Raw genomic sequence first — 57671 nt, forward strand, 5'->3', positions numbered from 1 at the left:
TGGAAGGGCAGCCGTGGACGTCTGTAGTGCGTGGTCATGGGGGTGTTCCTTCGTTCAGTGGAAACACCCGGTCTGATAGTGCTGGTCAGACCGGGTGTTGCACTAGAACCTAGAAACCGCCGGCCAATTTTCGGCATTCTTCGCACACTTAACCCTTTCTCCCCGCTGCTTCAGGCCGCTGCAGAGGTACGGAAGTAGATGAGTGCGCAAAGCCGGCTCGAGAGGCCGCGACTCAGGTGAGCGCCGCTTGACTGGCTCCGAACCTCAGACGCACTGACCTCAGCACTCGACGACCCGTCCTGCCTCAGCACTCGACGACGTTGACGGCGAGGCCGCCCATCGCCGTCTCCTTGTACTTCGAGGACATGTCCGCGCCGGTCTGACGCATCGTCTCGATCACTTCGTCGAGGCTGACCCGGTGCTGGCCATCGCCCCACAGCGCCATGCGGGAGGCGTTGATGGCCTTGCCGGCGGCGATCGCATTGCGTTCGATGCAGGGGACCTGCACGAGTCCGGAGATCGGGTCGCAGGTCAGGCCGAGGTTGTGCTCCATCGCGATCTCGGCAGCGTTCTCCACCTGTTCGGGTGTTCCGCCCATCACGGCGGCCAGTCCCCCGGCGGCCATCGACGAGGCGGATCCGACCTCTCCCTGACAGCCCACCTCGGCGCCGGAGATCGACGCCCGCTCCTTGTAGAGGACTCCGATGGCTGCCGCGGTGAGCAGGAAGTCGACGATGGCTCGATGCTTCGCGGACTCGCCGCCTTCCTTGACTGCGGGGACGTAGTTGAGCGCATAGTGCAGCACGGCGGGGATGATGCCGGCCGCCCCATTCGTCGGCGCGGTGACGACGCGGCCTCCCGAGGCGTTCTCCTCGTTCACGGCCATCGCGATGAGGTTGACCCATTCGAGGTAGTAGCCGGGATCCCGGCCGGGGTCCTCGGCCTTGAGTTTGAGGTACCAGTCGTGTGCGCGGCGGCGGACCTTGAGCCCTCCGGGCAGATAACCGGAGCGGTCCAGGGACGCCGAAGCGCATTCCTCCATCACCGAGTAGATGTGGAGCAGTCCGTGCCGGATCTCATCCTCGTCGCGCATCGACAGTTCGTTGGCGTGCATGATCTCGGCGATGGACAGATCGTTCTCGCGGCAGCGCTGAAGCAGCTCGACTCCGGAGTGGAAGGGGTAGGGCAGCTCTTCGTCGTAGGACTCGAGTTCGGCGTCGACGACAGAATCCGCGACCGCGAACTCGACACCCGCGTCTGCACCGCCGCCGTCGGCAGCTGCACCATCCTCGGCGGTCTTCTCTTTCTCCAGGAATTCGGTCTCCGAAGTCACGAATCCGCCGCCGACGGAGTAATAGGTCTCCTCGGCGAGAGTCTCCCCGGCAGCGTCGTAGGCGGTCACGGTCATGGCGTTCGTATGGCGCGGGAGGACGGTCAGCGGTCGTTTGACCATGTCATCCTCGGTGAACTTGAGTTCGACGCCGTTGCCGGTCGAGTCGCCGAGGATGATCGTCCCGGTCTCGGACATCCGTGTTCGCCGGGCGGTCAGTTCGTTGGCTTCGATGAGATCGGGGCGGCAGCCTTCGAGGCCGATGAGGATGGCGTCGAAGGTCCCGTGACCGGCGCCGGTGGCGGCCAGGGAACCGAACACGTCGACGCGCAGATCCGCCACGGAGCTCAGCGAATCGCTAAGGAGGTCGATGAAGCTCGCGCCGGCACGCATCGGTCCGACGGTGTGGGAGCTCGACGGTCCGATGCCGACCGTGAAGAGGTCGAAGACACTCAATGGCATGGCAATCACTTCGTTTCTGATGAGATGACGACGGGGCCGACCGAACAGCCGTGCACTCACGTGCATGGCAAGCCGATGCCGACGATGTGTCGGCACCGACCTCGACCGACCCCGCTTCAGGGTTTATATCCTCCGCCCGGAGGATGAGGCTCAGAGGGAGTTCGCCTCGGCGTAGCCGGCGGCGTCCATGACTTCGCCGACCTCGGTCACGGCGACCTCGAACAGCCAGCCCTCACCGTAGGGGTCGGAGTTGAGCAGACCGGGTGAGTCCACGGCCGCCTCGTTGATGGTGACGACCTCGCCGGTCACTGGGGTGTAGAGGTCGGACACGGACTTCGTGGATTCGACCTCTCCGCAGGTCTCACCTGCGGTGATGGTGTCACCAACCTCAGGCAGGTCGACGTAGACGACCTCGCCGAGGGCATCGGCGGCGACGGCGGTGATGCCGACCTTGACGGTCTTGCCGACGAGCTCATCGGCAGCGCCGTCGACCCATTCGTGTTCGGCGGAGTAGGTGAAGTTCTGCGGGAGCGGGGGCAGCTGTGCCATATGTCTTCCTTACTGTGACTGCCGCCGGAAGGGGCGGTCACGACGTTGTTGTGCCAGGTGGGACCAGTCTACGAGTCGCCGGTCCCACCAGGATGAATTGTGGGTGAGAGCTTCAGTCGGCCTGGCGCTTGTAGAACGGCAGCTGTGTGACGGTGAAGTCGTGTGCCTTGCCGCGGATGTCCACGGTCACGGCGGTGCCCACCTCGGCGCGGTCCCGATCGATGTAGGCCAGGGCGATCGGGTGGCCGAGCGTCGGCGAGGGCTGACCGGAGGTGACGGTGCCGACCTCAGCGCCGTCGATCGATACGGCGGCTCCGGAGCGGGCGGCGCGGCGTCCTTCCGAACTCAGGCCGACGAGCACGCGCGGCGGTTCGGTCTCTCCGAGCTTCGCCAGCGCCTCACGGGCGAAGAAGTCGTCCTTCGTGTTGAACCCGATCATCCGGCCCATTCCCGCATCGTACGGGGTGGTGTTCTGAGCGAGTTCGTTGCCGTAGAGCGGCATTCCGGCTTCGAGGCGCAGCGAATCGCGTGCAGCCAGACCGCAGGGAACGAGTCCGTAGTCCGCACCCGAAGTCACGAGCGTGTTCCACAGGCGGGAGGCGCCGATGTTGGGGACGTAGAGCTCGAACCCGTCCTCACCGGTGTATCCGGTGCGGGCGAGCATGAGGTCGATCCCGGCGATCGTCAGCGGCATCCACGCGTAGTACTTGAGTTCGCGCACCGACTGACCGATGGTGATCTTCGCATCCCCCGCCGAGGTGGCTCCCCCGTTGGCATCGTCGGTGACCTGGGCTTTCGCCTGGTCACCGGCGCCGGTGCGGGGTCCGAATTCGCCGTGGCCGGATTCGTCGAGGGCGCGCAGGATGATCGCCTCCGAGTTCGGTCCCTGCACGGCGATGAGTGCGGTGGCGTCGGATTCGTCTGTCAGGTGCACATCGGAGCCGGGTGCGACGGTCTGCACGAACTGGTGCACGCGTTCCTTGAGCGCGGCGACCACGGTGGGCGTGTTCGAGGCGTTGGGGACGATGAGGAACTCTTCGTCGCCGATGCGGTAGGTGATGAGGTCGTCGAGCAGGCCGCCTGACTCGTTGACGATGACTCCGTACTTGGCCTTGCCGATCTTCATCTTCGAGTACTTCGCGACGAGCGCGTAGTCGAGGAATGCGGCGGCGTCGGTTCCGCTGATACGCACCTCTCCCATGTGGGAGAGGTCGAAGAGGCCTGCGGCCTCACGCACGGCACGGTGTTCGGCGAGTTCCGAACCGTACTTCAGCGGCATGTCCCAGCCGCCGAAGTCGGTGAACGAGGCACCGAGCTCGGCGTGGATGCCGTGCAGCGGGGTCTCTTTCGGTGTGTTCGCGGTCGTATCGGTCATCACTTGTCCTCTTCCTCGAACTCTTCGAAGGCCTCTGGCGGCGGGCAGGAGCACACCAGGTTGCGGTCGCCGTAGGCTCCGTCGATGCGGCTGACCGGCGGGAAGTACTTCGTGAGGCGCAGCCCGGGAACGGGGAACACCGCGGTCTCGCGGCTGTACTTGCCGTCCCAGTCGTCCATCACCGCGGTCGCTGGGTGCGGCGCGAGGGCCAGCGGCGACTCTTCGTAGGTATACGACTTGCCGATCTCGTCGATCTCGGCGCGGATGGTGCGCATGGCCTCGACGAAGCGGTCGAGCTCGTCCTTGTCCTCGGACTCGGTGGGTTCGACCATGAGGGTGCCGGGCACCGGGAAGGCCAGGGTCGGGGCGTGGAAGCCGAAGTCGACGAGGCGCTTGCAGACATCCTCGGCGGTGACTCCCGTCGCCGAGGTGATCGCGCGGAGGTCGAGGATTGTTTCGTGGCCGACGAGTCCGTTCTCTCCCGAGTAGAGGATCGGGTAGACGTCGCCGAGCTTCTTCGCCAGGTAGTTCGCACCGAGCAGAGCCGAGCGCGAGGCTTCGCGCAGTCCTTCGGCACCCATGAGTTCGAGGTAGGCGAAGCTGATGGGCAGGACTCCTGCGGAGCCGAACATCGATGCGGAGATCGGCAGCTCCTTGGCATCCGGGTCACCGGCGACGAGCTCCGGCAGCGTGGCATCGCCGGGCAGGTACGGAGCGAGGTGTTCGCGCACCGCCACAGGGCCGACTCCGGGGCCGCCTCCTCCGTGGGGGATGCAGAAGGTCTTGTGCAGGTTGAGGTGGGAGACGTCGCCGCCGAATTCGCCGGGCTTGGCGAGTCCGACCATGGCGTTGAGGTTCGCACCGTCGACGTAGACCTGCCCGCCGGCGGCATGGACCTTGTCGCAGACCTCGCGGATCTGCGGTTCGAAGACACCGTGGGTCGACGGGTAGGTGATCATGATGCCGGCGATCTTGCCTTCGTGCTTGGCGATCTTCGCATCGAGGTCGTCCATGTCCACGGAGCCGTCATCGGCCGTCGCGACGACCTGCACCTGGAGTCCGGCGAGCACCGCGGAGGCGGCGTTCGTGCCGTGCGCGGACTGCGGGATGAGCACGACGGTGCGGGCATCTTCACCATTGGCCACATGGTAGGCGCGGATGGCGAGCAGTCCGGCCAGCTCACCCTGCGAGCCTGCGTTGGGTTGCAGGGACACGCGGTCGTAGCCGGTGACCTCGACGAGGGAGTCCTCGAGGCGGCCGATGAGTGCGCGCCACCCCTGGGTCTGTTCGACGGGGGCGAAGGGGTGGATGGAGGCGAATTCCGGCCAGGTGATGGGTTCCATCTCGGCGGCGGCGTTGAGCTTCATCGTGCACGAGCCCAGCGGAATCATCGTCCGGTCGAGTGCGAGGTCACGGTCGGCCAGGGTGCGCAGGTAGCGCATCATCGAGGTCTCGGAGCCGTGGGCGCTGAAGACGGGGTGGGTGAGGAATTCGGTGTCCCGGTGGAACGACGCCGCGAATGCGGGTTCCGGCACGGCGTTGGCTCCGAAGGTTCCTGCCGAGGCGGCTTCAAAGTCGTCCGCGTCGACCCGGGCAAAGATGCCGAGGGCCTCGAGCAGGCCGTTGGCATCGGCGACGGTGTGGGGTTCGCCGAAGGAGACGCCGACGGTGGTGTTGTCGATGACGCGGATGTTGTATCCGGCCTGGTCGGCGACGTAGCGGGCGGCTTCGGCATCGGCCACGCGCAGGGCCACGGTGTCGAAGAATTCCCAGGTGAGCACCTCGGCGCCGGGGGCGGTGTCCGCGGCACCTGCGAACGCGTGGGCGAGGCGGTGGACGCGGGAGGCGATGCGGGTCAGACCGACCGGGCCGTGGTAGACGGCGTACATGGAGGCGACGTTGGCGAGCAGCGCCTGCGCGGTGCAGATGTTCGATGTCGCCTTCTGGCGGCGGATGTGCTGTTCACGGGTCTGCAGGGCCAGGCGGTAGCCGGGCTTGCCCTGGGCGTCCTTGGACACTCCGACGAGGCGGCCGGGCAGCTGGCGCTGGAGTCCGGACTTCACGGCCATGAAGCCGGCGTGGGGGCCGCCGAAGAACAGGGGCACACCGAAGCGCTGGGCCGAGCCGACGGCGATGTCCGCACCCTGGGAGGCGCAGTCCTTGAGCAGAGTCAGGGCCAGTAGGTCGGCGTCGAAGGTGACGAGCGCACCGCGGTCGTGTGCTCCGTCGACGGCTTCGGTGAAGTCGCGGATGGCTCCGGTGGTGCCGGGCTGGGCGCAGACGATGCCGAAGATGTCTTCGCCGACGAGGCCCTCGGCGAGGTCGGCGACGGTGACGCGGAAGTCCATAGCCTTCGCCCGGGCGCGGACGACGGCGATGGTCTGCGGGTGGAGTTCGGAGTCGAGGACGACGGTTGTCCCCTTCTTCACGGCTCGACGCATGAGCAGGACCGCCTCGGCGACGGCGGTGGCCTCATCGAGGAGGGAGGCATTGGCGATGTCGAGGCCGGTGAGGTCCTGGACGACCTGCTGGAAGTTCAGCAGCGCTTCGAGCCGGCCCTGGGAGATCTCGGGCTGGTACGGGGTGTAGGCGGTGTACCAGGCGGGGTTCTCGACGAGGTTGCGGCGGATGACGGCCGGGGTGATCGTGTCGTAGTAGCCCTGGCCGATGAGCTGGGTGCGCATGACGTTCTGTTCGGCGAGGTCGCGCAGGTCGCCCAGCACATCGAATTCGGAGCGGCCGGCGGGCAGGTTGAGCTCTTCGTTCTGGATGGATTCCGGGACGGCAGCGGAAGAGAGCGCTTCCAGGGAGTCATAGCCGAGTTCGGCGAGCATGGCCTGCACGTCGTCGGCGCGGGGGCCGATGTGGCGGTCGGAGAAGGGGCGCGCGGTGTCCCCTGTTGCCTGCGTCGTATGGGCGAGTGAACTGGTCAATTGCCGTCCTTGGGTCGGTGTCGCGCCCACCGAATTGGAGGACGCAGCGATCGCTGAGTGTCCTCCCCGATCTGTCGGATGTGTGGTCGCACCGCACGTGTGCGGCGAACTCGCGTCCTTCAGATATGCCTGCAATCGGTGGTACTGGGCCTGAGAGTTTCCCGGGGAGGGAATTGCACCTACGGCGCTGCTCGGAAGCCCGGCTCGATTCGGCCCGACTGCGGCAGCTCTCCCACGTCTTGTCTTAGCGGCGTATGAAGTTATGTGCAGAACCAGTTGGGCCTCTGAAGCCCCCGGCTGAGACTGCGCCTCCGATTCTAGTGAATGAAATCACCCCCGACAAACCCCCTGCTGGCCCCCTCGCTGTGGCCACTCTTCCAACCGCCGCGAGGACCAGCTCCCCACGGCAGCTCGTCTGTGACTCCAATGCAGAAATAGGTCGCTATCGGATACTTTCCTTGCTCAGAAGTATCCGATAGCGACCTAGATTCGCCGAGGCGGCGCTGCGGTCCCGCCGCGATGTTCAGATCGCGTTGAGGTCCTTGCCCTTAGTCTCGGGCAGCTTGACCACGGCGACGATCGTTGCCAAGCAGAGCAGGACCACCCAGCCGCTGGAGAGCCAGCTGAGGTCGAGCGAGTTGAACAGTCCATTGAGATATGGTGCCGTTCCGCCGAACACAGCCACAGAGACCGAGTAGGCGAAGCCGATTCCCTGGGTGCGGACCTTCGTCGGGAAGGCCTCGGACAGGACTGCCGACAACAAGGCTCCTGCCATCGAGACCACGAGCAGTGCCAGCGTCGACGCAACGAACAACGTCCAGCCGGTGTCCGTGATCATGCCCATGAGCGGATACTGCAGGATCGCCATGAGCACTCCGAAGCCGATGAGCACCGGCCGACGACCGATCCGGTCGGAGAGGAATCCCCAGAAGGGCAGCGACGCGAGTGCGATGATCTGCGCACCGACGGTCGCCCAGTAAGCGGTCTGCGCATCCATACCGCGCTCGGTGATCGCCAAGGTCGACGCGTACGACGTCCAGGTGTAGTGAGCCGCGGTGATACCGGAGGTCATGAGCACGACGAGGACGATCGCACGGGCCACGCGGCCGCGATCCAGCGGGGTCGGGTCGACAACTTCTTCCGCTTCATCGGCTTCGAAGACATCGCTTTCGACCATTCCGCGCCGCATCCACAGCGCGACGAGCGCGAGCAGACCGCCGAGCGCGAACGGAATCCTCCATGCCCAGTCGGAAACTGCCGCCTCGGAGAAGACGTTCGTGATCACGCCCCCAATCGTGTAAGCGACGACCGAACCGCCGAAGATGGCGACGAAGACGATTGAGCCCCAGAAACCGCGCTTGTGGGCCGGAGCGATCTCAGCGATATAGGAGTTCGCCGTTGCCGACTCCCCTCCGTGGGCGAAGCCCTGTGCCACTCGGATGAGAAGGAGGATGAGTGAGGCGAAGACGCCGATCTGACCATAGGTCGGCAGGACGGCGATGAGGAACGAACCGCCTGCCATGATGAGCATCGTGACGATGAGAACGAACTTGCGCCCCTTCACATCGGCGATCTTCCCGAACACGATGCCGCCCAGGGGTCTCATGAGGAACCCGACGGCGAAGACGCCGAGGGTCGCGAGGACGGAGGAGACTGTGTCCTCGCTGTTGAACATCGCGGCGGCGATGAAGGGCGTGAACACCGCGTAGGCGCTCCACTCGTACCATTCGAGGATATTGCCGATGGTGCTCGCGACGACGGATCGCCGTTTCAGCTGCAGAGGCACCTTTGTCTCTGCGATCGTATCGGTCATGGCTTCCTTTCCACTGCTTCATTGGAGGTGGTGATGCTGTATATCTCTGTGGTGGTGTTCGGTGGTGCGGATACTCCTATCTCGCTCGCCGTCACACGACGGTGGAGGCGACGGCTTCGGCGGCTGCGATGAGTTCGGGGACCCCGGTCTCGAGGCTGCCGGTGAAGTTACCGGCCGACGGCGCCTCTCCGTTGAGCCATCTGGTGTAGATGGCTTCGCTGAAGATCGCGGCCTTCCACAGCGCGAAGGCCTCGTACCAAGGCAATACGGACAGGTCCAGGCCCGTCTTCTGCTGGTAGCGCTCGGCGAGGTCGGAACGGGTGAGGAACCCCTCCCCCGCAGTGACCGGGGTGAGGTCCATGACCGTGCGCGGATTCTCGCGGTCGGTGTAGGTGACGAGGAAGTAGCCGAGGTCGGCGAGCGGATCGCCGAGGGTCGACATCTCCCAGTCGAGGATCGCTGCGACCTCGACCGGCGTCGAGGACGCGATCATCGCGTTGCCGGCACGGTAGTCGCCATGGACGACCGCGTGCCGCTGAGTGGCCGGAATGCTCGCAGCCAACCACTCACCGAGGCGGCTGACCTGGGGCAGCGACCGCTGAGTGTTCTTCCCCCAGAGGGAGGCGAACAACTTCACCTGGCGCTCCAGGTACCCGTCCGGACGACCGAGCGCGGCCACCTCGGGAACTGCGACGTCGACCGAGTGGAGGTCGACGAGGCGGTCGACGAGGGCTTCGCTGAGAGCTCGACGGTCGGCCGCCTCGGCGAGGAAATCGGGCAGTGTGTCGGTGACGACGGTGCCCGGCACGAAATCCATGATGTAGAACGGCACGCCGAGGACCGATTCGTCCTCGCAGACGTGGAGGATCGTGGGCACGGCCACTCCCTGAGCGCCGAGGACCTTCTGGATCTTCGCCTCCCGGACCATGTCGTGAGTCGATTTCGGGATCGGCGGGCGCGGTCCGCGGCGCAGCACCACATCGAGGTCATCACGCCGGATCCGGAAGGTGACGTTCGACTGGCCCTCGCCGATGCGATCCCAGCGGACGGGACCGGACCCGAGGCCATGCGTGTCGAGGTAGTCGGTGAGGACGTCGACGATGAGCAACGGCGGTACGGACAGTGCCTGCGCCTCGGCCGCGGTGTCGACGACGTCGATGAGCTTCTCGGTCAACGCGCCTCCCTCACGATGTCGAGGCGGGGAGCTCCCGCGGCGACTTCCTTGCGCCGCTTCGATGAGGCACGACGGGAGATCGCGAACTTGTGCGTCTCGGTGGCGCCGTCGTAGATGCGGAACGGACGGACGTCGTTGAGGTACTGGACGAGTGGCAGCTGGTCGGAGACGCCGTCTCCGCCGGTGAGCTGGATGGCCCGATCGATGACACGGTAGACGGCTTCGGAGCAGTAGACCTTCGCGATCGAAGATCTGGAGTTCGCTTCCTTCGCATCGGTGGCGAGCACTTCGGAGGTCTTCGTGATCATCGCGTCAGAGGTTTCGATGTCGATGACCGACTGCGCGATGAGCTCCTGCGCGAGGCCCTGACGTGCGAGGACGTCGCCGAATGCCTCGCGATGTTCGGCACGGTCGAGAGCCGTGTCCAGCGCCCGGCGGGCCAGTCCCAGCCACCGCATGCAGTGCGTGAGGCGGGCGGGTGCCAGGCGAACCTGGGCGTAGGCGAATCCCTTGCCGGGTTCGCCGAGGATCGCCGAGGTGGGGACACGAACATCGTCGAAGTGGACGTAGGGATGGCCGCCGGCGATCGTGCGATCGACGGTGTGGATCGGCCGCCCTACGCTGACACCCGGGGTGTCCTTTGGCACGAGGAACATCGTGGCCGCCTGGCCCATCTTCGCCTGCGCGGAACCCGAGCCCTCGGTCGCAGCGGCCGACTCCTCGGCGTCGGTGGCGGCCATGACGACGAAGAAGCTGCACAGCTCAGCTCCGGAGATGAAGCGCTTGTCACCGGTGATGACCCACTCGTCACCGTCCTTGACCGCGCGGGTCGCCAGCGCCGATGGGTCGGAGCCGGTGCCTGGATGTGGTTCGGTCATGGCGAAGGAGGAGCGGACGTCGCCGGCGGCCAGCGGGGCGAGGAACCGCTCCTTCTGCTCCTGCGTGGCGATCTGGGCGAGCATGTGCATATTGCCCTCATCGGGTGCCATGCAATTGAGCACGGCGGGCCCGATCGGCGAGTAGCCTGCCTCCTGGAACACCGGGGACCAGAACTCGATCGGCACGCCCTGGCCGCCCCACTCGGCAGGCACGTGTGGAGCGAAGACTCCGGCCTCCTTGGCTTTGGCCTTGAGGTCGGTCAGAACCCCTTCGTCGAGGTAGTCCCCGGGATGAGGTTCGGCGGGTATGACGACGTCGCGGATGAAGGTGCGGGTGCGCTGGCGCAGCTCTTCGACGTCTGCTGGAATGTGGCTCATGCTGTGCCTCCTGCTGTGATGAGTCCGCCGTCGGCGGTGAGGATCTGGGCGGTGATCCAGTCGGAGTCGGACGACGTGAGGTAGGCCGCAGCTGCGCCGATGTCCTCGGGAGTGCCGAGCCGGCCGGCCGGATAGGCGGCGGTGACTTCGGCTTCTCTGCCTTCGTATAGCGCGGTGGCGAAGCGGGTCTTGACGACGGCAGGGGCAATTCCGTTGACGCGGATATCGGGTCCGAGTTCGACGGCAAGGGTCTTCACGAGGTGGGCCACGGCGGCCTTCGAGACGCCGTAGAGGCCGATGCCCTTGCTCGGATTCTGGCCGGCGACCGAGGAGATGGACAGGATCCGACCCTTGTTCTCCCGGAACTTCAGTCCCTCGTGATGGACGGCCCCCTGGATCCAGGCCAGAGTGCCGAGAACGTTGACCTCGAGGATCTTGCGGGCGGCATCGAGCTCGATGTCGATAGTGTCACCGTAGACCGGGTTGATGCCGACGTTCGTGACGAGGACGTCGAGGCGGCCGAACTTCTCGGCGATCGTGTCGAACACCTCGGCCCGGTGAGCCGAGTCATCGGCCTTTCCCGCGATGCCGATCACGGTGCCGTCGGGGAATTCTGCGACAGTCTCGGCAAGCGGTTCGGGCTTGCGGGCGGTGAGGACGACGGTCGCCCCTTCGACTTGCAGCCGCTTGGCGATGCCGAGTCCGATGCCGCGACTCGATCCCGTCACGAGGGCGACCTGCCCTTCGAAACGGCGTCCGATCGTTGATTCACTCAATGTCTCTCCTGTCTTGAATGGTTGCCGGTCAGTGGTGCCTATCTATCTGACGCTGCTTCTCTTCCGGAGTCTCGCAGCAGCCTGCGTTGGATCTTTCCGGTATGCGTCTTCGGCAGGTCTGACATGACGTGGACGGTGCGCGGGTACTTGTACGCTGCGAGGCGTTCTTTCGCGAAGGCGATGAGCTCCTCGGCGCTGACGTCTTGGCCGGTGCGCAGGGAGACGTAGGCGACGACGGTCTCGCCGCGGTAGTCGTCGGGCTGGCCGACGACGGCGGCTTCGAGCACGGCCGGGTGTTCATAGAGGACGTCTTCGACCTCGCGCGGCCACACCTTGTAGCCGGAGGCGTTGATCTGGTCCTTGATCCGATCGACGAGATAGATCCAGCCGGCTGCGTCCATGACTCCGACATCGCCGGTGCGCAACCAGCCCTCGTCGAAGGCCGCCTCGTTGGCTTCGGGCTTGCCGAGGTAGCCGGGCGTGATCTGAGGCCCGCGCAACTCGAGTTCGCCGGCGCTGGAATCGGTGATGACGGTCCCGTCGGCGATGTCGACGATGCGGGCTTCGAGTCCGGGGAACGGCACGCCGATGGCCAGGGTGTCCGTGGCCGGGTCGACGGGCGCCTCCGTGTTCGGCGGGACTCCGATGACCGCGGAGGCGGTTTCGGTCATCCCGTAGATGTTGTGGATGTAGTGGCCGAACCGGTTCCGGAAACGCTCGACCGTGGCCGGCGGCACGGGGGCTCCACCGGAATAGAGGTAGCGAATGCTCTGCAGGTCCTCGGCTGTGGCGGACTCGTGTTCGAGCAGTGCGTTGTAGACGGTGATCGAGCCGATGGTCACGGTGACCTTGTCATCACGGATGGCGGCGACGATCTTGTCCGCGTTCACGCGGCCGATGAAGTCGAGCGTGATCGGGAAGATCAGCGAGGTCGCCGCGCAGGCGACGGCTCCGGTGATGTGGAAGAGCGGGGCGATGGCGAGCATGACGTCGCCTTCGTCGAGGTTCAGCCAATCTCCGTACGACCGGGCCACGGCGAGAACATTGCGGTGGGTGCCGACGGCGCCTTTGGCCGGCCCGGTCGTGCCCGATGTGTAGGTGAGCAGGGCGGCGTCGTCGAGGCCCGGCAGCAGTTCGGTGCGGTGATCGGGCGCGTCGGTGCGCTTGGAGGCGAGGAAGGGACCCCACGAATAAACGGCGATCCCGGACTCGGCGGGGGTCGCCTCGGCGGGAGTGGTTTCTGACTCACGGACAGCTGCGGTCTGGGCGTCGCCGGTGAGGTCGGAGGGGTCCCGATCGTATTCGTCGTCATCGGTGATGAGCACCCAGGTCAGGGAGCCGCCGGTGAGGGTCTCACGAACCTGGCCGAGGTCTGCTTCGTCGCAGATGAGCGCCGAGGCGGCCGAGTCGTCGATGAGCGCGCGCAGTTCGCGACCGCGGTACATGGGGTTGAGGACGAGGGGGACGACGCCGATCTTCCAGGCCGCAAGCAGTGCCACGGCGAACTGCGGGACGTTCTGGAGGTAGATGCCGACGATATTCGACTTCTGCAGGCCGCGGGAGAGGAACCCGGCGGCGAGCGCCTCGGCTTCACGGTCGATGTCGGCGGCGGTGAACCTGCGGCCACGGTAGGTCACGGCAATCTGACTTGGGGCCGCCTCGACACGGGCGTTCCACGCATGGGCCGTGGATGCGTCGTGGATCTCCGGCGTCTCACCGACTCCGGCAGGGTAGAGCCGCGTCCACACATGCTGCGTGGTGGTGGAAGTTCTGTCGGCTGCCATCTGACTGTCGCCCCTCATCGTGTCGGAACCGGAGCATCTCCGCTTCGGCCGACCGAGCGCTCGCTCGGTTAGTTCTGTATCGTAGGTCACACGATGACCGGGCGCAAGGGCGGCCGGGCCTGACTGTCAACCGTTCGGGCAGAAAAGCGATCGAACTCAGAGATGGAGGAACGCTTCGGGGGTCGAATGAAACCGCGGGGCACGAATGGCCGTAGATTAGGGATGAGAAGACAGTGAGATGGAGCAGGCAGGGACAACTCGTGAGCAATGCACCCATGATCGATTGGCGGGACTACGACGCCCCGCTGCTCTCGCCGATCCTCCAGGCCGCTCTCGACAGCTTCGTCACGGGCGGCTTCCACGGCACGAGCATCCGGCAGCTGGCCGGCGCGGCCGGACTGTCAGTGCCCGGCCTCTATCACCATTTCGCGTCGAAGCATGCGATCCTCGCCGAGATCGACCGTCTGGCGATGGAGGATCTGTGGCAGCGCAGCGTCGCGGCACTCGCCGACGGCGGGCAGGAGCCGACCGCACGCTTCGACCGACTCATCGAATGCCTGCTGCTCTTCCACGCGCACCAGTCCGATCTCGCCTTCATCGCATTCAGCGAGATCCGAGCGCTGAAAGATCAGCACCGGTATGCTCATATCGCCGCTCGTGACCGGCAGCAGAAACTCCTCGACGAGGTGGTCGAGGAGTGCGTTGCCGACGGCAGCTTCACCACGGAGTTCCCGCGGGACGCCTCACGAGCGATCACGACGATCTGCACGGGCGTCTCGCAGTGGTACCGGGCCGGCGGCGAACTCGACCCGGCCGGTGTGGCCGAACGCTACGGCGAGATCTGCGCGCACGCCGCCGGCCTCCCGATGAAGTAACGGTGGTGCCTGGCGACCCGGCGAAGTAACGGTCGCCTGGCCACAAGCTGCCCGCGAAATAGCGGCAGGCTGCTCGCGAAACGTTCCGCGAACCCTGCCCCCATTGGATTGTTGGGTCGATCCACGGTGGTTTCCACGCCTGAAACACCGTGGATCGACCCAACAATGCGCCTCAGTTTCAGGCGCTGCCGCCGGCGGTGACGACTCCCCCATCGGCGGTGAGCACCTGAGCGGTGATCCAGTCGGCGTCGTCCGAGGCCAGATAGGCGACGGCACCGGCAATGTCCTCGGGAGTGCCGAGGCGCTTGACCGGGTACGCGGAGGCGACCTCCTCTTCCCTGCCTTCGTAGAGCGCGGTGGCGAACTTCGTTTTGACTACTGCCGGAGCGACGGCGTTGACGCGGATGTCGGGTCCGAGCTCCACGGCAAGCGTCTTCGTCAGATGTGAGACCGCCGCCTTCGAAATGCCGTAGAAGCCGATGCCTTCGCTCGGGATCTGCCCGGCGACCGACGACAGGGTGACGACGCGGCCCTTGTTCTCACGGAAGTTCAGGCCCTCATGGTGGACGGCGTCCTGCACCCAGGCCAGCGTGCCGAGGACGTTGACGTCGAAGATCTTCCGCGCGGCATCGAGCTCCATATCGACGAGCGGGCCGTAGACCGGGTTGATTCCGGCGTTGGCCACGAGCACATCGAGGCGACCGAACTTCTCAGCAACCGTGTCGAACACCTCTGCCCTGTGAGCCGGGTCGTCGGCCTTGCCGGCAATGGCGAGCGCCGTGCCTTCGGGGAACTCCGCGACCGCCTCACCCAGCGCTTCGGGCTTGCGCGCGGTGAGGACGACGGTGGCGCCCTCCGCGTTCAGCCGCCGAGCGATTCCGAGACCGATGCCACGGCTGGCGCCGGTGATGACAGCGACCTGGCCTTCGAAACGACGACCGGATTTCGGAGCCGCCGAGGCAGCTGCGGGCTGAGCGGATGAGGTGCTGTCTGACATAGATGAACTCCAGTGTTCGTGCTGTGACATGGTCATTCGGCGCTGACCTGGCGAATTGCCCTGAAGCGAGCGTTCGTTCAGCGATCAGTTCTCATCGTAGGCACAGCCGTTCGAAGATGACAAGGACTACGGCCATCGAACGAGAGAACTGAACGAGAATGGAGTCATGAATCATCTCGAGTTCCATCTCGACCTCGGCTCGGGCGACCAGTTCCCGCTCGCCCGAGAAGCGATCTTCTCCTGGACGCTGCAGGAACTCGCCGGCGTGGTGGTCCGTCCGAGCCGTCGCGTATCCGAAGGTCAGATCGTCGACCTGGGACTCAATCCCGCATGGCCCGCCCCGCCGAGGCGGCCGCGCGGTCGCGATCTGCTCGTGCCCGTGGGTTCGTGCGTCGTCACACGGGTGTTCGATGAGAAGGATCGCGCCGGATTCACCTATCGCACCCTGCCGGGCCACCTCGAGAGCGGCGAGGAGACCTTCCTCGTATCCATCGGCGCTGACGGCCGCCTCGGCGTGACCATCAGCGCCGATTCCGTCCCAGCACATCCCCTCCTGCGCCTGGGCGCTCCGGTGACCGTGGCGGCCCAGGAGTTGATGGCCAGGCGCTATGTCGAAGGGCTGAAGAGACAGCTCCGAACGGCCGAGCGAAGCCGCCGATCCCGCGCACTCGCGACAGCTTCGGCCCTGATCGGCCGAGAGCTGAGCTACAAAGAGACCCTTGCCGGCGGTCAGCACGCGCTGACCATGGCGGCCCGCGACGGAAACGCGGAACTCGTCGTCCGCGCATTCCCCGCCGGCCATGATGCGGCGATCAGGGAAGCCGAGGTGCTGGACCGGCTGAGCCCGCTCGGTGATCTCGTCCCCCGCCTCATCGCCCACAATGCCGACACCAACGATCCGGTCATCGTCACGACCCGTGTCCCGGGCTCACCACCGGATCCGGCGACACCGCTGACCACCATCGCTCGAGAAATGGCGGCAGCCCTGATCCGCATCCACGAACTCGACGACACCGGTCTGCCTCCGACTCCGCAGTCCCCGCCGTCAGGAGACTCTGCCATCGCGATTCGCGCCCAGCGGGAGTGGGCGAACCTCGACCGCGACGAAGAAGTCCTCACGCACACGGATTTCTGGGCAGGCAATGCCTTGTGGACGGGCGGGCGCCTGACCGGAGTCGTCGACTGGTCGGGCGCGAGCCGTGGACCTCGCGGAGTCGATCTCGCTTGGTGCCGTCAGGATCTCGTGCTGCTCGGTTCCCCCGAGGCGGCCGCCGACTTTCTCGACGGGTACGAACGACTCCTCGGCCGCCGCATCCATGACATCCGCGCATGGGACGTCCAAGCTGCGGCACGTGCCCATGATCGCGTCGAGACCTGGCTGCCGAACTACCACGGGATCGGCCTCACGGACATGACCGCCGAGGATCTCCGCCACCGCCTCGACACCTGGAACGCGCAGCTGTGAACCGGCCCGCCACCGCCCTCATCCAACGGTCGGCAGGACTTCCTCGGCGAGGGTGAGCACCGCTTCCACGGAGGCCTTTCCGTGGTCGGTACGGTGGGCGAGGTAGAGCATCGTGGGCTCCTCGGGGATATCGAGGGGCACGGCCACGGTGCCGACCTCTCGGGTGGCGGCGGACACCGAGTCGAAGGTGATCGAGATGCCGAGTCCGGCCGCGACCAGGGCTCCGATCGTCTGCGAATCCGGCGCGCTCTGGACTACGCGCGGTGCGAACCCCGCTTCGTGGCACAGACGCAGCGTCGCCTCCCGCAACGTCGAGGAAGGATGCTCGGGCAGAGCGATGAAATCCTCGTCGGCAAGCTCGTCCACCCGCACCGAGGCGCGTCCCGCCAGACGATGACCCACCGGCAGGGCTGCCGAGAGACGCTCGACCATCACCGGCCGACCTGTGACCCCGGGTGGCTGCTTCGCCCACCTCACAAGCGCGAGGTCGAGCGAGCCGTCGACGAGGCGGGTGATCCCCTCCTCGGCGTAGACATCGGAGTGGAGCCCGAAGCTGACCCCTGGCCTGTGCGCGGTGGATGCAGTCACGAGCGCCGCGGCCAGTCTGCGCGATGACGAGTGGGCGAATCCGAATTCGATGTGTCCGGTCTGCCCATCGGCGGCCCGGCGCACTGTCTCGGCGGCCAAGGTTCGGTACTCGATCATCCTCCGCGCCGGCTCCACCAGCGCCTCCCCCGCCGCGGTCAGCGCCACATTGCGGGTCGTGCGTCGGAACAGATCGACGCCGAGGTGGACCTCGAGGGCGCGGATCGTACGACTGAGCGGCGGCTGCAGCATTCCGAGCCGTTCGGCTGCACGACCGAAGTGCAGCTCTTCGGCGACTGCGAGGAACGCTTTGACCTGCTGAATCTCCATCGACTGCTCCTTTTCCGAATCCGCGCTGGAGCCTCTGCCGTTGCCCCGACCGACATCCCAGCCAATACCCGTTTCGATAATAATCCATGTACATTATTACCGATCCTGCTATATAGTGGGACGGACCACGCGCCCGCTGCACAAGCACGGGACCAGAATGCCGAGCTCGACAACGCACAGCACCGCCGCCGGCCCGACGAGAGGAAGACATTCGACGATGAAGCAGTCGACCACTTCTGAGCACCACGACAGCGGCTCCGTTCGCGACCACCATCGGTCACCTGCCCACGATCGCCTCGAGGAGTTCCTCCCCCGCGCCGGCTCGGGTCCCCTGTCGGGACAGATCGTCGTCGACTTCTCCCGCGTGCTGGCCGGACCGTACTCGACGATGATGCTCGCCGACCTCGGCGCCACCGTCATCAAGGTCGAAGGCCCCAAAGGCGATGACACCCGGCACTGGGCTCCGCCGGTGCGCGATGAGGATGCCACCTACTATCTGTCGATCAACCGAAACAAATACGACATCGTCCTCGACTTCACCGACCCCGATGACCTCGCCACCGCACAGAAGCTCGCGGCCGAAGCCGATATCGTCGTCGAGAATTTCAAGCCGGGCGGGTTGGCGAAGTACGGACTCGACTACGACAGCGTCTCCGCTGCCAACCCGACGGTCATCTATGCTTCGGTGACCGGCTTCGGGCCGCAGAACCCGCTGCCCGGATACGACCTCCTCATGCAGGCGCTGTCCGGCTTCATGTCGGTCACCGGCAGCCCCGACGGCTCGCCGTACCGCGCCGGCGTCGCCGTCTTCGACGTCATGACCGGTCTGCACACCACGATCGGCGTCCTCGCCGCGATCCAACACCGCACGCTCACCGGCGAGGGCCAGCTCGTCGAAACCAACCTCATGTCCTCGGCGATGTCCGGCCTGGCCAACCAGTCCGGTGCCTACGCGGCCGCAGGGGTGAATCCGACGCGGATGGGCAACGCCCACCCGAGCCTCTACCCCTACCAGCCGATGGCCGCGAAGTCCGGTGAGATCATCATCGCCGCGGCCAATGACGGCCAATTCCGGATCCTCGCCGAGGTGGTCGGACGCCCCGATTGGTGCGACGACGAACGATTCGCCCAGGCGAAGAACCGCAACGCCAACCGCGACTCCCTTGAGCCCGAACTTCTCGAGGCCCTCCAGGCTCACTCAGCACAGGAATGGTTCGACAAGCTCTCGGCCGCGGGCCTGCCCTGCGCCCCGATCAACACGATCGCCGAAGGCATCGAACACGCCAAGAGCCTCGGCCTGGAACCGGTCGTGGACACCGGCACCGGCGATCGCGTCATCCCGACGGTCCGCAACCCGATCACCCTGTCGAAGTCGCAGGTCTCCTACGACCTCGCTCCCCCAGAACTCGGAGCCGACTCCGATCAGGTCCGCGCCTGGCTCGACAGCCTCTAGATCGCACCGTTTCGGACTCATCCCGACCGAACCGCAATCCCGACACTTGCACGCAGACTTCTGCACAGCATCCACCTGAAGGAGACACAGCAATGGACAACTCAGAACTCGACGACATCCTGTCTGCCGTCCGAGAATTCGTCCGCGAGAAAGTCGTCCCCCTCGAGACCCAGGTCGAGGACGAGGACGCCTTCCCCGAGGCGATCATTAAAGAATCCGCCGAGATGGGACTCTTCGGCTGGGCCCTGCCCGAGGAATACGGCGGCCTCGGCCTCAATGCCGAACAGGACGCACTGCTGGCTATGGAACTCGGCTACACGACCCCGTCGTTCCGCTCGCTGTTCGGCACGAACAACGGCATCGCCGGACAGGTGCTCGTCAACTACGGCACCGATGAGCAGAAGTCCGAATGGCTGCCCCGCCTGGCCTCCGGAGAGGCCGTCGCCTCCTTCGCCCTCACCGAGTCCGAGGCCGGTTCCGACCCCTCGGGTCTGCGGACGAAGGCCACCCGCGACGGTGATGACTACATCATCAACGGCTCCAAGCGGTTCATCACCAACGCCGAGGCATCCGACGTCCTCATGGTCTTCGCCCGCACCGACCCGAATGCCACGGGCTCAAAGGGCATCTCCGTCTTCCTCGTGCCCACGAAGTCCGAAGGCGTGACCGTCGGCCCGCACGATCACAAGATGGGTCAGGCCGGCGCCTGGACCTCGGAGATCTTCTTCGACGACGTGCGCGTGCCTGCCGCCAACCTCATCGGCGGTGAGGAGGAGAAGGGCTTCTACGCGGCCATGGCCTCACTCAACAAGGGACGCCTGCACATCGCTGCGATCTGCGTCGGCCAGTCGATCCGCATCCTTGACGAATCCGTGCGCTTCGCCGCCGATGCGAAGCAGGGCGGGGAACCGATCGCCCGATTCCAGCTCGTCCAGGCGATGCTCGCCGATATCTACACCGACGTCGCCGCCGCCAAGGCCCTCGTCCTCTCGGCCGCACAGCGCTGGGACGCCGAGACCGATCGCAAGCTCGGCCCCTCCTCGGCGAAGCTCTTCGCCTCCGAAGCACTCGCCCGCATCGCCGACAAGGGCGTGCAGATCCAAGGTGGAATGGGCTATATGCGCGAGTCCGCGGTCGAACGCTTCTACCGCCACGCACGCCTCTTCCGCATCTACGAAGGCACCTCCGAGGTCCAACGCGTCGTCGTCGCCAAGCAGCTGCTCAAAGGCGCGCACAAACCGCAGTTCAACCTCTGACCGGCATTTCTGACCTCACCAACGAAAGGAATCCCATGACTGAATCCACAATCGCGAACTCCGGCATCACCGTCACCGAAACCGGCGGAGTCACCGCCATCCCCGGCCTGCTGGACGGCAAGGTCGCCGTCGTCACCGGCGGCGGACAGGGCCTCGGCCTGGCGATGGCGCGCAGCCTCGTCGACTCCGGCGCGAAGGTCGTTCTCGCCGATATGAATGAGGAGAGTCTGCAGGCTGCTGTGACCGAACTCGGCGGAGATGGAGTCGCCACGGGCGCGGTGTGCAATGTGTCCGACCTCGAGGCCGTCGAAAAACTCGCCGAGGCGGCCACGACCGCATTCGGCGGTATCGACATCTGGGTCAACAACGCCGGTATCACCCGCGATGCGACGATCCGGAAGATGACCGAGCAGCAGTTCGACGACGTCATCTCCGTGCACCTGCGCGGCACATGGAACGGGCTCAAGGTCGCCACCGCGCTCATGCGCGAGCAGGGCCGCGGCGGCTCGATCATCAACGTGTCCTCGATCAGCGGCAAGGTCGGCAACCCCGGACAGTCGAACTACTCTGCTGCGAAGGCGGGCATCGTCGGCATGACGAAGGCCGTGGCCAAGGAAGTCGCGTTCAAGAACATCCGCATCAATGCGATCCAGCCCGGCTTCATCAACACCGCGATGACCGCGGCCATGCCGCAGCACGCGATCGATTCGAAGCTCGCCGACATCCCGCTGGGCCGCGCCGGCGAACCCGAAGAGGTCGCCTCCGTGGTGCTGTTCCTCGCCTCCGGACTCTCGAGCTACCTCACCGGCACCGTCACCGAGATCTCTGGCGGTCGCCACATCTGATCGAATTCGCCCTCGCCGAGGCGGCCCGACGTCCCCGTCGCACCTTTGCCGAGGTGGATCACCCGATCACCGTGAGAAACGGCCCGACGTCCCCGCGGGGACGTCGGGCCGTTCTCATTCCGTATCTCCGCGTCCGACGCGGCAACGTTTCAGCGTGACGGTCCGGCCGCCTCGGCGAGGGTCAGCTCTTGGCGGTTCGCCGACCGGGCAGGCGAACGACACCGAAGGCAACCATGCCGACGAGCGGCAGCACCGGCCAGATCCAGGTCACGCCCCTGTCGTTGACCATTCCGGTGTCGGCCATGATCGCGAGGCCCGCGCAGATGGCCGCCGAGGCGGCGATCGGCATCCACATGGGAGGGGCGGGACGGTCGTCTGGCGCGGGTGTTTCGAACCGGCCGAAGATCGCCACGAGCACCCCGGTGATCGCCAGCAGAACCAGTGCCCACAGCGGACGGGTGAGCCACCAGATTCCGGTCAGCGGAGTCGGCAGCAGGGCATCGGCGTCGAGTCCGATGAGGACGTTGGCCAGGGCAGTCAGCGCGGTCAGGTGCCAGAGGAACCAGGTCATGATGCGCTGGTTGACGAGCACCGTGAGGAACCACAGGCCGGGGCTGCGCAGCAGTTTCGCCAGTGGGCGCTGGAGCATGAGCACGATTCCGGCCTGGGCCATGCCGAGGAAAGCCATCGTCACACGGGTCGGGGCGGAATTCGAAATCGTGTCGGTGCCCGCGGTGATCATCGACACCGGGTAAGGGCCGAAGCCGACGAGGAGCCCGAGCCCGACGGCGCCGATGACGAAGAGCAGCAGGCAGCGTCTGATGCTGGAGAGTCGGCCGTCGAGCCAGGCATAGCCGAACTGGTGGAAGCTCGCCCAGACGAGCAGGTAGTTCGGGTAGCCGGCGAGCGTGCTCTCGGTGACGATGCTGATGAGGTCGATGATGCCGGCCAAGCCGATGCCGGCGATGATCGACCACCAGCCCCAACGCTCCCACAGGATCAGACACGGCGGGGCGACGATGACGACGAGCAGATATGCGGCGAGGAACCACGTCGGCACGAGTGCCATCTGGGAGGCCAGCTGGACCGAGGCGGGTTCGGCGCCGACGGCCAGGGCGATGACGCAGGTGGCCAGCCAGACGAGCAGCAGCGGGATGAGCGGAAGGCCGAGCCTGCGCAGGCGTGCCCGCAGCCATTCGGCGTAGCCGGTCTGTCGCCGCCTGGCCGAACGCCAGGACAGTGCGTTGGAGTAGCCGCCGACGAGGAAGAAGATCGGCATCACCTGGAACACCCAGGTCAGCGGGTGCGTCCACCTGGCCTGGTCGAGCAGACCATGCGGTTCGATGCCGCCGGTGGCGCTGACGGCGATGATCGTCCAGTGGCCGAGCACGACGACGGTGATCGCCGCGGCGCGCAGGAAGTCGACCTCGCGGCTGCGAGAGTCCGGGGTCGCCTCATCGACCTTGCGGGCCTGGGCCAGAAACGAGCGGGGCATGCGGGGACGTCCTTGTCGGTTGGTCGAGGGAGCGGTTGGTCGAGGGAGCGGTTGATCGACGGAGCGGGCAGTGCGGGTCCCGCCCACCGCCGAGGTGGTCGTCCACCTCGGCGATTCAGGCCCGGTATTTCACTTCGCCGCCGACGACGGTGAGCGCGACTCGGGTGTCGCGGATCGCCTCGGCGTGGGCGAACAGGGCTTCTTCGGAATCGTAGCCGAGGAGGCCGTCGCGCTCTGCTGCGGCGACACTTAAGTGGTCAACGTTGAGCCCTTCGGCCGCGCACGGATCGGTGTCGACGACGATGAAGTCGGCGTCCATGCCCGGCGCCAGATATCCGCGCCGGTCCTCGAGCCCGGCGGCGAAGGCCGGTCCCTGAGTGTGCAGGCGGATGGCCTCGACGGCACTCAGGCGACGGTGCGGCTGGAAGGTCGTCGACGCGTCTCCGGTGATGTCCGCCCTGGTCATCGCGGCATAGATCGCGGCGAAGGGGTTCGCATGCTCGACCGGACCGTCGGAGCCGAAGACCACGTGCGCCCCCGCATCGAGCAGGTCGGGCCAGGCATAGGCGGCCAGCTGCGCGGACTCGTCGATGAGGTGGAGCAGGTGCAGGTCAGAGATGCAGTGGCGCGGCTGCATCGACGCGAGCACCCCGAGCTCGGCGAACCGGGCAACGTCGGCCGGCTGGATGAACTGGGCGTGTTCGACGCGGTGACGCAGGGGTCGGCCGAACTTCTCCTCCGCGGCCTTCGTCGTCTCCCGCAGGCGGTCATAGACAGCGAGCACATGGTGGTTCGCCTGATCGCCGATGGCGTGGATGGCAACGGAGATTCCCGCTTCGGTGGCGATGTGCGCCTGGTCGAAGAGTTCGTCTTCGGTCATCTGCACGACACCGAAGTTCTCGTCCTCACCGTCGATCGCGGGAAATGCTGAGGACATGTGCGAGGTATGCGAGCCGAGCGCCCCGTCCGAGAACAGCTTCAGCCCGCCGCACTGCAACCAATCATCCCCGTCACCGGTGTGCCAGGCGGTTTCGATCGCCCACGGCACTTCGGGCGAGCGCAGGAACAAGGTCACGCGCATGTCCTGGCGACCGGCCGCGTGCAGGTCGTTCCAGCCCAAGGTCGCGGCGATGCCGTCGAAGTCATGGATCCCGGTCAGCCCCTGAGACAGGAAGAGCTCCTGGGTGGTGACGAGGCGTTCGACCTGATCCTCGCGGCTGGGTTCGGGGATGAAGCGGGCGACGAGGTCGGTGGCGTCCTCGCGCACGAGGCCAGTGAGCTGTCCGTCGTCGTCGCGGACGAAACTGCCGCCCGAAGGGTCGGGGGTCGCCTCGTCGATGCCGGCGATCTCGAGGGCGTGGGCGTTGACCCACAGGGTGTGCAGATCAAGGGACCACATCGCCACGGGGTGGTCGGGGACCTCGGCGTCGAGGAGTTCCCGGTCAGGGTAGCTCGGGTCCTCCCACTTGTTGAGGTCCCATCCGGAGCCGACCACCCAGGTGCCCACCGGGAGGGAATCGGCGCGTTCGCGGATGGCGGCGACCGCCTCGGGCAGTGATTTCGTCTGGGACAGATCGAGGTCGGTCAGGGAGTCGGCGTACAGGATCGAGTGGATGTGTCCGTCGACGAATCCGGGCAGAATGACCTGCCCGCTGCAGTCGATCTCATCGATCTCGAGGCCGGGGATGACCGTGGTGGCACCGACCCCACCCGCCGAGGCGAGCGCCGCCGTCGTCGACGATTCCGCGGCGGCGATGTCGAGAAGTTCGGCCCGGGTGCCGATGGCCACGATGGTCTCCCCATCGACGAGGATCGCATCCGGGGCCGCCTGTGTGAGGTCGAAGGTCGGCGTGGAGGTCGGGTCGGGGACCTTGTCTGTGTTCGATTCGCTCGGGTCGGATGCGATCGACGCAGGGGTGTTCGAGTCGGGGGCACTCGAGGCGGCTTGGGGTGCGAAAGTGCGCACCACGGCGTTGGAGAACAGACGCATGGACACCAGTCTAGAGCGGGTACGGCGAAGTCGCTGAGTGGGCCGATCACCACCCCTTCTTACTACCCGACGGCGGCCCAGATACCTCGCGCGAGGTTGCTGCGCCGCCGTCAGGTAGTAATTGGTGGGTGAAAGTGAGGGCGCTGCCGGCCTCTTCTACGAAGGGTAGAATCGAAGGCATGACTCACTTCTTCAGCACCGATGATTCGCGGCTGGCGGCGAGCGCTCGGATCATCCTGCCCGCCATCTGGCTCGGGCTCATCATCGGCATCTCGCTCATCGAGGCACCGCTGAAGTTCACTGCCCCCGGCATCACGATCCCGCTGGGGCTGGGCATCGGTCGGCTGGTGTTCGGAGTGATGAACTGGGTCGAGCTCGTCATCGCCGTGATCCTGCTGTGGGCGCTGCTGAAGTCGGGTGTCGATCGCGTCTACCGCAGTGTGGCATGCGGGCTCATCGGAGTGCTCATCATCAAGGTCGTCGTCATTCGGCCGCTGCTCAATCAGCGCACGGATGCCGTGCTCGCAGGTGTCGACGAGGGTGGGTCGTCCCTGCATCTGCTCTATATTGCCGCCGACGGACTGCTCATCGTGGGGCTGGTTGCCGCACTCGTGATGGCAGTGCGCCGTTGGGTATTGATCCGCCCGGCCGTCGCGGCAGACGACAGATAGAGGAGGCCGCTGGGTCGGCTCAGACCGAAACCGCAGCCGCCTTCCGCGCCCTCACCTGATCGAGGAAAGCTGAGAAGAGGATCCGACAGTCACGGACATCGGCGCCGTTCTCCTCCAGGTGCCACTCGAGGCCGCCGCAGCGATTGGTGCTGGGCCGCGCCTTCACCGAGCACCGAGCACCGAGCACCGAGCACCGAGCACCGAGCCATGGCAACTCAGCGGCCTCTTCGGCGAACAATCGCCTTCTGATCAGGTCATCGGGATAAAACTCGATGCGCCACACAAAACTCGATACCCGACTGTACAAAACCCGATGGTTACCGGCACAAAAGTCGATGCGCGAACCTTACATCATTCGTCCGGGCTCCCGACCATCTGCTTCAGCTCCGGCACCTGTGTGAAGATCTTGTCCCGAAAGTCGTTGAGTCTGAGCACGTCGTCGAAACTCAGATGGATGACCTTATAGCCCAAGCTGAGAAGCCGATTGTGCTGTTCGCCTTCCCTCCGGATCAGCGAGGGACCCACCAGAGCGTATTTCTCACTTCCGTCGACCGCGAGGATCGTTCGTGCCTGTTCATTGAGAAAATCGGCTCGAGCAATGAAGCCTCGGCTGTCTCGGACTTCGATCTGCTGTTCGAACCCCGTCAGGTTCAAAGCGATGAGGTTGAGTCGGCATTTGCTCTCGGCGGGGCTCTCAGAGAACGGCCCGATCGCATCAACCATCCGCTGCGCGGTGACCTGGCCCGATCGCATGCGAGCAACCGCAGGATAGAACGCCGTCTTGATGATCCGACGTGCCTCGGACTGAAACTTTTCTGTATACCCGGACCTCGGATTGAAGCCAGGGAAATGATCGGCCGTCGCCTGACGCAGTACCCATTCCAGTGCTGCAAAAGCTTCGTGTTGACCCGAAATCCGAATGAGGTCCAAGGCCGTCCTGATCGCCGAGGTGGCCGCAAGGTGACCGAATCGGACCTGATCCTCTGCGGGTACCTCATCCCGCACACGGATAATCTCCTTAGTGTGCGAATTGCTCCTTGGGTGTCTGACCGTGATCGCTTGCGATGCGTCCTTGTACAAAGGTATTCCGTGGAGGACAGCCGCCGATTTGCCAACGATCACGTCCTCTGGCCGGTACCAGCGGTAACTCTGAATGCGCAGCGCTCGGAGCTGGGTCTGATACCTGAAATCGCGCTTCAGGTCGGCTGGAGTTTTGCCGACGTGGAAACTGATCCAGTCGACGTCTCTGATAAATGCCGCAATCCGACTGTGGTCTTTCACTCCGCACTCACGGATCACCGAGTACACCCCGCGGCAGAGACGAATCAGACAACAATCCAGCGCGCTCTTGATCGTTTTGGAAGAGATGCCGGCGGCGGAGAACTCTTCACGATAGATCGTATTCTTCATCTGGCGAGTATCGGCATCAGCGAACTGCCGTTAGTACCCCTTGCGCTGAGGTTGTGGACAACGTTTCGTCGTCCACAAGTCAACGACGGTCGAGTCGAGATATTCTCCACAGGCCACTGATGAACGTCTCTGCACACGAATCCCTGAGAACTCGCAGATGCTGGGCACCGCTGAGACGGTTTAGCCCATTTGAACCTATGAACGCGCCGACTGTCTGGATTCTCTAAAGGTGCCGAATGAGAAGGTACTCCACAGTGTCTGGTGCGCAAGTGAGCGCTCAGTCCACTGGAGCCCAAGTCTGGTGATCGGCTTTTGCACCATCCGTCATCGACTTACGGGGCATCTGTCATCGCCTTCTGATCGATGCATCTGGTTCGAACTCGATGGTTCGGTCAAAAGGCGATGAGCGCCCGAGAGTCGCCTCAAGTGGCTCCTCACCATCCCCATGCTTCCCGGAACGTACCCTCCGCCGGCCCCGCCGGCGGCATGAAATCAGCGCAAAGGCAAAACTCACGCGCAGACTGAGGCCAGGTGGCCGCAACCGGACTCAGAAGTACACCGCAAGGGGGCCGCGGGGTCCGTCGATGACGTCGACTGGAGTGTCGAAGACACGTGAGAGCACCTCACCGGTCATGATCTCCTCGGGCGCACCGAATTCGATGACGGCGCCGTCTTTGACCGCGCAGATGTGGTCGGCGTAGTGACCGGCGAAGTTGATGTCGTGGAGAACGATGACGATGGTCCTCCCCATCTCGGCGGCGGCCCGGCGCAGGTGCTGCATCATCTGCACCGACCGCTTCATGTCGAGGTTGTTGAGCGGCTCATCGAGCAGCACGTAGTCGGTGTCCTGCGCCAACACCATCGCCACATACGCCCGCTGCCGCTGCCCGCCGGAGAGCTCGTCGATGAACCGGTTCTCCAGCTCCCCGAGCTCGAGGAAGTCGATCGCCTGCGAGATCAGTTCCTCATCGGCGGTCGTCAGTCGCCCCTTCGAATGCGGGAAGCGCCCGAAGCCGACGAGCTGGCGGATCGTCAGCCGGGTGATGAAGTGATTCTCCTGGCGCAGTATGGACACGATCTTCGCGAGATCCTTCGACTTCGTCGAACTGACGTCATAGCCGGCGACCGAGATCGCACCGGAATCCATCCCGAGCAGCCGCCCGATCATCGTCAGCAGAGTCGACTTTCCGGCGCCGTTCGGCCCGACCAGGGCGGTGACTCCCCCGGCTGGGATCTGCAGATCGACGGGCCCGATCGAGACTTCGTCGTCGTAGGATTTGCGGACCGATTCGAGCGTGATCACAGGCGCCCCTTTCTCAGGATGACAAGCAGGAAGGCGCCGCCGCCGCCGATCTCGATGATGATCGACACGAACCCCTCGGCGTAGAAGATGTTCTTCATGACGAAGTACGCCCCACCCAGAACCACGAAGCCGAGGAGCGCGGCCATCGGGAAGAGACGTTTGTGGTCATAGGTGTCGGCGAACTGGTAGGCGAGCATCGCGACGAGGAACCCGAGGAAGACCATCGGTCCGATCATCGACACGGACACCGCCATGAGGATGGAGACGAAGAAGAGGACCTTGAGCAGCTCGCCCTTGTAGTTGAGTCCCAGGTTGCTCGTCATATCCCGTCCCAGCGCCATCACATTCAAGCGTGAGGAACAGAGGTAGAGCCCGAGGCAGGCCAGCACGCACAGCGGGATCGATACCGGCAGGTAGCTCGAATCCGAATTCGAGATCGACCCGAACAGGCGGGCGGAGAGGACGTCGAACTCGCTCGGCGTCAGCGTCCGCTGCATGAATGTCGCCACCGATCCGAGTCCGCCGCCGATGACCACGCCGATGAGCAGCATGAGCGCCACTGAGGAATGCCGTCCGGAAAGCAGCCATCCGTAGAGCGCCAGCGACAGCCCGACCATGAGCACCAGCTGGACGACGAAGGGCACGAGCCCCTTGAGTTCGACGATCGCCGTGACCCCGAAGAAGTACATCGCCGAGGTCTGGATCGCCACGTAGAGGGATTCGAATCCCATGATCGAGGGCGTAATGATCCGGTTGTTCGTCACCGTCTGGAAGGCGACCGTGCCGAACGACTGGCACAGCGCAACCATGGCGATGACGACGAGGTTCGTCAGCCGCAGCTCCGCGATCAGCCAGAATCCCGGGTCCGTGATCGGCATCGGATTGTCCCAGGCCAGGATGCCCAGAGCGATCCCCGCCGAGGCGACCGAGAGAACGATGATCATCGTCCAGTAGCGACGCGCCGACTTCGCCGTCGGAAGCGGACCCGACGACCTGCGGACAGAGGCAGACTCGCGCCGAGGCAGCCCACCGTCCCGTACGCCTGCACCGGACCGATCCCCGCTGGCTTCGTTCGCGGAGCTCCGACGATCCCCACCGGGAATGTCGGTGACCGCGGTCGGGTCGGCCGCCTCGGCGCCGGTGTGACCCGGGGATTCGTCCTTCGCACGCATCGGCACTCACCCGACCTTTCGCTGACGCAGCAGCAGGGCGACGAACACGGCCGCCCCGACGACGCCGAGGATGAGGGAGACGGGCACTTCGAAGGGCATGACGATGATCCTGCCGATGAGGTCGCAGATGGTGACGATTGCGATGCCGAGCAGACACACCCAAGGCAGGTTCGAGCGCAGGTCATCGCCGCGGATGAGCGAGACGATGTTCGGCACGATGAGGCCGAGGAACGGCAGGTTGCCGACGACGACGGTGACCACTCCGGTCGCAATCGCCACGAACACGGTTCCCAGCAGCAGGATCTGGTTGTAGTTGAGACCGACGTTGGTGGCGATCTCCTTGCCGAGCCCTGCCACGGTGAAGCGGTCGGCGAGGATGAAGATGGCGACGACGACGGCCGCGACGATCCACAGGGTCTCGTACTGGCCGCGCAGGATCGACGTGAAGCTGCCGGCGAACCAGATGCCCAGCGACTGCAGCATATCCGTCTGCACCGCGATGAATGTCGAAACGGCGCCGACGACGGCGCCGAGCATGATGCCGACGATGGGCACGATGAGCGAGGATTTCAGAGAGACGCGACGCAGAAAGACGAAGAAGACGAGGGTGCCGACGAACGCGGCGATGATCGCGCCGACCATTCGCGCGACGATCGAGGCGTCGGGATAGACGATGACGGTGAGCATGAGGCCGAGCCCGGCCCATTCGGTGGTGCCGGTCGTCGTCGGCTCGACGAAGCGGTTCTGGGTCAGCAGCTGCATGACCAGTCCGCACATCGCCATTGCGGCGCCGGCCAGGACGAGGGCGATCGTGCGCGGGATCCGCGTGATCTGGAACATCTCGGCCCCGCCGTCACCGCCGAAGATGTCGTAGACGCCGGTGAGCAGCGAGAGCGCGAGGAGGATGGCGACCCCGACGATGCCCAACAGCAGGGGCCATCCGAACAGTGGTGCCTTCGCCGAGGCGGCCCCACGTGCGGACGAGACTGCCGACCCGCTGGGGGACGGATCGACCGTTCCCTGCGGGGACTCAGCCGTCCGGTTGCGTCGGGCTTCGTTCCGACGTCGGGCCGCCTCGGCGAGGGTCATCACTTCTGAGCTTCGAGCTTGTCGGCGAAGTCGTTGAAGAACTCGGTGTACGTCTGGATGCCTTCGTTGAGGTAGGTGTCCTCGGGGAAGTAGACGATCTTGTCGTCCTTGATCGCAGGAACATCCTTGAGCGCTTCGGAGTCTTCGAGGACTTCGGCAGCCGGGGCCGAACCTTCGTCGCGTTCTTCAGGGGCGAAGGAGGCGTCGCGGTCGAGGACGATCATGAGGTCGGGGTTCGACTTCGCGATGGCTTCGACGGAGACGTCGTCGCCCTGGTGGTCCTCGCTGCCCTCTTCGACCTCGAGGGCCGGGTCGAGGTCGAGGATGTCGAAGACCGGTCCGACGGTGCGGCCGACCGACGGTGCGGCATAGCCGATGTCGCCGGCCGAGGTGATCAGGCCCATGGCCTTGTCGTTGTCGTCGTAGGCCTTCTGGGCGCGTTCGATCGAGGCGTCGAAGTCGTCGACGAGCTTCTTCGCTTCGTCCTGTTTGCCGAAGACCTCGCCGAGGACCTCGGCCTGGCGGCGCAGCTCGGCGTCGAAGTCCTCGTCGTCGCGGGGATCGAGTTCGAGCACGGTTGCTTCGGGGGCCAGCTTGGCCAGGTCGTCATGGAACTGTGCGAAGCGCTGGCCGTTGACGATGAGATCGGGCTTGGCCTCGACGACCTTCTCGAGGTCGGGTTCGCGGTGGCTGCCGAGGTCGAGGATGGAATCATCCTGCGTGTAGTCGAGGTCGTCGCTCATCAGGGAGACGGCGCCGCCGCTGAGTTCGATGCCCCAGTCGCTGAGCGTCTGGAACGTGCGGTTGTCGGTGGCGACAACGGACTTCGGCGGGGAGGCGACGGTCTGCTTGCCGTTGTTGTCCTCGACCTCGATCGTGGATCCGGAGTCTTCGGCCTGAGCCGAATCGGAGTCTGCCGAGCCGCAGCCGGCCAGAGTCAGAGCGACAACGCCTGCCAGGGCGCTCAATTGAAGGCGAGTCGAAACCATGGGGTCCCACTTTCAGGAATGTACGTATGAGAAAAACGTGTGCGCACACTGAAAGTAAGCTTAGCCTATGCTTTGAAAATAAAGTCAAAAAAGTATGACGTTATCTGTATCACATCTGAAGTGAGATCGGATGGGCGCGCGGCGGGGTGGGTGCGCGGTGGGCCTCAGATCAGATAGCGGCGATGAGGCGGTCGACCTCTTCTTCAGTATCTGCCGCGGCGGTCGGCCCGCCGGATCCTCCGCGACTGACCTTGAGTCCGGCCTCTTCGACGATGACAGCCCCACCGGCGTAGTCGTAGATGCCCAGTCCGCGTTCGGCGTAGCCGTTGACCCGACCTTCGGCGACCATGCACAGGTCGAGTGCCGCCGATCCGCAGCGGCGGATATCGTCGTAGCCGGTCATGAGGTCGTCGAGCTTGGCCAGTTGGGCCCCGCGGTTCCTCAGAGCATAGGCGAATCCGGTGGCCAGGAGCTTGCCGGACAGCCCGGGCGGAGTCCCGTGCAGTCGTCGCGCCGGAATGGCGGAGCCGGCCTCGCGGTGGTCGGCCAAGCGCCCGTCGACCCGAAAGGCACCGCGACCGGCAGCCGCCAGCCATGTGGCATCCAACCCCGGCGAGGCGACGAGTCCGATCTGCCAGTCGCCGAGTCCTAGGCCGGCATCTGCCTCACCTGCGGCCGCGCAGACCCCGACGGAGAACGCGTGGTGTTCGATGTTGCGGACATAGTTGACGGTGCCGTCGATCGGGTCGACATGCCATTCCAGACGCGGACCCTCGTCAGCAGCCTCGTTGAGTGCACCGGTCTCCGGATCGAAAGCGTTGAGTTTGAGCAGGAAGTCCGCCGGGAAGAATTCGACCGGGTCGAGTGCCTCCGAACCCTCTTCGCCGACCATGAGGTCGTGGGGCCTGGCTCGGTTGAGATAGCCGCGCACAAGCGCCTCGATCTGCGCATCGGCGCGAGTGACGAGGTCATTCGGCGAGGTCTTCGTGTCGACGACACTGGCGTCGAGGCTCGCGCCGAGCAGCGGCCTCCAGGCGAGCATCTGCTCCCACGCCATGAGTGAGAGGTCGGAGGCGATGCGGATCAGAGGGTGGTCGACGATCTCAGCGGGCAGCGATTCGAGCTCGGAGTTCATACGGCCACTCTAGACAACCCTCTCAGCATCTCGCCCGGGTGTCCGCCGCCGACCGGAGACCGCCCAGATCTGCGGCATGTGTAACAAGACTGCAATACACCGGCGAATATGTACTTCTTGTATCTAAGCCGTCCAAGGAGGTCGGGAACTCCGATTGCACGGCTTTTCCACCGAGCTGGAAACGCACCTGAGGTTGTCGGCAGGGCACTTCAGCATCTGATATTTCACAAACAGTCGAAGAGTCGAATCGTGAAGCGATTTCCGCACGCAGGGCAGGATTCTCCTGAAGGCTTTCTCAGCCCATCAGCCCCGTTGTCTTCGTTCGGGAAATTCCCGCCTCCGGCTCCGCGAAGATTCGGTCACGGAATCGTCAGAAAACGTCCATGAATCGCACAAGGGCGGTGATCCATATCGAGTATGGATCACCGCCCTGGTCTTTGCGCGGGAAGTACGAACACAGAGGGGACCGGCGAACGCCGTTCTGCCCCTGTGTTCTCTGGGATCAGGCGGGGTCGGCGACTCCGGCCTTCGGCTCACTGCGCTTGACCGGTCCGTGCCTGCGCACGATCTCCTGAACGGCTTGCGAGGAGGTGCCGGCTGCCTCGGCGATCGCACCGAAGGTCGCGCCTTCTTCGCGGGCGCGCAGAATCGCCATCACATAGTCGGTGTTGATTTTCAATCGCTGCCGCGCGACCTTTCGGACCGCCCCGACTAATGCGGCTTGGTCGACTGTCAATTCACGAGCTCGACGAGACATGGTTTCTTCCCTTGCATTCATGTAGTGGCCCGTTGCCACGAATTGGTGTAGTCCCATTAGATACCATGAATATGTCAAGACGCCAAGAATTCCCGGATATAGGAACTCAGGCTACTGACTAGCACCGTTCTGAGCATGTGTCATAACGAATGTATAACTTTCGCTGGTTCGCGACGATGACTCTCGCTCGCCACTCCCCGCCGTGGAAGGTATCGATGTTCCAGCAACCCAAGTGGCACAATGCGGACATGACGACTATGGCCCATCCCAGCGAAGCGAACCGGGCGACCGTCGACGAAGACGAGTCCCAGACAGCGCTTCCCACCGCACTCGCCGAGCAGTTCCGCGCCGCGGGCATCCGTGATTTCAGCATCGACGACACCGACCGCGCCGCGTACTCCTCAGACGCTTCGCTCTTCCGGCTCGTCCCCGCCGCCATCGTCTTCCCTTACGACGAAGACGAAGTGGCGCGGGTCCTCTCCGTTGCCCGCCGCCTCGGCGTGCCGATCACCAGTCGTGGTGCCGGTACATCCATCGCCGGCAATGCCATCGGCCGCGGCATCGTCCTCGACTTCACTCTCCATATGAATGCGGTCCTCGACCTCGACCCGGACGAGCAGTCGGCTTGGGTGCAGTCCGGCTGCGTCCATGCCCATCTGCAGAGACAGGCCAAACCGCACGGTCTGCGGTTCGGCCCGGACCCATCCACGCACACCCGCTGCACGATCGGCGGGATGATCGGCAACAATGCCTGCGGACCGCGAGCTTTGGGCTACGGCCGCACGGGCGACAACATCCTGGCACTGAAGATCATGCTCATCGACGGCACCGTCGTCACCCTCGATGACTCGGACGCCTCGACGACGTTCCCACGGCTGCATGAACTCGTGGCACAGAACCTCGGCACCATCCGCACGAACTTCGGCACGTTCTCCCGCCAGGTCTCCGGGTATGGGCTCGAATCCCTCCTTCCGGAGAACGGCTTCGACGTCCGCCGCGCCTTCGCCGGCACCGAGGGCACCTGGGGTGTCATCCTGGCGGCGAAGATGCGCCTGGTCAAGGATCCGAGCTTCACCTCGGCGGTAGTCCTCGGCTACGCGGACATGGTCGCCGCCGCCCACGATGCGCCGCTGCTGAAGGATTTCCCCGTCGCCGCCTGCGAGGGTCTCGACTCGCGCATGCTCGACCGGGTCATCGACACCAAGGGCGCCGAGGCGGTCCCTCCGCTGCCGGAAGGTGGGGGCTGGCTCGTCGTCGAACTCACCGGTGAGGACGAGTCCGAGCTCGAGGCCGAGACTCAGCGCCTCATCTCCGAGTCGAAGTCACTCGACTCCGCGGTCCTGGACGCCCGGGCGGCCGCCGAGGTGTGGGCGATCCGCGCCGATGGCGCCGGCCTGGTCTCACGCACACCCGATGGTCGCGACGCCCACGCGGGATGGGAGGATTCGGCGGTTCCGGTGGACCACCTCGGCGACTATCTGCACGATCTCATGGAGCTGCTCGAGGAGCACGGACTGTGGGCCATTCCCTATGGGCACTTCGGTGACGGCTGCCTGCACATGCGCGTGGACTTCCCGCTCGAGGATCCGAACGGCGGGCAGGTGATGCGCGATTTCATGGTCGCGGCCACGAAGCTCGTCGCCCGCTATGGCGGGTCGGTCTCCGGGGAGCATGGGGACGGTCGGGCGCGCTCCGAACTGCTGCGGCTCATGTACGCCCCGGCAGCGCTCGATCTGTTCGCCCAGGTCAAACGCCTCTTCGATCCTCAGCATCTGCTCAATCCGGGTGTCATCGTCGACCCCGACGCTCTCGACGAATCGATCCGTCTGTCTCAGTTGCCGCTGCGCCAGGAGCTGCCCGGCACTCTGGCGATGGCCTATGAAGGCGAGTCTGCCGGTTTCGCCTCGGCGGTCCACCGGTGCACCGGAGTCGGCAAGTGCCGCGCGGATTCGGCGGCCGGCGGCGGCATCATGTGCCCGTCGTATCAGGCCACCCGGGACGAGCGGCATTCGACGCGGGGGCGGGCACGCGTGCTGCAGGAGATGGTGTCCGGGGATCTGCTCGAGCCTCGCTGGGACTCCCCCGAGGTGCACGAAGCTCTCGACCTGTGCCTGTCGTGCAAGGCCTGCGGGACCGAGTGCCCGACCGGCACGGACATGTCCACGTACAAGGCCGAGGTCCTGCACCAGACCTATCAGGGACGGCTGCGGCCGATGAAGCACTATTCGCTCGGGTTCCTTCCGCAGCTCGCCCGCCTGATCACCCCGCTCGCGCCGGTCGTCAACCGGGTATCGGGGCTGCCAGGGCTGACGACGCTGGCGAAGAAGATGGCCGGCATCGACGTTCGTCGCTCGATCCCGCAGTTCGCGTCCACGACGTTCAGGAAATGGTGGACCACCACCGCCGCCGAGGCGGCACCGGGGTCGCGTACGAACGCCGAGTCTCGCTCGAAGGCTGAGTCCCCGGCCAAGGCGTCGTCGCCGGCCTCGGATTCGTTGCGGCCGAACGCTGGGGTGATCCTGTTCGCCGATTCCTGGTCGAACCATTTCGCTCCGCGCATCCTCGCCGCGGCCGTCGCTGTGCTCGAGCAGGCCGGTGTGCGTGTGCGGGTGATCGATCAGACCGTGTGCTGCGGGCTGCCGCTCATCTCCACCGGTCAGCTCGATGGCGCGAAGGCGAATCTCTCGGAGACGATCACGGCTCTCGATGCCACCGGGGATGTGCCGATCATCGGCGTCGAGCCTTCGTGCCTGGCGACGCTCAAGGATGATTCGCTCAAACTCGTCGCCGATGAGGCCGCGCACCGAGTGGCCGACCGGGTGCAGACTCTCGCCCAGTATCTGCTGAGCATCGGTGCCGAACTGCCGGACCTGTCCGGGATCGAAGCGCTCGTGCAGCCGCATTGTCACCAGTCGGCGATCTTCGGCAACGCGGCAGATAAGGAGCTGTTGGCCAGGGCTGGAGCGAATACCGAGTTCCTCGGCGGGTGCTGCGGTCTGGCCGGGAACTTCGGCGTCGAAGACGGCCATTTCGAAACCTCGGTCGCCGTCGCCGAGGTGGCCCTGCTGCCGGCGCTGCGCAAGCGGGGACGGGCCGCCGGTGTGGGGTCTGGAACTGGTTCAGGAGTCGATGCTTCGCCGACCGGTGCGACAGGGTCCGGTACAGATGTGTCGCCGGAGCGTGCGACGCGTTCAGGTGCAGGCGCCCGGCTGCAGGTCGTTCTTGCCGACGGGTATTCGTGCCGCACTCAGATCACGGATCTCAGTGACGCCGAGGGCGTGTCGTTGGCCGAGCTCCTCGCCTGGGGATGGGGGCTGCAACCGCGGCGATGATCCCGAGGTCAGGGCCGCCTCGGCGAGGTTTCAGGCCTTGGCCGTCAGCACCGGGACCTCGGCTTCGAGGAGGATGCGCTGTGCCTGCGAGCCGAGGATGAACTTCCCGATCGCCGAGCGTTTGCGCAGGCCGATGACGATGAGCTGGACTTCGTACTCCTCGGCGAGGTCGTTGAGCGTGCCGGGCAGATCGTCTTCGTGATCGGGCTGGAGCACCTCGACGTCGACGTCCGATTCCTTGCCGAGGTCGACGATCCGCTTGATCTCGTCCTCACCGATCTCGGTCGGAGCTCCACTGGCACCTCGTCGCTGTGAGTTGATCACGACGGCAGCGCTCGACCGCAGTTTGGCCTCTGCGAATCCCGCGCGCAGAGCAGCCTCACCCTCGGGAGCGGGTAGGTAGCCAATGAGAATCGTCATGGCCCCCAGTATATGGACTCATCCATGATTCGTTCACTTCGGGATCACGCTTCGGTCAGCAACCCGCAACCCCCATTGCCCCAATTACTACCTGACGGCGGCCCAGCAACCTCGCGCGAGGTTGCTGGGCCGCCGTCAGGTAGTCCTGGACGCTTCGACGACCGCTTGCGCCCTCTCTGCGTGGTCGCGTAGGGCGTCGATGAGCTCAGGTGGGTCGAGCACTTCGATCTCGGCGGGGATGGACGCAAGGGTGGCCGCGACCCACCTGAGATCCCAGAATCCGCAGGTGATGCGCACCCCATCGGCCGCCTCGGTGATGGTGGCGCTCCGGGTGGGGAACCATTCCTTCGCTTCCCGCGCCGAGGCGGCAGTGCGCAGAACGACGGTGTGCGGATACGCGGTGGTGGTCACGGCTGCGGACACAGCCGCCTCGGCGTCGGGGTGCTCACGTGGGGTGATGCTCAATGTCGTCGCGTGAACCCGGCTCATCCGGTCGAGGCGGAAGACCCGATGGTCATCGCGGTCGAGGTCGAACGCGAAGAGGTACCAGTGCGCGCCGAAGACGACGAGACGGATCGGTTCAACGCGGCGGGCCGTCGAGGAGTGGTCGCCGTCCGGGCCGGCGGATGCGTCGGCCGTCAGGGTGCCGGTCGCGTCGGCAGTCAGGGGGTCGGCCGGGCCCGTGACGGTGGGGTCGTCGACGCCATGGCGCTGCATCTTCCGATAGTCGAAAGTCGCGATCGTCGACGCATTGATAGCCGAGGCGAGCGTGATGACCGCGCTGATGTCGACTCCGGGTGCGTGGCCTTCGGACACAGACACAGCCGTCGAGATTTCGGCGACGGTCGAGCGCATCGCGGCCGGGAGCATCGTCTGCAGCTTCGTCGTCGCCGATTCTGCGTGTTCGGTGTCCAGGCCCGCCCCGCGCAGGAGTGCCAGGCCGACCGCGGTGGCCAGCGCCTCCCCAGCCTCGAGCTGCAGAGGCGGCAGCACCGTCCGTGATTCGGCGCGATAGCCCCCGGTCAGGCCCGGTGCCGAGGAGATGATGTAGCCGAGATCGCGCAATTCGGCGATATCTCGACGGATGGTTCGTGAAGTGACGCCGAAGCGGGCGGCGAGCTCGATGGCAGTGAAGCTCCTGCCGGATGCGAACAGACCGAGCAGACTCAAGAGTCGCGTCTCCGACCGCATTCCGCCTCCGAATGAGAAAGTTTCGCCGGATTGATTGATGCGGACAGTATATGTCCGCATCACACCTCACGATAGGATCACCGCTTCAGCCATCCGGCCGCGGCGGACATCGCAAAGGAGAGATCATGCCGTTCTTCACCCCTTCCGTCACGAGCGAAGCCGATGCCGCGTTCACCTACCTCACTCAGCAGTGCACCCAGCTCAAGCTCACGGCTCTGGACCTGACCGATGAGCAGGCACGCAGCACGCCGACGGCCAGTGGATTGAGTATCGCGGGCCTCATCGTTCACGGAGCCCAGGTGGTCAATAACTGGCTCATTCAAGTCAAGGACCCGACTCGAGAGGTCGGCGAGGATGACTACCGGACGGTCAACGAGAAGTTGGGGCTGACGGCGATGTTCGACGGGTCCGCTCTCCCCGACCTCGACATCGCCGAGGCGGTCGCGATCTTCGACAAGGTCATCGACGGGATCGAGGACGCGAGGGCTGCAGTCGACGAGGCAGGGACCGACCTCGGCACCGAAGTTCCGATGCCGCATAACCCGTGGATGCCCAACGATTTCACCATGACCGTGCGCTGGATCCTGTGGCACCTGGCCACCGAGATCGCCCGCCATGCCGGCCACGCGGACATCATCCGCGAATCGATCGATGGCGCGATCGCCTACCAGCTCAACGCTCAGGCGGACGGCGAACCGTGGCCGCCCGAGGGCATGGACTGGAGCTGAGTCCCCACACGATCCCGCCCAAAACTACCTGACGGCGGCCCAGCAACCTCGCGCGAGGTTGCTGGGCCGCCGTCAGGTAGCAATTGTTAGGCGACGAAGGCTTCGCTGGCCTTGGACACCCGGTCGACCAGGTGGTCGGTGTAGGCCGGCATGGTGAGGAACTCGGCGAACTCCTCGCCCATTGCCGTCTCGCGGAAGATCTCCACGGCCTCATCGAAGTGATCGTCGGCGGTGCGCTCCATCAGAGCCAGCTCCTCGCCGAGGTAGCGCTCCACCAGACGCGAGGTCAGCTGCTGCCCGTTGTCCAGAGTCACCTCGTGGCGGATCCACTGCCAGATCTGCGAGCGACAGATCTCAGCCGTCGACACGTCTTCGAGCTGGTTCTCCAGAGCCACGTGCCCGTTGCCGCCGAGCCATTCGTTCATGTACCCGATGGCCACGCGGATGTTCACCCGCACACCCTCTTCGGTCACGACCGGTTCGAGGCCGGTGATGTCGAGGATGTTCTCGCTGGTCACCTGCACATCGGGGCGCTTGTTCTCCAGCTGGTGCGGCTGCGAACCCAGGGCGGCGTCGAACACGGCCAGAGCCGCCGGAACCAGTGCCGGGTCGGCCACCCAGGTGCCGTCGAAGCCCTGCCAGGCCTCGCGGGCCTTGTCCTCTCGCATGCGCTCGAACTCGGCGGCCACGAATTCCTGGTCCGGGTGATCGGCCATGAGGTTGGACATCGTGCCGATCGCGTGTGCTCCGCGACGGTGGCAGGTGGCCACGAGGCGGTCGGTGAACGCCTTCATCAGCGGCAGGTCCATCGTCAGACGCTCACGGTCGGGCAGAACGTAGTCGGTGGTGTTGCGCAGGTTCTTCACCACGGAGAACAGGTAGTCCCAACCGGCGGCCTCGAGGCCTGCGCAGTGCTCGCGCAGCTCGAAGAGGATCTCTTCCATCTGGAACACCGCGGTGATCGTCTCGATGTGAGCGGTGGCCCGGATGGTGCCGTGCGGGATGCCCAGCATGTTCTGCGCCAGGACGAACACCTTGTTCCACAGGCGTGCTTCCTGCGAGGACTCGAGCTTCGGCAGGTAGAAGTACGGGCCGGAGCCGTTGTCGATGAGGTGGCGGGCGTTGTGGAAGAAGTACAGACCGAAGTCGACGAGAGCACCGGAGGTCGAGAACTCCTGGCCGTTGTCATCGACGTAGATCAGGTGCTTCTCGGGCAGGTGCCAACCGCGGGGGCGCAGTCCGATGGTCGGCTGGTTGTCGTTGTTGACGCCGGGCAGCTGTCCGCGGATGGCGCGGAAGAGGTTGACCTGCCCGCCGATGACATTGGCCCAGGTGGGGCTCGTGGCGTCTTCGAGGTCGGCCAGCCACACCTTCGCCTGCGAGTTCAGTGCCGCCACGACCTCATCCTCGGTGACCGGGCCGGTGAGCTCCACGCGGCGGTCTTCGAGGCCGGGGGCGCCGGCGGATCCGGCGACCGACCAGGAGCGGTCGGCGCGGATGCGTGCGGTCTCGGGCTTGAAACGGGGGAGGGTTCCGCCGTTCATCTCGGCCGCGCGGGCCCGGCGCGTGCGCAGCACGTCGCAGATGGCGCCGGCGAACTCGTCGTGGAGCTTGGCGATGAACGTCAGAGCAGGCTCCGAAAGGACGGTGCCGAAGCCGGTTTCGAGCGGCGCGTTGATCTTGATGTAAGACATGGGCTTCTCCTCACCCGTCGTAGTGTGTGCCTGGAATGTGTGGCTGGTTCTGTGGGTGATCCTCGCCGAGGCGGCTCTGCCGTAAGTCGTGAGCCGTGCGTTGGGATCGTGGCGGGGTTTCGACTCGTCTGTGGTGTGACGGAGCGGATCGACAATGTAAACCCCGTGAAAACACTGCCGATCCGCCCCGGGTTCTGGGTGGGTTCATCCCCGCTGGTCAGCGGGGTGCGAACCCGGTGCGGCTCAGTGGAACTGAGCGGTTTCGGTGGAGCCGGCCAGTGCGGTGGTCGACGACTCCGGGTTGACCGCGGTCGAAACCAGGTCGAAGTATCCGGTGCCGACCTCGCGCTGGTGGCGGGTCGCGGTGTATCCGCGGTCTTCGGCTGCGAACTCGCGTTCCTGCAGCTCGACGTATGCCTTCATCTGTTCGCGGGCGTAGCCGTGAGCCAGATCGAACATCGAGTAGTTGAGCGCGTGGAAGCCGGCCAGCGTGATGAACTGGAACTTGTAGCCCATGGCTCCGAGCTCGCGCTGGAACTTCGCGATGGTCGCATCGTCGAGGTGCTTGCGCCAGTTGAACGACGGCGAGCAGTTGTAGGACAGCATCTGGTCCGGGTACTCGGCGTGGATCGCCTCGGCGAACTTCTTCGCAGCTTCGAGGTCGGGCGTCGAGGTCTCCATCCACAGCAGATCCGCGTACGGAGCGTAGGACAGTCCGCGAGCGATGCCGGCTTCGAGTCCGTTCGTGATCTTGTAGAAGCCTTCGGCGGTGCGCTCACCGGTGACGAACTGCTGGTCGCGCTCGTCGATGTCCGAGGTCATCAGCGTGGCTGCCTCGGCGTCGGTGCGGGCGATGACGAGGCTGGGCACGTTCTCGACGTCGGCCGCGAGGCGGGCGGCGTTGAGGGTGCGGATGTGCTGCGAGGTCGGAACGAGGACCTTGCCGCCGAGGTGGCCGCACTTCTTCTCGGAGCCGAGCTGATCCTCGAAGTGCACACCGGCAGCGCCGGCGGCGATCATCGAGCGCATGAGCTCGTAGACGTTGATCGTGCCGCCGAAGCCTGCTTCCGCGTCAGCGACGATAGGAGCGAACCAGTCATCGACCTGCTTGTTGCCTTCCGAGGTGTCGATCTGGTCGGCGCGCATCAGAGCGTTGTTGATGCGGCGGACGACCTGCGGTACCGAGTTGGCCGGGTAGATCGACTGGTCGGGGTAGGTCTGGCCGGCGGCGTTCGCGTCGGCGGCGACCTGCCAACCGGAGAGGTAGATGGCGTTGAGGCCGGCCTTGACCTGCTCGACTGCCTGGTTGCCGGTCAGCGCACCGAGGGCGTTGACGTAATCACCGGAGTGGATGTCGCCGGCGGTGATCTGGTTCCAGAGGCGCTCGGCTCCGTGACGGGCCAGCGTGTGCTCCTCGATCAGCGAACCGCGCAGTTTGACGACATCCTCGGGCTCGTAGTCGCGAGCGATTCCCGACCAGCGGGCGTTGGTCGCCCAGTCGCGGCGGATGGCTTCAGCATCGTGCAAGCTGTTCTGCGTGGTGTTCTCAGTCATTGTCCTTCTCTTTCTCGATCTCTCGGGGTTGTTGATGTATCCAGTCTGCGGGGGCCGCAAGGGCTCTCGCACTGAATTTCTGGATGAATAATCTCGATATTTCCGGTTTCAGAAATTTCACGGTTCTGTCATACTGTTTCTCAACCATGTGAACCAGCACACAGAAGCCGAGGGAGGCGCCTTGAACAGCGTTGGCGCGGAAGTCGAGAGCGAAGAGCAGCAGACCGACCCACTCAGCATCGGCAGAAGAATCCGCTTTTTTCGAAAGAAACGCGGTTTGACCCTCAACGAGCTGGGGCAGGAAGTGGGGCGTGCGGCCTCGCAGATCTCGACGATCGAGAACGGCAAGCGAGAAACTTCTGTCACGCTCCTGGCCGCGATTGCGAAGGCGCTGAAGACGGATGTCTCCGAGCTCATCGACCCCGCTCCGATCGACGAACGACAGGCCCTCGAGTTGGAGGCCGAACGCAATCAGGCCTCCCCCATGTACTCGGCCCTCGGCCTGCCGCAGGTGCGGATCAAGTCGCTGCCGGCCGATGCCCTCGAGGCGATCGTGGGCCTCCAGCGCCAGCTCGGCGAGGCCCTGGAACGGCGGGCGGCCACACCGGAGGAGGCCAGGCGGGCCAACCGTGAGCTGCGGGAACGGATGAAGGAGAAGAACAACTACTTCGCCGACCTCGAGGCCACCGCCGCCGAGCTGCTCGACCTCGTCGGCTACGAATCCGGAACGGTGTCACAGCGGCAGACGGCACTCATCGCCGAGAAGCTCGGCTTCAGCCTCCACTACGTCTCCGACCTGCCCGAATCGACCCGGTCGATCTCGGATACCGCGAACAAGCGGCTGTATCTGCCCAACGCCGACGCCGCATTCGATCCGCGGTCGCACCTGCTCATGAGCCTGGCTCCGCATGTGCTCGGCTATGACTCCCCGAAGGACTTCCACGAATTCCTCCAGCAGCGCGTCGAGGCGAACTATCTGGCGGCCGCGATCCTGCTGCCCGAGTCCGCGGCCGTGCCGATGCTCGAGGAGGAGAAGAAGAAGCGGGTGCTCTCCGTCGAGCATCTGCGCGATATGTTCGGCGTCGGCTACGAAATGGCCGCCCACCGGTTCACGAACCTCGCCACCGAGCACCTCGGACTGCCCGTGCACTTCATGAAGGTCCACAATTCCGGCACGATCCACAAGGCGTACTCGAACGACGGGCTGCCGTTCCCCACCGATCCGCTCGGCGCGATCGAGGGACAGTTCGCGTGCAAACGCTTCACGTCGCGCACCGTCTTCCGCGTCGCCGACCGATTCAGCCCCTACTACCAGTACACCGATACCCCGCACGGATCGTTCTGGTGCACCGCCCGAGTGCTGCCCGGCGGCGACTACGCCATCAGCGTCGGCGTCCCGTTCTCCCACGTCCGCTGGTTCGAAGGACGGGAGTCACCGATCCGCTCGCAGTCCGGATGCCCGGATCCGTCCTGCTGCCGGCAGGCCCCGGATGACCTGGCCGAGAAATGGGAGGATCAGGCGCTGCCATCGGCCCGCATGCACGCCTCCCTGCTCGCCGCGGTCCCACCCGGAGCGGTGCCCGGCGTCGACGACACCGAGGTCTACGAGTTCCTCGAACGCCATTCCGACTGATCGACGGCTCCGATCGACGATGCAGAAGACCCTCGCCGAGGCGGCTCCCCCACTTCGGGTGCTCCCCGACCCACGTTGACTGGCGTTCGGGTCATTCCGCCAGGACTTCGGCCAGACGGACGAGCATGAGTTCGCGCCACCACAGATACTCGTGCCCGCCCACGAACGACCGAGGTGCGAAGTCGATGCCGCGAGCAGCGAACTCCTCGGTCGCCTCGGCGACCGAGTCCGCAATGACAGTCTCGAGGATCCCGTGGTCGACACTGAACGTCGGATGTGCGGCGGTCGCCGGCCGGGTTTCCACCGTCCGAGACTCCGGCGCCCCTGCGCGTCCGCCCGCCTCACCGTCCGCTCGGCTCGGCGCGAGATCCCAGATCCTGCGCCCCTGATCGTCGGATTCCCAGAACGACGGCGAAAGGCAGATCCCGCGGAACGCTTCCGGGTGCCGCAGGGAGAAGTACGCCGCGGCCAGTCCGCCGTAGGAGGCGCCCGCGACGATCGTGCGGGCCGAGACCTCCGGCGCCATCTGACGAACTAGCGCGAGCACGTCGTCGCAGAACCGAGAGTTCATCACGAGGTCGTCGGCGCGCTGGCCGACGGCCGCGTCCTCGTCGGGGCCGGCGTCCACGACGGGTGCATGGTCGATGGCGATGACCGCTGACGGCGGGGACACCAGCTCGTCGATCGCTGCGAGCAGTCCCCCGCGGATGAACCTCTCCCCGTCGAAGACGACGAGCACCGGCGCCGAGGCGGGACCTCGCTGCGGCCGGTGGGTCCAGATCCGCCTCGGCGCGGAACCGAGGGTGATGACCTGTTCGTCGACGTCGGTCCGACCTTCGCCTGCCCCGCTGCGGGAGTCGGTCGCCGGCCGGTCCCCACCGGTCCAGATCAGGGGCTGGGCATCGGGTGCGGCGAGCTCGAGGACCTGTTTCCTGCGCATGTCCGTGACCGTGGGCAGATCATGGTCACCGGCGGGGACGAACCCCCGTTCGAGGACATCGAGCCATGTCGGACGGTCGGCAACTTGGAGTCCTCGTGGCACGGGCAGGAAGCGAAGCGCCCCGCGATACCCTCGCGGAACCGGCAGCTCGATCGAATACCTCGTCGCGTCGGCACCGTCGGCACTGTCGCCGCCCTCGTCCCGGGCAGGGCGCCGGGTCATGATCCCGCCGGGCACATTCCGTCGGTCGGTGACTCCGTTGAGGTCGACGAAGATCTCCTGCTCGTCTCCGGGGACTGCCTCGGCGGGGATGGCTGTGGCCGGAAGTTCCACCTGCAGCCTCCAGCTCTCGTCCGGGCCGATCTCTGTCCAGGTGCACAGGGCAGAGGCCGAACCGGTCTGCTCCGCCGACGAATTGATCGCGCTGGTCCCGGTCATGATCCGACCGCCGCCGTGTCGAGCTTCTCTGCGATGGGGCCGACGATCTCGGGCAGCGCGAGCGCGGAGACGGAGCGCAGCCCGCGCCATTCCTCATCGGTCGGCTGGTAGAAGTGGCCGCCTTCAACGGCTGGCAGGCTCGAGAACGTGGGGACTCCGTCGTACTTCTTCCGCAGCTCCGGATCGGGGAAGTAACCGACGAGGATATCGCTCTGCAGGACGTCGAGCTTCTCCAGGGACAGGCTGTCGGGGACCGACCCGTCGGCCATCTTGTCAGCCACGGGGTCGAGCGTCAGCCCGAGTTCGCTGAAGAATTGGACGGTGGCCGAGTCCCGATCGGTCAGCACTCCCACCTCGTCGGGGCTGTGGAAGAGCGCGACGAGGAAGGACCTGTCGGTGAGGTCCGGGTGGCCCTTTGCCGCATCGTCGATCGCTGTCTGCGCCGCTTCGATCGCTTCCTCCCCTTCGTTTTTCGCATCGAGAACGGTCGAGACCCGCTCGGCCTGTGACTGCCAGCTGTCGGGGGTATTCTCCTCGGCCGTGCCCAGGGTCGGCGCGATTTCGCTGAGCTGGTCGTGGGTATCCTTGCCGATGATGGTCCCGGTCGCCAGGATCAGATCGGGCTTCCACGCCGCGATGTCCTCGAATGGGATCGTGTCTTCGGTCGACCAGTGGAAGAGCTCCGGATCGTCGCCGCCGAGCTCATCGATCGTCTCCTCCGCCCACGGCATCACGGGCTCGACCGGAGCTTCGGTCATCGCCACGGGGACCACACCTACGGAAAGAGCAGCGTCCGCATCGGAGACGGAGAGAGCGACCACGCGTTCGGCCTTCCCGATGTCAACGGAGCCGAAGGCGTCGTCGACGCTGCCTGCACTCGCTCGTTCTGCATCGGTCCCGTCGGCGGAGCCTCCCCCGCACCCGGTGAGCGCGAGGGCGAACGCGAAGGTCAGTGCCGGCAATCGGCGCCGGCGGACCGCCAATGTCGGAGACGTCGAGGTGGAGGCGGGTCGAATCGCGGGCACGGGCATCGTCACTTTCGCTCATAGTTTGGTTAGCCTAAGCTAAATTACCATAGGAGCTGTCTGCGTCCCAGAGCGGCGGTGCAGGTCAGCTGGGAACGTCAGCGCGGCACGGTCCGCGGCGGGGCGATCTCAGCGGGCCGCGTTCTCGAAGGCCCGATCGACGATCGTTTCGGCAATCGCCAGCGCCGAGGTGGCCGCCCACTTCGGCACGGACCTGACCACGGTCAGCCTGCCGCGCCTGGTCATGGTGAGTTCGTCGATGAGTTCGCCTTCGGCGGTCATCGCCTGAGCTCGGACACCGCGGGCCCCGGGCGCCACGTCGTTCTGGTCGAGCTCGGGAACGAAGCGGCGGATTCCGTCGACGAAAGCAGTCTTGCTCACAATAGGCTTCACTCCGCGGGCCGCTGTCTTCGCAGTCTGTGCGGCGAACTTCCAGAACCCCTTGGACCGGGCGGTCGATGTGATGTCGGCCAGGTCGAATCCGTGCCGATCATAGGACTCGCGGCCGAGGGCGACGAAGGTGTTCGGTCCGAGGATGAGTCCGTCGTCGAGTCCTCGGACGATCGAGGTTTCGGCGAACGGGGACTGCGGGTCGGGAACGGACCCGATGATGCCGCGGACCACCTCGGTGTCGGTGGCCGGGCTTCGGTAGAAGTCGCTGGTGAAGGGTACGATCCTCGGTTCGGCGTCGAGTCCCGCAGAGACGGCGAGGCGATCGGCCTGGAGACCAGCGCAGACGATGACGATGTCGAAGGTGCCGAGCACTTCCTCAACTGGCGCTTCGCTGCGCGCGCTGCCGCCGGGCGTTCCACCGGTGCGTGAGCCAGAGTCGCCGAGGCGTGAGCCGTCGCGGTTCGCCCACGCGTCGGAGACCTTCTGCGTCCACTCGCCGAGCGTCGATTCGGCCTGTTTGAACCAGTCCTGTTGTCCGAAGCGATCGCGCAGCTCGTCTGCAATGCCGATGACGGGTTCGCGGCCCTCTTCTCCGCGATAGGTGCGCGGACGGTCATGGACCTGATCGTCGCGCTGGTCGCGGTCGTGGACCTGATCGTCGCGTCGGTCGCGGTCATCGACGGCATCCTTGCCCGACCCGCCCCGTTCGCCGGCCGTGTTCGCACCACGGTCGACCTGATCGGACTCTCCGGCTGGGGCTCCCTCCCCCGCCGGCGATTCTTCTGGCGGAACCGGGCGCCCACGCAGTCGGACTTCGTTGCTCATGGTGTCGAATCCGGTGACCTCGGTGCCGAAGCGGAATGTCCCTCCGGCGGCGCGCACATCGGAGGCGAGCGCTGCGGTGAGCGCCGAGAAGTCGGCGATGGCCGCATGGGGTGAGAAGAGCCCGAGAACTCCTCTGGCGGCCGGTTCGACTGCTCCGATCTCGTGGCGCTCGAGCAGTCTGGCGCCTGGAACCTCGTTGTCTTTGGCGCGGGCGAAGATCTCTTCGAGGCGTTCGGCCTCATCGGTGTTCTGGGCGATGAGCAGCTGCCCGCATTCCCGGTAGGGAACGCCTGCCTCAGCCATATAGGGAATGAGCAGCTCGAGGCCGCGGCGGGTGAGCTTCGCCTCCGCCGAGTCGGGTTTCTGGCCGAGACCCGAGTCGACGATTCCGGAGGTGTGACCGCTCTGATGTGCAGCGACGTTCTCAGCTTTGTCGAAGACGGTGATCTCGGCGTCGGGGAACCGCTTGGTGACTTCGCGGGCGGCGGCGACACCGAGGATACCGGCACCGACCACGGCCACTCGTGAAATACTCATACAGCAATCTTGGCACCGTTCGGGATGAAGGAGAAGGATGACGACCGTCTTGGAGTGGACCGGCAAGGCCGCCGCCTTCGACCTCGGTCGCCGCCTCGTGGACGGTGGCCCTGAACGGGAGGGCCACCTCGGTGATGGTCGTCCACATCTGTGGGACGTCGACGGCACCGCTCACGTTCCCGATCCACACGAGAATCTGCTCGTCGTCGGGGACAATCTGCCCGCGCTGACCGCCCTGCTGGCCACGCACCGCCGGCAGGTCAAGGTCGTCTACATCGATCCGCCGTACAACACGGGCAACGCGCACACCTACAAAGATCACGGGCACGATCACGCCAGTTGGCTGTCATTCATGGCCCCGCGGCTGCTGCTCGCCCGTGAGCTCATGCGTGAGGACGGGGTGCTTTTCCTCCATCTCGACGACAAGGAGAGCGCGTGGGCTCAGCTGCTCGGGCACGAGATCTTCGGTGAAGACAATTCGCTGGGCACGCTCATCCATCAGCGCGCGAAGGGCGGCGGCAACGCCCGCTCCTTCGTGCGCGGGCACGACTATGTGCACGTGTGGGCCCGCGATGCGAATCAGGTCGGGCCGTTCCTCACAGAGAAGAAGTCACCGGCGAAGCTCGAGGTCATCAACGGCAGGCGGATGCTCGTGGAGACCGATGTGCTGCGCGCCGGCTTCGGCCGCTATGCCCGCGGGTCCGAGCGGCGGCTGATGTACGAGGACATCGTCGCCGTCAAGGGTGAGGGTAAACTCGCCGAGGTGGACGCGAAGCTGGAATCGGGCGAGTACATCCTGCGACCCTGGGGCACAGAGGGCAAGCACGCGGTGGTGCGGGTGACCCCGGCGGAGAAGGCGAGTTCGAAGCTGTACTCGATCATCAAGGCGCTCGGCGGGCAGAACGATCTGGAGCCGCTGGGCCTGGCGGGAGTGTTCAGCTACCCGAAGCCGGTCGAGCTGGTGAAGGCGCTCGTAGCCTCGCAGACATTCTTCGACTCCGATGCCATCGTCCTCGACTTCTTCGCCGGGTCCGGGACCACTGCGCAGGCCGTGATGGCCGCGAACGAACGGGATCAGGGGTCGCGGTCGTTCGTGCTCGTGCAGACCCCGGAGCCGCTGCGGTCGAAGACGGCCCGGGCCGTGGTGACGGCAGCTGGTGGCGGAGTCGAATTCCCTACGATCAGCGAACTCACCGCCGAACGCATCCGCCGCGCAGCCGATGTCCACTCCCCCGGACTGACCTTCACCCAGCTCGAGGTCGTCGACGGCGAATAGCGCCCGGCGGCGACGTGCCAGCCGAAGACCGCCCCGCCGTACCTTCCGACTGAATTGCTGGGTCGATCCACGGTGTTTTCGACCTCCAGAACACCGTGGATCGACCCAACAATCGCCTCAACAATCTCCTCCGACGGTACGGCGCCGGACCGTTCCCAGAATGTGACGTCAGTGTGCGACCAGTGGTTCCAGTTCCGCTTCGAGGATTGCCTTCGCCGAGGCGGCGCTGCGCTCATCGAGCATGACTTCCTGAGCCAGCCCCTTGCCCAAGGCGATCATCCGCATCGCCCACGCAGTCGCAACCTCGCCATCGGTGCCACCGGAGTCATCGGTGCCACCGGTGCCTCCGGTGCCATCGGCGTCGTCGGTTTCAGCGTCACCATCGCCCCCACAGACCGCCCGATAGAGGCGGATTCCGAGCTCGAGAGTCGCACGATCGCTGGCGCGGATGATGTCGGCGATCTGCTCGTCCATCACCGCCCGGGCGACGTAGGTGTACCACACGGATGCACCGATGCACATCGTCTCACCAGCGGGAATGAATGCGAAACAGAACTCACGGAGCGCACTCACCGCCTCGGCGGAACCGGGGTCGGACGACGCATCGGCACCTTCCGGACCTGCCGCCTCGGCGCTGTCGACGATCTGTCGGCACCCCTCGAGGATGAGCTCACTGCGCGAGGGGAAGTAATGCTGCACGCGACCGATGGAGATGCCTGCCGCCTCGGCGACGGAACGGAACGACACCCCGTCGATCCCTTTGAGATAGATGACCTGCCACAGGGCATGGACGATCTCGGTGCGGCGCTGGGCATGGTCGACGATCTTCGGCATCCTCCCACTTTACAATACGTTCAACTTGCATCATTATTGCAGTATGAATGTATTGCCATCGGTCGATGAAGGCATCTCGGTCCGCGGTCTGACGAAGAGCTACGGCGGACACCGCGTCGTCGACGAACTCAGCTTCGACGTCGCACCTGGCCAGGTGACGGGGTTCCTCGGCCCCAACGGCGCGGGCAAATCAACGACGCTGCAGATGATCCTCGGCCTCACCTCACCGGGCTCCGGCACCGCAGCCGTCCACGGCCGCCCCCTGCCCGAGCACGCGGAGCCCGCACGCATCGCCGGGGCATTCCTCGGCGCCGAGCACATGCTGCCGGGGCTCACCGCACGAGGACATCTCGACTGGATCGCCGCGGCAACGGGAACCGCACCCGCCCGGATCGACGAGATGCTCGACCTCGTCGACCTCACCCGCGCACGCTCCCGCCGCATCTCACAACTGTCACTGGGCATGCGTCAGCGGCTCGGCATCGCCGCCGCCCTCCTCACCGACCCCGAGGTGATCATCCTCGACGAACCGCTCAACGGGCTCGACCCCGCCGGAATCACGTGGCTGCGATCGCTCCTCACGGATTTCGCGAGCACAGGCAGAACGGTGCTGCTGTCGAGCCATCTGCTGCGGGAGATGGAGCTCATCGCCCATCACGTCATCATCATCCGCGACGGCGCCCTCATTGCAGACCGGCCCCTCGAGGAGCTGCGGCGGGAATCCTCAAGCCGGGTGCAGGTGCAGGGGACGAACCTCGCACCGCTGCTCGATCACCTGCGGGACGAGGGCATCTCGGTCGACCCCGACGGATCGGGCACTCACGCCGCGATCACCGGACTCGAGCCCGTCGAGATCTTCAGGCTCTGTGTTCGTCTCGGGGTCGAACTCACAGGGCTCGCGACCGAGGAGCGCGGCCTCGAAGACACCTTTCTCGGCCTCACGGACACCGGCGACGATCGGCACAGGCACACACTTCGACACCCGATACAGGGAGCGACGGCATGACCTCGACACCACCGACCATCCCGGTCTCTCTGCGAGTATCGGCCGCACCGATCGCCCTCCGACCCAGCTGGATACGTGCCGAATGGGTGAAGTTCCGTGACCTGCGCCGGTCGCGTCAGCTGCTCGTCGTCACGCTCATCGCGGGCGCGGTCTCGGCCGTGCTGCTCGTGCTCACCATTCCCGCCACCCGCGGTGCCCCGCTGTCGGAGACGAGCACCGAGGATGTGCTCTCGGCCAGCGTCCTCAGCGTCGATGCCGCCGCGGCTGTGCTCGTCGTCCTCGCGGCATGGTTCGCCGGGGTCGAGTTCCGCACCGGCGCGATCACCGAGGCCCTGCTGCGCGCCCGCGGGCGATCAGGCATCGTCGCGGCGAAGGCCGTCGTCATCGGCGCGGCCGCCACGGTCGCAGCCGTCGCCACGGCCGTGGCCGTGACGATCAGCGGCAGCCTCCTCGCGGCCACGCTCGCCGGGGCCGACTGGTCGGAGGTCCTTGCCGTGGCCGGCAGCTCCGGCCATCTGCGGCTGGCCTTCGGCAGCACTTTTCTGCCCGTCATCTATTCGCTTCTCGCGGTCTTCGGTGCGGTCGTCTTCCGCTCGGTCACCGGCGGAGTTCTCACCCCGTTGGCCCTGTTGGTCGGGTCTATGCTCGCCGGCTGGCTGCCGGACGCTCTCGCGTCCGTCCTCCGACCGCTCCTCCCTTTGGGCGCCGTGCACAACATCAGCGGGGTCGCCGAGGCGGGAGGGACCGAGTACATCGGTGTCCTCCCGGCCCTCCTCGTCCTCGTCGCCTGGGTGGTCGGCGGAGCAGTTCTGGCGACGTGGCGGCTGCGCAGACAGGACTTCTGAAGCAGATTCCGAGACCAGCCCTGAGATCGGATCTGAGACTCTGCGGGCGAACAATCGGACTCTTCGGACAGCGCTCGGGTCAACGACGTAGGGTCGAGGTGACTCAGCTGCCAACTCGAACAGGAGCAACCATGTCAGTCGTCGCCATCAATGCCCTCACCGTCCCCGAACCCGCTCGGGCGGAACTCGAAAAGCGGTTCGCGCAGCGCAAGCATTCTGTCGATGGGGCGCCCGGTTTCGAAGGCTTCCAGCTGCTGCGTCCGGTGGCCGGCGGGGACCAGTACTTCGTCTACACCCAGTGGGCGACGAAGGAGGACTTCGAGAACTGGAAGGCCAACCGGACGTCCTCCCACGAATCGACCGGCAAGGCTCCGGTCTCCGAGCAGGCGAACCTCCTCGAGTTCGAGGTCGTCGACCTCGGCGAGTGACGGTCGCCGGACCAACCGCGGCAACACGGCCCCCAAGGACGTCGACCTATGCGTCGGCGTCCTTGTCCAATTCACTGAACGCTTCGACCTTCTTCGGGCTGCCGGCCACGAGGATCTCGTCGTCGGCGTAGAGCGTGACGTCCCGATCGGCGATGTCCCAGTGGGTGCCGCCGCGGCGTTTGAACGCGACGATCGTGACGTCGTACCTCGTGCGCAGCCCCAGCGAGGCCAAAGGCACGTCGGTCGTGCGCACCGGCGGAGTGGTGCGCGCCAGAACGAAGTCCTCGTCGATGGGCAGGAAGTCCGAGATATGCCCCCTGATCAGGTGGGCCAGACGCCTACCCATGTCGTTCTCGGGGCTGATGACGTTGCCGATGCCCAGCTGATGGAGGATCTCGGCGTGGGTTTCGCTGATCGCCTTCGCCCAGATGTGCCGATTGCCGAGCTTGAGGATCCGCGAGGCCACGAGGATGCTCGCCTCGAGGTCGCTGCCGATGGCGATGACGACGCGGGAGACCTCGTCGATGCCGAGCTGTCGCAGCACCACCTCGTCGGTGGCGTCGGCGCGAGAGGCATGAGCGAGGACATCGGCGAACTCGGCCACGACGGACTCGTCACGGTCGACGCCGATGACCTCGACTCCATGCTCTGCGAGTTCGCGCGCCAGGGATCCGCCGAAGCGGCCGAGCCCGATCACGGCCACCGCTCCGTCCTTCGCCAGCGGCGAGGGGTCGCCGGTGAAGAACGACGCGGAGCGCGCCATCCAGTTCTTCTTCTCGTTCATGGTCTTTTCCTTTCTGGGCCGCCTCGGCAGGGGTGTCGGCAGTCGTTGATTCGGCTTTCGACGGACCTGCCATCAGCCGATCAGTGGCCGTTCCTTCGGCAGTTCGTAGCGGATGGGGCGCTCGCGCAGGGCCAGACCGGACGCCACGGTCACCGGACCCAGCCTGCCGAGCGCCATGGTGAGGATGAGGACGATCTGACTGGGCGCGGACAGATCTGCGGTGATCCCGGTCGACAGACCGACCGTGCCGAATCCGGAGATGACCTCGAAGAGGACCCGGCTGAGGCCGAATCTCGGGTCGCAGAGGAGGATGACCATCGTCGCCAGCAGCACCCAGCCGAGCGCGAGGACGATGACCGTCGTCGCCTGTCGATGCACGTCACGGGAGATGCGGCGACCGAACAGGGTCACGGATCGTCCGCCGCTGATCTCCGTCCACGTCGTCGCCGCGAGCACCGCCATCGTCGTAATCTTCACGCCGCCGGCCGTGCCGGCCGGTCCGCCGCCGATGAACATGAGGACGTCCATCCCGAACCAGGACACCGTGTGCATCTGGCTGATGTCGATCGAGTTGAACCCGGCCGTGCGCGTGATCGTCGATTGGAAGGTCGCTGCTTGGATCTTCCCCCACGCGTCGAGATGGCCCATCGTCGCCGCATTGTTCCACTCGATGACGGCAATGAAGACAGTGCCGCCGATGAGCAGAACCGGGGTGATGACGACCATGATCCGCGTGGTCAGACCCCACTTCAGCGGAGTTCGGTAGCGCCGGACGAGTTCGATGAGGACGGGATAGCCGAGCCCGCCGAGGATGACCGCCAGTCCGATCGGACCGCAGATGAAGGGATCGGCCACGTAGTCGACGAGGTTGTCCTGACGGAGCCCGAATCCGGCGTTGTTGAACGCGGAGATCGCGTGGAAGATCGCATCCCAGATCGCGGCCGTGACGGGTTCGTCGTAGTGGAGGAAGAATCGGAGGAACAGCGCCGAGGCGACCACGAGTTCCGTGCCGAAGGTCAGTGCCGTGATGCGCAGGACGAGAGGCTTGACGCCGCCGATCGCATCGCTCTTCGTCTCCGAGGCCACGGATTGGCGGAGCCGGAGACCGGCCTTTCCCGCCAGCAGCAGGGCAAGCAGTGCGGTGAGCAGGAGCACGCCGAGACCGCCGGCCTGGATGAGGCAGATGATGACGATCTGACCGAAGAGCGTGAAGTCCTGACCGGTGTCGAGGACGACGAGTCCGGTGACGCTGAGCGCCGAGGTGGCCGTGAAGAGGGCTTTGAGCAGTGAGATGCCGCCGTCGGCGACCGTGGCCGCCGGGGTCATGAGCAGAGTGGTTCCGGTGACCAACGCTGCCAGGTAGCCCGCGATGACGCGGACGATCGCTGAGCGATGTGAGCTGTGCACCAGACGAAATGTAGCACCATCGCAACGGTTCGGCGTCACCCGCAGGCAACTCACCGGTAACGGTCAGAATCCTGCTACTCTGCCTTATCGGAGTTGCCGTGATTCGGCTCATGCCCGGGGCACGGCCCAGCACCTGTTCGTCCATCCACAGAGAAGTGTCGAGGAACCTCATGAGTCAACCTGAAACCCAGACCGTCACCGGAGATCGAGGCCACGGCTTCGTCCGGGCTCTCGGCACGGTCGACGCACTCTTCATCGGATTCGGTGCCATGATCGGCTTCGGCTGGGTCGTCCTCACCGGGGAGTGGCTCAACGGTGCAGGCACGCTCGGCGCCATCATCGCCTTCGCCGTCGGCGGCATCATCATGTGCTTCGTCGGCACCGTGTACTCGGAAATGGTGGCAGCGATGCCGCATGCCGGCGGGGAGCACAACTATCTCATCCGGGCGATGGGTCCCCGCGTCTCCCTGTTCGGATCATGGGCGATCACCGGCGGCTACATCAGCGTCGTCATGTTCGAGGCGGTATCGGTGCCGAAGACCGCCGTCTACCTGTTCCCGAACCTCGAGCAGATCAAGCTCTGGAACGTCGCCGGCTTCGACGTGTACCTCACCTGGGCACTCGTCGGCACGATCACAGCCATCATCATCGCCTGGGTGAACATCCGCGGCGTCAAGCTCGCTTCGATGGTCCAGACCTTCGTCGTGTGGTTCCTCATCATCGTCGGTCTCATGCTGCTCACCGGCGGTTTCGTCGGCGGCAGCCTCGAGAACACCGAGCCGCTGTTCACCGGCGGCGGCGCCGGATTCATCGGCGTCATGGCGGTCGTGCCGTTCCTCTTCGTCGGCTTCGACGTCATCCCGCAGTCCGCCGAGGAGGTCAAGCTGCCACCGGCGAAGATCGGCAAGCTCGTCGTCCTCTCCGTCATCATGGCTATCGTCTTCTACATCATCATCATCGGCACCACCTCGATGGCGATGCCAGCCGACGAGCTGGGCACTCATGACCTCGTCACCGCAGACGCACTGTCGATCATGTTCGATTCGGACATCTGGGGCAAGATCGTCATCGCCGGTGGACTCGCGGGCATCATCACGTCGTGGAACGCCTTCCTCATGGGTTCGTCCCGTCTCATGTGGGCGATGGCCGCGGCCGGAATGATCCCGAAGTGGTTCGGCAAGCTCCACCCGAAATACCGCACTCCGTCGAATGCCATCATCTTCATCGGCATCCTCTCCGCGATCGCTCCCTTCTTCGGCACTGCAGCGCTCGGCTGGATCGTCGACGCGGGCTCGCCCGCCATCGTCATCGCCTACTTCCTCGTCAGCGTCGGCTTCCTCGTCCTGCGCAAGCGCGAACCGAACATGGAACGCCCACTGCGCATCGGCGGAGATCGCAATGGCGGAGTGGTCATCGGCGTGATCTCATCGGTGCTCACGTTCATCCTCTTCATCCTCTACATTCCGATCACCCCGGTGTCTGCGCAGCTGGCATGGCAGTCGTGGGTCGGCTTCGCGGTGTGGCTGCTCGTCGGCATCTGGTTCATGATCAAGCTGCCCACCGGCATCAAGGCCGGCCCCAATGCCGAGAACGAACTCCTCGCGAAGGTCAAGGCCCTCCGCGGAAAGTGATCGCGGGAGCCGCCGTGTGAGGTGCGGCCGGGGCGCCATTATTCGCCGAGGCGAAGCGTCCTGATCCGCTTCGCCGCGGCGCAGCACCTTCCCCCGCCCCTCACCTTGAGTCGCACCCCGCACCACTAGTGGCACACCGCACCGTGAGTCGCAATCCGCACCGGCGGTCGCATCCCTCACCTTCAGCGACCTATCGCCCCTTTGCACCGGGGTGGTTTGTCGCTGTGAGTGAGGGGTGCATTGCTACCTGCAGGAGAAGCCACTCCGGGTGAGGGAGGCCGGCAGTGCCAACGGGAGGATTCGGCACCAACGGTGCGTGATGCCGCTGCTCTGAGCCGACTGTCGCGCCCGAATATCCGAGCGCATCCGGACATGCGAACGCGGCCGCCGGCTGTGCGCAACGGCGACCGCGCTCGGTCTCGGGGAGCGGGAGTCGGCTCAGACTGCGGCGTCGAGACCGCGCATCTTCAGGCGCTCACGCTGGTTGGGGTTCACGCTCGGGCGGAACGGCATCTCGACCACCTCGGCGCGAACCGGGACTCCGGGAGTATCTGCGAACGGCTCCGGCAGATGCACCCAGTATTCGGTGCCGAGCTCGGTTGCCGACACCGGCACGTGGGCCATTGCGATATTCGCTTCGAGTTCCGGCGAATACCACGGCGACGTCACGTACCCGACCGCCTCACCGTCAGCGGCAGCGGAGACGAGCCAGAAGTCCGGCGCATAGTCCGTAATCGGTTTGCCGCCGACCAGCAGGCCCACCAGCTGCGTGCGATACGGCGGGGTACCGGCCTCGATCAGCCCGCGCACCTCCTCGAGTCTGGCCTTGCCGATATAGTCGGCCTCCTTCTTCCGTGGCACCTGGTAGGACAGGTTGACCTGGAACGGGAGCGTCTCGAAGTCCATGTCCTGCCCCCACGAGAGGATGCCCGCCGCGATCCTGCGGTGGTGGCTGGGGGCGACGACCTTGATGTTGTACGGCTCGCCGGCTTCCAGGACGGCGTTCCACATATCCTCGGCGTACTTCGTCGCATCCTTGAGATAGATCTCGTAACCCTTCTCACCGGTGAATCCGGTCTGGGAGATGATGACGTCGCGGCTGCCGACCTGAGCTTCCATGAGTCCGTAGCTGGGCAGCGTGCGTCCTTCCTCCCCGACGAGGTCGGCGATGACGTCGACGGACTTCGGGCCCTGGACCTGCACTGGTGCGACGTCGATCTCAGCGATCGTGACGTCGAACCGGCCGCCGACGTTGACTCCCTGCATCCAGAGCATGAGGTCGGTGTCGGAGAGGCTGAACCAGAATTCGTCGATGCCGACCCGCAGCAGGATCGGATCGTTGAGGATGCCGCCGGCCTCGTTGCACAGGATGACGTAGCGGGCGCGCATCACCGGGATCTTCGTCGCGTCACGGGTGATGACGAAGTTGACGAACGCCTCGGCGTCGGGACCCTTGACCTGGATCTGCCGTTCGACGGCGA

At 65.5% G+C, this 57671-nt stretch carries 45 protein-coding genes and 1 riboswitch (1 of these 46 running past the window's edge); of the genes, 14 read left to right on the forward strand and 31 right to left on the reverse strand.

Translation table 11 applies throughout. From position 1 onward, the window contains the following. Positions 1 to 304 precede the first annotated feature (304 nt). The 9 genes from HK108_RS08960 to HK108_RS09000 all read right to left on the reverse strand — a co-directional run bounded on the left by HK108_RS08960 (position 305) and on the right by HK108_RS09000 (position 13452). Entirely contained in the window at positions 305 to 1792 is a 1488-nt protein-coding gene (locus tag HK108_RS08960; protein ID WP_181271241.1) for an L-serine ammonia-lyase, read from the reverse strand. A 150-nt stretch (positions 1793 to 1942) separates the two neighbouring features. Next, a complete protein-coding gene (gene gcvH, locus HK108_RS08965; RefSeq protein WP_167193660.1) occupies positions 1943 to 2341 on the reverse strand; it encodes a glycine cleavage system protein GcvH in 399 nt (132 codons plus the stop codon). Positions 2342 to 2453: 112 nt separating this feature from the next. Beyond that, a complete protein-coding gene (locus tag HK108_RS08970; protein WP_181271242.1) occupies positions 2454 to 3716 on the reverse strand; it encodes a glycine cleavage system aminomethyltransferase GcvT in 1263 nt (420 codons plus the stop codon). Further along, on the reverse strand, positions 3716 to 6649 hold the full coding sequence (gene gcvP / locus HK108_RS08975; protein ID WP_181271243.1) for an aminomethyl-transferring glycine dehydrogenase: 2934 nt from the start codon (positions 6647 to 6649) through the stop codon (positions 3716 to 3718). Before gcvP ends, HK108_RS08970 begins: the two co-directional genes overlap by 1 nt. Before the next feature lie 129 nt (positions 6650 to 6778). Then, positions 6779 to 6894, reverse strand: a riboswitch (glycine riboswitch). 278 nt (positions 6895 to 7172) lie between these two features. Next, complete coding sequence (locus tag HK108_RS08980) at positions 7173 to 8462, reverse strand: MFS transporter (protein ID WP_139470402.1); 1290 nt, start codon at positions 8460 to 8462, stop codon at positions 7173 to 7175. A gap of 91 nt (positions 8463 to 8553) precedes the next feature. Next, positions 8554 to 9636: a phosphotransferase family protein gene (locus HK108_RS08985; protein WP_172172384.1), complete on the reverse strand. Its 1083-nt coding sequence runs from the start codon at positions 9634 to 9636 to the stop codon at positions 8554 to 8556. Continuing rightward, on the reverse strand, positions 9633 to 10892 hold the full coding sequence (locus HK108_RS08990; protein ID WP_139906777.1) for an acyl-CoA dehydrogenase family protein: 1260 nt from the start codon (positions 10890 to 10892) through the stop codon (positions 9633 to 9635). The genes HK108_RS08985 and HK108_RS08990 overlap by 4 nt, the downstream gene beginning before the upstream one ends. After that, complete coding sequence (locus tag HK108_RS08995) at positions 10889 to 11668, reverse strand: SDR family oxidoreductase (protein ID WP_219729055.1); 780 nt, start codon at positions 11666 to 11668, stop codon at positions 10889 to 10891. The genes HK108_RS08990 and HK108_RS08995 overlap by 4 nt, the downstream gene beginning before the upstream one ends. 38 nt (positions 11669 to 11706) lie before the next feature. Then, entirely contained in the window at positions 11707 to 13452 is a 1746-nt protein-coding gene (locus HK108_RS09000) for a class I adenylate-forming enzyme family protein (protein ID WP_181271244.1), read from the reverse strand. Between the two features lie 260 nt (positions 13453 to 13712). Here HK108_RS09000 and HK108_RS09005 point away from each other — a divergent pair, with 260 nt between their 5' ends. After that, positions 13713 to 14327 carry a TetR/AcrR family transcriptional regulator gene (locus HK108_RS09005; protein WP_229664039.1) on the forward strand — a complete coding sequence of 205 codons (615 nt, stop codon included), beginning with the start codon at positions 13713 to 13715 and terminating at the stop codon, positions 14325 to 14327. Positions 14328 to 14505: 178 nt separating this feature from the next. Here HK108_RS09005 and HK108_RS09010 read toward each other — a convergent pair whose 3' ends face one another. Next, positions 14506 to 15324 (reverse strand): SDR family oxidoreductase, encoded by an 819-nt coding sequence (locus HK108_RS09010; RefSeq protein ID WP_181271245.1) that lies wholly within the window; start codon positions 15322 to 15324, stop codon positions 14506 to 14508. A 166-nt stretch (positions 15325 to 15490) separates the two neighbouring features. On the opposite strand from HK108_RS09010, the gene HK108_RS09015 reads away from it, so the two are divergent. Next, positions 15491 to 16789, forward strand: a complete 1299-nt coding sequence (locus tag HK108_RS09015; protein ID WP_181271246.1) for a DUF1990 family protein — start codon at positions 15491 to 15493, stop codon at positions 16787 to 16789. A gap of 18 nt (positions 16790 to 16807) precedes the next feature. Here the strand turns inward: HK108_RS09015 and HK108_RS09020 are convergent, their stop codons facing one another. Continuing rightward, entirely contained in the window at positions 16808 to 17704 is an 897-nt protein-coding gene (locus HK108_RS09020) for a LysR substrate-binding domain-containing protein (protein WP_181271247.1), read from the reverse strand. Between the two features lie 217 nt (positions 17705 to 17921). On the opposite strand from HK108_RS09020, the gene HK108_RS09025 reads away from it, so the two are divergent. The 3 genes from HK108_RS09025 (at position 17922) to fabG (ending at position 21258) form a co-directional block, all read left to right on the forward strand. Then, complete coding sequence (locus HK108_RS09025) at positions 17922 to 19157, forward strand: CaiB/BaiF CoA transferase family protein (protein ID WP_181271248.1); 1236 nt, start codon at positions 17922 to 17924, stop codon at positions 19155 to 19157. 92 nt (positions 19158 to 19249) lie between these two features. Continuing rightward, positions 19250 to 20413 (forward strand): acyl-CoA dehydrogenase family protein, encoded by a 1164-nt coding sequence (locus HK108_RS09030; RefSeq protein WP_181271249.1) that lies wholly within the window; start codon positions 19250 to 19252, stop codon positions 20411 to 20413. Between the two features lie 35 nt (positions 20414 to 20448). Beyond that, entirely contained in the window at positions 20449 to 21258 is an 810-nt protein-coding gene (gene fabG, locus HK108_RS09035; RefSeq protein ID WP_181271250.1) for a 3-oxoacyl-ACP reductase FabG, read from the forward strand. A 181-nt stretch (positions 21259 to 21439) separates the two neighbouring features. On the opposite strand, the gene HK108_RS09040 is transcribed toward fabG, so the two are convergent. Then, entirely contained in the window at positions 21440 to 22753 is a 1314-nt protein-coding gene (locus HK108_RS09040; protein ID WP_181271251.1) for an acyltransferase family protein, read from the reverse strand. 115 nt (positions 22754 to 22868) lie between these two features. Next, the gene (locus HK108_RS09045; RefSeq protein ID WP_181271252.1) at positions 22869 to 24743 is read right to left on the reverse strand and encodes an amidohydrolase; all 1875 of its coding nucleotides are present in this window, start codon (positions 24741 to 24743) and stop codon (positions 22869 to 22871) included. Between the two features lie 179 nt (positions 24744 to 24922). Here HK108_RS09045 and HK108_RS09050 point away from each other — a divergent pair, with 179 nt between their 5' ends. Further along, positions 24923 to 25414, forward strand: coding sequence for a hypothetical protein (locus HK108_RS09050; protein WP_039206203.1), 492 nt, complete (start codon positions 24923 to 24925; stop codon positions 25412 to 25414). A 351-nt stretch (positions 25415 to 25765) separates the two neighbouring features. Here the strand turns inward: HK108_RS09050 and HK108_RS09055 are convergent, their stop codons facing one another. From HK108_RS09055 to HK108_RS09085, 7 genes are all read right to left on the reverse strand, one after another. Continuing rightward, positions 25766 to 26824 (reverse strand): RAP domain-containing protein, encoded by a 1059-nt coding sequence (locus HK108_RS09055; protein ID WP_181271253.1) that lies wholly within the window; start codon positions 26822 to 26824, stop codon positions 25766 to 25768. Positions 26825 to 27371: 547 nt separating this feature from the next. Further along, positions 27372 to 28127: an iron ABC transporter ATP-binding protein gene (locus HK108_RS09060; protein WP_181271254.1), complete on the reverse strand. Its 756-nt coding sequence runs from the start codon at positions 28125 to 28127 to the stop codon at positions 27372 to 27374. Continuing rightward, positions 28124 to 29305: an iron chelate uptake ABC transporter family permease subunit gene (locus tag HK108_RS09065; protein WP_229664040.1), complete on the reverse strand. Its 1182-nt coding sequence runs from the start codon at positions 29303 to 29305 to the stop codon at positions 28124 to 28126. The genes HK108_RS09060 and HK108_RS09065 overlap by 4 nt, the downstream gene beginning before the upstream one ends. Then, positions 29306 to 30388 carry an ABC transporter permease gene (locus tag HK108_RS09070; RefSeq protein ID WP_181271255.1) on the reverse strand — a complete coding sequence of 361 codons (1083 nt, stop codon included), beginning with the start codon at positions 30386 to 30388 and terminating at the stop codon, positions 29306 to 29308. After that, the gene (locus HK108_RS09075; protein ID WP_181271256.1) at positions 30388 to 31377 is read right to left on the reverse strand and encodes a siderophore ABC transporter substrate-binding protein; all 990 of its coding nucleotides are present in this window, start codon (positions 31375 to 31377) and stop codon (positions 30388 to 30390) included. Before HK108_RS09075 ends, HK108_RS09070 begins: the two co-directional genes overlap by 1 nt. A 169-nt stretch (positions 31378 to 31546) precedes the next feature. Next, complete coding sequence (locus HK108_RS09080; RefSeq protein WP_181271257.1) at positions 31547 to 32512, reverse strand: inositol monophosphatase family protein; 966 nt, start codon at positions 32510 to 32512, stop codon at positions 31547 to 31549. A gap of 502 nt (positions 32513 to 33014) precedes the next feature. After that, positions 33015 to 33191: a hypothetical protein gene (locus HK108_RS09085; RefSeq protein ID WP_172172182.1), complete on the reverse strand. Its 177-nt coding sequence runs from the start codon at positions 33189 to 33191 to the stop codon at positions 33015 to 33017. Between the two features lie 326 nt (positions 33192 to 33517). On the opposite strand from HK108_RS09085, the gene HK108_RS09090 reads away from it, so the two are divergent. Continuing rightward, the gene (locus HK108_RS09090) at positions 33518 to 36601 is read left to right on the forward strand and encodes an FAD-binding and (Fe-S)-binding domain-containing protein (RefSeq protein ID WP_229664041.1); all 3084 of its coding nucleotides are present in this window, start codon (positions 33518 to 33520) and stop codon (positions 36599 to 36601) included. A 30-nt stretch (positions 36602 to 36631) separates the two neighbouring features. Here the strand turns inward: HK108_RS09090 and HK108_RS09095 are convergent, their stop codons facing one another. Both HK108_RS09095 and HK108_RS09100 read right to left on the reverse strand, forming a co-directional pair. Next, positions 36632 to 37021, reverse strand: a complete 390-nt coding sequence (locus tag HK108_RS09095) for a universal stress protein (protein ID WP_181271258.1) — start codon at positions 37019 to 37021, stop codon at positions 36632 to 36634. Positions 37022 to 37156: 135 nt separating this feature from the next. Then, positions 37157 to 38191: a helix-turn-helix transcriptional regulator gene (locus tag HK108_RS09100; protein ID WP_258233299.1), complete on the reverse strand. Its 1035-nt coding sequence runs from the start codon at positions 38189 to 38191 to the stop codon at positions 37157 to 37159. 146 nt (positions 38192 to 38337) lie between these two features. Here HK108_RS09100 and HK108_RS09105 point away from each other — a divergent pair, with 146 nt between their 5' ends. After that, a complete protein-coding gene (locus HK108_RS09105) occupies positions 38338 to 38940 on the forward strand; it encodes a mycothiol transferase (RefSeq protein WP_181271260.1) in 603 nt (200 codons plus the stop codon). 86 nt (positions 38941 to 39026) lie between these two features. Here the strand turns inward: HK108_RS09105 and aceB are convergent, their stop codons facing one another. Continuing rightward, positions 39027 to 40634, reverse strand: a complete 1608-nt coding sequence (aceB, locus tag HK108_RS09110) for a malate synthase A (protein WP_181271261.1) — start codon at positions 40632 to 40634, stop codon at positions 39027 to 39029. 243 nt (positions 40635 to 40877) lie between these two features. After that, complete coding sequence (aceA, locus tag HK108_RS09115) at positions 40878 to 42188, reverse strand: isocitrate lyase (protein ID WP_181271262.1); 1311 nt, start codon at positions 42186 to 42188, stop codon at positions 40878 to 40880. Between the two features lie 181 nt (positions 42189 to 42369). Here aceA and HK108_RS09120 point away from each other — a divergent pair, with 181 nt between their 5' ends. Beyond that, positions 42370 to 43821, forward strand: coding sequence for a helix-turn-helix domain-containing protein (locus HK108_RS09120; protein WP_219922294.1), 1452 nt, complete (start codon positions 42370 to 42372; stop codon positions 43819 to 43821). 91 nt (positions 43822 to 43912) lie between these two features. Here HK108_RS09120 and HK108_RS09125 read toward each other — a convergent pair whose 3' ends face one another. The 3 genes from HK108_RS09125 to HK108_RS09135 form a co-directional block, all read right to left on the reverse strand. Beyond that, complete coding sequence (locus HK108_RS09125; protein ID WP_181271263.1) at positions 43913 to 45199, reverse strand: alpha/beta hydrolase-fold protein; 1287 nt, start codon at positions 45197 to 45199, stop codon at positions 43913 to 43915. Then, positions 45196 to 46230 carry an ABC transporter substrate-binding protein gene (locus tag HK108_RS09130; protein ID WP_229664060.1) on the reverse strand — a complete coding sequence of 345 codons (1035 nt, stop codon included), beginning with the start codon at positions 46228 to 46230 and terminating at the stop codon, positions 45196 to 45198. The genes HK108_RS09125 and HK108_RS09130 overlap by 4 nt, the downstream gene beginning before the upstream one ends. 123 nt (positions 46231 to 46353) lie before the next feature. Next, on the reverse strand, positions 46354 to 47979 hold the full coding sequence (locus HK108_RS09135) for an FAD-dependent oxidoreductase (protein WP_219922295.1): 1626 nt from the start codon (positions 47977 to 47979) through the stop codon (positions 46354 to 46356). A 37-nt stretch (positions 47980 to 48016) separates the two neighbouring features. Between HK108_RS09135 and HK108_RS09140 the strand changes: the two genes are divergently transcribed. Continuing rightward, positions 48017 to 49255: a site-specific DNA-methyltransferase gene (locus HK108_RS09140; RefSeq protein WP_181271265.1), complete on the forward strand. Its 1239-nt coding sequence runs from the start codon at positions 48017 to 48019 to the stop codon at positions 49253 to 49255. 168 nt (positions 49256 to 49423) lie between these two features. On the opposite strand, the gene HK108_RS09145 is transcribed toward HK108_RS09140, so the two are convergent. Continuing rightward, positions 49424 to 50089, reverse strand: a complete 666-nt coding sequence (locus tag HK108_RS09145) for a TetR/AcrR family transcriptional regulator (RefSeq protein ID WP_181271266.1) — start codon at positions 50087 to 50089, stop codon at positions 49424 to 49426. 43 nt (positions 50090 to 50132) lie between these two features. Between HK108_RS09145 and HK108_RS09150 the strand changes: the two genes are divergently transcribed. The 3 genes from HK108_RS09150 to HK108_RS09160 all read left to right on the forward strand — a co-directional run bounded on the left by HK108_RS09150 (position 50133) and on the right by HK108_RS09160 (position 52368). After that, complete coding sequence (locus tag HK108_RS09150) at positions 50133 to 51095, forward strand: ABC transporter ATP-binding protein (RefSeq protein WP_181271267.1); 963 nt, start codon at positions 50133 to 50135, stop codon at positions 51093 to 51095. Continuing rightward, positions 51092 to 51940 (forward strand): hypothetical protein, encoded by an 849-nt coding sequence (locus HK108_RS09155; protein WP_181271268.1) that lies wholly within the window; start codon positions 51092 to 51094, stop codon positions 51938 to 51940. The genes HK108_RS09150 and HK108_RS09155 overlap by 4 nt, the downstream gene beginning before the upstream one ends. Positions 51941 to 52071: 131 nt before the next feature. Next, on the forward strand, positions 52072 to 52368 hold the full coding sequence (locus HK108_RS09160; RefSeq protein WP_181271269.1) for an antibiotic biosynthesis monooxygenase family protein: 297 nt from the start codon (positions 52072 to 52074) through the stop codon (positions 52366 to 52368). A gap of 46 nt (positions 52369 to 52414) precedes the next feature. On the opposite strand, the gene HK108_RS09165 is transcribed toward HK108_RS09160, so the two are convergent. Next, the gene (locus HK108_RS09165) at positions 52415 to 53152 is read right to left on the reverse strand and encodes a potassium channel family protein (protein ID WP_139469405.1); all 738 of its coding nucleotides are present in this window, start codon (positions 53150 to 53152) and stop codon (positions 52415 to 52417) included. A gap of 72 nt (positions 53153 to 53224) precedes the next feature. Continuing rightward, positions 53225 to 54559 (reverse strand): TrkH family potassium uptake protein, encoded by a 1335-nt coding sequence (locus HK108_RS09170; RefSeq protein ID WP_229664044.1) that lies wholly within the window; start codon positions 54557 to 54559, stop codon positions 53225 to 53227. 170 nt (positions 54560 to 54729) lie between these two features. Between HK108_RS09170 and HK108_RS09175 the strand changes: the two genes are divergently transcribed. After that, entirely contained in the window at positions 54730 to 56190 is a 1461-nt protein-coding gene (locus HK108_RS09175) for an APC family permease (protein WP_181271270.1), read from the forward strand. 438 nt (positions 56191 to 56628) lie between these two features. Here HK108_RS09175 and HK108_RS09180 read toward each other — a convergent pair whose 3' ends face one another. Continuing rightward, positions 56629 to 57671, reverse strand: the 3' portion of a protein-coding gene (locus HK108_RS09180) for a glycine cleavage T C-terminal barrel domain-containing protein (RefSeq protein WP_181271271.1). Its footprint extends 262 nt past the window's final position; the window shows 1043 of its 1305 coding nt (coding positions 263-1305); the start codon falls outside the window, past its right edge — the gene reads right to left on this strand; the stop codon is at positions 56629 to 56631.

Origin of the sequence: Brevibacterium sediminis (assembly GCF_013623905.1) — a bacterium.
GTDB lineage: Bacteria > Actinomycetota > Actinomycetes > Actinomycetales > Brevibacteriaceae > Brevibacterium > Brevibacterium sediminis.

Bases quoted from the DNA above. Each gene is read 5' to 3' on its own strand.
- HK108_RS09125 (WP_181271263.1), bottom strand. From the start codon at position 45,199: ATGACCGGGACCAGCGCGATCAATTCGTCGGCGGAGCAGACCGGTTCG.
- HK108_RS09090 (WP_229664041.1), top strand. From the start codon at position 33,518: ATGACGACTATGGCCCATCCCAGCGAAGCGAACCGGGCGACCGTCGAC.
- HK108_RS09045 (WP_181271252.1), bottom strand. From the start codon at position 24,743: ATGCGTCTGTTCTCCAACGCCGTGGTGCGCACTTTCGCACCCCAAGCC.
- HK108_RS08960 (WP_181271241.1), bottom strand. From the start codon at position 1,792: ATGCCATTGAGTGTCTTCGACCTCTTCACGGTCGGCATCGGACCGTCG.
- HK108_RS09075 (WP_181271256.1), bottom strand. From the start codon at position 31,377: ATGGTTTCGACTCGCCTTCAATTGAGCGCCCTGGCAGGCGTTGTCGCT.
- HK108_RS09050 (WP_039206203.1), top strand. From the start codon at position 24,923: ATGACTCACTTCTTCAGCACCGATGATTCGCGGCTGGCGGCGAGCGCT.
- HK108_RS09020 (WP_181271247.1), bottom strand. From the start codon at position 17,704: ATGGAGATTCAGCAGGTCAAAGCGTTCCTCGCAGTCGCCGAAGAGCTG.
- gcvH (WP_167193660.1), bottom strand. From the start codon at position 2,341: ATGGCACAGCTGCCCCCGCTCCCGCAGAACTTCACCTACTCCGCCGAA.
- HK108_RS09155 (WP_181271268.1), top strand. From the start codon at position 51,092: ATGACCTCGACACCACCGACCATCCCGGTCTCTCTGCGAGTATCGGCC.
- HK108_RS08980 (WP_139470402.1), bottom strand. From the start codon at position 8,462: ATGACCGATACGATCGCAGAGACAAAGGTGCCTCTGCAGCTGAAACGG.
- HK108_RS09000 (WP_181271244.1), bottom strand. From the start codon at position 13,452: ATGGCAGCCGACAGAACTTCCACCACCACGCAGCATGTGTGGACGCGG.
- HK108_RS09030 (WP_181271249.1), top strand. From the start codon at position 19,250: ATGGACAACTCAGAACTCGACGACATCCTGTCTGCCGTCCGAGAATTC.
- HK108_RS09105 (WP_181271260.1), top strand. From the start codon at position 38,338: ATGCCGTTCTTCACCCCTTCCGTCACGAGCGAAGCCGATGCCGCGTTC.
- HK108_RS09040 (WP_181271251.1), bottom strand. From the start codon at position 22,753: ATGCCCCGCTCGTTTCTGGCCCAGGCCCGCAAGGTCGATGAGGCGACC.
- fabG (WP_181271250.1), top strand. From the start codon at position 20,449: ATGACTGAATCCACAATCGCGAACTCCGGCATCACCGTCACCGAAACC.
- HK108_RS09175 (WP_181271270.1), top strand. From the start codon at position 54,730: ATGAGTCAACCTGAAACCCAGACCGTCACCGGAGATCGAGGCCACGGC.
- HK108_RS09080 (WP_181271257.1), bottom strand. From the start codon at position 32,512: ATGAACTCCGAGCTCGAATCGCTGCCCGCTGAGATCGTCGACCACCCT.
- HK108_RS09015 (WP_181271246.1), top strand. From the start codon at position 15,491: ATGAATCATCTCGAGTTCCATCTCGACCTCGGCTCGGGCGACCAGTTC.
- aceB (WP_181271261.1), bottom strand. From the start codon at position 40,634: ATGTCTTACATCAAGATCAACGCGCCGCTCGAAACCGGCTTCGGCACC.
- HK108_RS09165 (WP_139469405.1), bottom strand. From the start codon at position 53,152: ATGAACGAGAAGAAGAACTGGATGGCGCGCTCCGCGTCGTTCTTCACC.
- HK108_RS08990 (WP_139906777.1), bottom strand. From the start codon at position 10,892: ATGAGCCACATTCCAGCAGACGTCGAAGAGCTGCGCCAGCGCACCCGC.
- HK108_RS09160 (WP_181271269.1), top strand. From the start codon at position 52,072: ATGTCAGTCGTCGCCATCAATGCCCTCACCGTCCCCGAACCCGCTCGG.
- aceA (WP_181271262.1), bottom strand. From the start codon at position 42,188: ATGACTGAGAACACCACGCAGAACAGCTTGCACGATGCTGAAGCCATC.
- HK108_RS09130 (WP_229664060.1), bottom strand. From the start codon at position 46,230: ATGCCCGTGCCCGCGATTCGACCCGCCTCCACCTCGACGTCTCCGACA.
- HK108_RS09135 (WP_219922295.1), bottom strand. From the start codon at position 47,979: ATGAGTATTTCACGAGTGGCCGTGGTCGGTGCCGGTATCCTCGGTGTC.
- HK108_RS09150 (WP_181271267.1), top strand. From the start codon at position 50,133: ATGAATGTATTGCCATCGGTCGATGAAGGCATCTCGGTCCGCGGTCTG.
- HK108_RS09025 (WP_181271248.1), top strand. From the start codon at position 17,922: ATGAAGCAGTCGACCACTTCTGAGCACCACGACAGCGGCTCCGTTCGC.
- HK108_RS08970 (WP_181271242.1), bottom strand. From the start codon at position 3,716: ATGACCGATACGACCGCGAACACACCGAAAGAGACCCCGCTGCACGGC.
- HK108_RS09070 (WP_181271255.1), bottom strand. From the start codon at position 30,388: ATGACCCTCGCCGAGGCGGCCCGACGTCGGAACGAAGCCCGACGCAAC.
- HK108_RS09145 (WP_181271266.1), bottom strand. From the start codon at position 50,089: ATGCCGAAGATCGTCGACCATGCCCAGCGCCGCACCGAGATCGTCCAT.
- HK108_RS09140 (WP_181271265.1), top strand. From the start codon at position 48,017: ATGACGACCGTCTTGGAGTGGACCGGCAAGGCCGCCGCCTTCGACCTC.
- HK108_RS09010 (WP_181271245.1), bottom strand. From the start codon at position 15,324: ATGTCAGACAGCACCTCATCCGCTCAGCCCGCAGCTGCCTCGGCGGCT.
- HK108_RS09095 (WP_181271258.1), bottom strand. From the start codon at position 37,021: ATGACGATTCTCATTGGCTACCTACCCGCTCCCGAGGGTGAGGCTGCT.
- HK108_RS09055 (WP_181271253.1), bottom strand. From the start codon at position 26,824: ATGAAGAATACGATCTATCGTGAAGAGTTCTCCGCCGCCGGCATCTCT.